The organism is Alistipes sp. An54, from assembly GCF_002159375.1.
Taxonomy (GTDB): domain Bacteria; phylum Bacteroidota; class Bacteroidia; order Bacteroidales; family Rikenellaceae; genus Alistipes; species Alistipes megaguti.
In genome coordinates this window covers 57,672-115,342 of record NZ_NFIA01000003.1, presented here as the reverse complement: position 1 = coordinate 115,342, position 57,671 = coordinate 57,672, and the positions used below count along the sequence as shown (strand labels likewise).

The following is a 57,671-nucleotide window of genomic DNA, read 5'->3' as shown; positions in this document are numbered from 1 at the left end:
CGGAGCATGAATATCCCAGTCCAAGGCTTCACGGTAACACCTGTTGTCAGTTTGCCACAAGTCAGTGTTATTGTCTTTGTCCTAAGAGGATCTCCCATATTCGCCTGAACCGGATACAAAGCATCCAGACCAATTCCGGCTGCAGTTCCAGCACATACTATCACTTTGTAATCGTGGTAAAATTTGTTTTGCCGTTGAGCAAGCAGATTTGCCATAGCAAAACAAGATGCGACATTAGGCAGAAACCAAATTGTGTGTGAAAGTACATTGAGCAATCGAGTATCACTGAATGGCATTGGAGGACGTTTATCCTGTCCTAATTTCATGTCATCTACACTAGCTGGAAGGTATGAACCACGAATAAGATTCAGCCATTTCTGTACCTCGTTCTCATATTTGAATCTGGCATTTGCACCTTTGCCTTCTGCTGCGAAAAACACATTCAGGTCAAACTCATCAAACTCACCTTGCTTTGCTACTTCCTGTATTTCATCAGGCATACGGTAAGTAAGCATTACCATTCGTGGCAGGGCCAGATATGGATTACCACTACCTTTCCATTCCGTTTTGGCTCGCTGTTCATCAGAATAAGTCCAGTTAAAGATCTGTTCCTCTATAAATTCTCCGGTATTGATGGCTCTAAATGGTGTTCCTGAGAGAAATAGATAATATCGTGTTGAAATAGGAAGCCATGTTTCATTGATGGCATTGCTCGCTTCATCTTTCTGATATTTTTCCGCATCAAAATCTACCTCATTTTCTTCATCTTCCTTTTCAAACAATTCCTTTGCTTTCTCTTTCCAGGCTCCGAAGTGATATTCGTCAAATATTACCAAATCCCAATTTGTCGAATGGATAAACTCATTCTTGGTCTTTATACCTCCATTTTCGTTTGTGCCAAGCAAATCTTGAAATGAACCAAAAACGACAATAGGTCTTGATTTATCCGCACGATTAAACTCTTGGTCAATATTCAGGTTATTGTTGCGGGCATCTTTATTGGATATGTACTGCCATCCTTCAAAATCGATATGGGATACAAGATCTTCTCTCCAAGCCGATTCTACAGCAGGTTTGAATGTAAGGATTAAAATCCGCGACAAACCCATTTTCTTTGCCAGCTGATAACTGGCAAATGTTTTCCCGAAACGCATTTTGGCATTCCATAAAAACTTTGGGGTGTGGCCAGGTTCTTCTTTGAGAGCTTGATCAAAATATTTTTTAGTCTGTTCTACTGCACGAGACTGTTCAGGACGCATTTTGAAATCTTGCGTTCTGTTCTCCTTATTTTCCAAACCTGCACGAAGGGATAATATAGCTGCTTCAACATCAGATACTGAACATTTGAACCACTCATCGGTTTTATCAAGAGGATTCAATCGATGACAACCTTTGCTTTCAAGAATCTTGTGTATATCCTTATCCGTAAAACAAGAACCGTCATTAGCCATTGCTGATTCCACTAATACAATCTCATACTTGATTTTACTCGTGTGCAACTGTTCCTCAATACGTTCTTTAGCACTACGATCAGTATAACCGATTTTCAAATATCCTTTATGTGAATTTACTTCAGGCAATCTGTAGGCATATATTGTCGGAGTAACAGCAGGTCGTTGGGGGAAGAAGTTTTTTTCCATAAATTACTTCATTGGTCGTATCATTGATTCAATAAACGTGATCTCTTCTTTTGTTAGTCCATACTTAGCATACAACTCTTCATCAGTCCAGGATTTAGAATAATCTTGAATAGGAACAAATGCAAAAACGCCTTTAGATATATTTTGAGTATTCTTTATTAGAGACATCATAAATCTAAAGAACCTTGTGGTCATATATGAAATAAGGTTTTGACCTTCAATCTTGTTATTAACAAAATCTACAATCAAATACGTTTCTGTGCAGACTGTATTTACATCTGCATATAATGGAGTAGAAATAATGCTGTGAGGATATTCATCTCCACCAGGACTAGCTTTTGAAACCAATACTTTCTTTTTGTCTTTCCAAGCAATATTTTTAGTTATATATCGTGGTTCTATAAATACTTGTTTCTGAGAAGATTTACTTCTATCGCTACGAAATAGAGTTATATTTGCTTTGCTTGATTTTTTTAATTCATAATTTTCAAAATTCGAAGGTATTCCAAACGGCAACCTCGATTGCACTCGGTTATCCATTGTTTCTTCTTTAAAACTGCGTACTTTATTTAAGATAGAGATAGCTTCATTGTACCTAATAAAAGTTGTTGAATTACCTTCAAGTAAAGGTCTTTCTATAAAAGATGTAACAATGTTACCTTTATGGTTGTAAATTAGACAATCCCCTTTTTGATCCCTATCCCATAAGAAATAACACACTCCGCCACGAATGTTAATTCCTGGGAAGCAATCAGATGTTTCTGGGAAATCATGAATTATGCGTAGATGTCTGTCATTCAGCATTTCATCTCTAAAACTATCAAGTCCTTTACCACCTGAATACCATCTTGCGGGAATAATCATCGTTAGATACCGAGGATTAAGCTTTATGGCGTTTTTAACAAACTTATCATATATAGGAGTGGCACTACTGCCTTCTCCTCCTCCATCATTCATTTGATAAGGTGGATTGCCTATAATCACATCAAATTTCATATTGAATACTTTGTGTATATCTAAGTTGTGGATAAATTGATAAGCGTGGGTTTCAAGTTCCGTTCCACGATCATATTCATTTTTCGAAGCCCCGCAATAGATACATTTACCATCTTTCCAAGTATGTCTAATACGTTGGAAGATTATATTTCCTTGAGGCTTTTCTTCAGGAAACTGATATACTGAAAACTCTCCACTCGGATATTTACTACAATAAACGCTTCGACGAGAAAGTAAACTCGTGAGTTCTGTAATAGCAATACCAAAGAGTTGCTTTGAAAATATGTGCTCTATACGTTTTTCAAGATCAGGAATTTGTTTTTCAAGCCCTTTTATCAGTCTTTTGGCAATTTCCCGTAAAAACACACCGCTTTTGCAGCAAGGATCAAGGAATGTCGTATCGGGATTTTCAAACAACTCTTGCGGCAGCATATCAATAATCTTGTTAGCCAATTCCGGTGGGGTAAACACCTCATCATTGCTAAGATTTGCAATACAAGACAGCACATCAGGATTATATACATTTTGAAACAAACTATTCTCCATAATCCTGAACCTTTTTATAGTGAGTGATATATCTGCTTAAGAATATGCCGCCCTCTTCTTTTTGATCTTCTGTTAGGGCAAAGAGGTTTCCGTCACTATTATCGTTGTAAAGAAGAAGATCTGACATAGTATAGTCAGAGCGCTGCATCTGAGTACCACCGATCAGTGTCCATTCTGAAAAGACTATGGGAGCTGTAGTATCGTTGCCATCAGCATCGACACACATCAGTGTTAGCGCATTTCCGTTGATGATATTTCGGCTGATAATAAACTTAGCCGCTTGACGAGCTTCGTCCGAAGCCTCGGCTTTACAATGGTCGGTGTATTCTTCATTCCAAATTGAGAATAAGCGTTCACGACAAGCATATACATTGTCGTTCATTATATCTACACCGTACAAACTGCCTATGGCTACGATCGCTTGCTTTTCGTAGTCACGGGGGCTCTTCTTATATTTTCTTCTTAATTCTGCGAGTTTACGTCTGAGTATGGCAGAAAGGAAGTTCCCGTCACCACAAGCTGGTTCCAGAAATCGGGAATCCGGTCTCAAACACTCATTTTTTACAAGATCCAACATCGCGTTTACCTCACGCTCTGCTGTGAATACTTCACCTCGTTGTGCAACTCTTTCTTTAGACTTTATCTGATTCATATTCCATCTTACTAAATCCCTCTACGTAAGAGGTAGTATAACAGATGGAATATCCTGGTTATCAGTTGTTATTTAAGTCTCAAAACTCAAATCTGATAAATAATTCTATGTTTTTGAACATTGCAATATGCTTTTATTGGCTCTTAAATAGTAACAGTTGCTATATTTTGAGTAATTTCGCAGTAAATTATGTCTCTCTTACGTAGAATGTGATTGTTTTACTAAACACTTCATATGGTTCTACAAATCCTTTAATATCTGTTCGTTAGCTTTGTCTACTACGGAGTTATCCAATGAGGCCAGATAAATTTGTGTGGTAGCCTCGGAATCATGTCCCATTCCTTCTCTGATGACAGAAATAGGAATATTCTTGCCTTTGGCTGCGCTTGCCCATGAATGACGGGCACAGTACATGCTTAGAGGAACGGATATATCGGCCAGTCTGGCTATTTCTTTCAGGTTCCGGTTTATTCCAGACATGACATTCCTGTAATGCTTGTGCGTATCCTTAAAAGGATATTTCAATACCGGCAAAAGATAAGGATTGAGGCTGTCTTCCGGGTATTTGCCGACAATCTCCTGCATACATTTTTCCCACCTGATAACCAGCTGCTGCCCGGTCTTTCGTCTGCGATACGATAAGAAGCCGTTCTGAAGATCTTTCTTTTTTAAGTGAGCCATATCTATGAACGACATGCCACGGGTATAGAAACTGAACATGAACATATCCCTTGCAAATTCCAGATTAGGCTGTAAGGACAGGTCCAGATTCTTCATACGCTTGATGGCGGATAAGGGAACTGCACGCTTGACGGTCTTGTCCACTCCCGTATAGACATGCCTGAAAGGATTGCGCTGTTCCATCAGTTCCTTTTCCAGGGCACGGTTATATACCGCCCGAAGGATACGCATGTAGAATGAACTGGTATTCCGTACGGCTCCTTTCCCATGAAGGTAGGCTTCATAAAGCTGCATCAAATCCGAATCGATTTCGGACAGCAGAACATCCCTGTCCCCTCTGAACTGCATGAAACTTTTCAGAGTACAGGAATAATTTTCAGCCGTGCGTATCTTGCCCATCTGTTTTAGACGGGCTATGATGCCCTGCATGAAGTTGAAAAACGACTGTCCCTCTGTATTGCTTTGAAAAGAAGCGACAATATCATCTGCCGTATATCCGGCTTTCCGGTTATCCAGTTGTCGGATAATCATGTCTAGCCGCTTCAGGTCCCATTTCATGCGTTCCTGCAAGGAAAGGAGCAGATTACTTCGTTCCGAACTACCGATAATAATACAGCTTCCAGCTTCGTTCCATTCATCCATAAATATCCGGTAATCCGTCTTTAACTGACGGATTACACGGTTCTGGATAATCTGATAATAGACGGTACCTTCCTTTCCCTCTATGGTGGAAGGTCTGAATTTCACTTTGACACTGGCCATGGGCTTACTTTTTAGGTTCGTCCGTAATAGACTTGTCCTTGATGGACTTCGCCTTTGTGTTCAGTTCTCTCGCGGCCTGTTCTTTCAGTCGTGCCTGCTCAGTCAGAGTAGCTTGTCTCTGTACCGCTTCCTCGTAGGCTTCCACGTCCTCATGCATCTGTTCTATCCTTTCGTTATCCCGGTTCGGTCCAAAGAGTTTCTCAAGTTCCACAAGTTGTTCTGGGGTAACCTCTCCTTTCATCTTGACATAACGATATTTCAGATCATTATCGGCCTGCACGTTATCTGTCCTCACCGAAAAATAGAGAGCCACGGACAGAATCACGATTGTCGCGAACATCACGAAAAAACTCCCGAGGGTGTATGGGGATTCTAAGCTCAGGCTGAAATGATGGTTGATGTTGCTTGTCTTGACGGCATTCTTTCTGATTGTGTCATTGGTCTCACAAAACAGGGCTTCCACTTTCTCCTGGTGCTGACGCTGTTCATTCCGCATTTCTGACAAGACCTGTCCAAGTCTTTCCTGTGACGAGCTCTTCCTGTCCATGGAAACCATATCGTTCTTGATGGCGGCAAGACCCTCGCACACGCGAGCCAACAATTTGCGAAATGTCTCATGATCTTTCCGGACTTCATTCAGCACGGACTCATCCTTTTCCTTTTCATTGTTAACTGTCGGGCTATTGCCTTCCGGCAAGGGGACGGATAACCCGTTGATTTTATTCTCTATTCTTTCCAGGCATCCGAAGATGCTCTCGATACATTCTTCCATTTTCATATTCCTACAATTTTAATGTTAATGAATAATTTGAATGAGAAAGGACAGGCTACAACCCGAATCCTTTCCTCCTTTTCTTTTTCCTGCGTCTGCGCAAGAGTTCTTCCTGAGGCAACGGCTCTTCGGGAGCGGTACCATTTGTAGGACTGAACAGTCCAGGTCCTGTACTTTCGAGAAGATGCCCTCCGTCCGGTATTCTTTGCTGCACCTTACGTTCGGATTCCTGTTGGGATTCAGAAGTCTTCCAACCCAGTCGGGCATTCAGTCTGACAAAGCTGAACTCCCGGCTGATTTGCGAAGCCTTGAAGGTCTGCCCGTCCTTAGTGAACCGGATTCCCTGTATGTCCTCCGGCCTTTTTATCTCCCGGGTACGCTTTACAAATTCCAGCCTGATGCCCCGGCGAAGCAGATAATCGTTGAACTCTTTCCATGTTCCGGAGTGCTTCAAAGCCGCCTTGACGGCATTGAAGATTTCGTATTTCACACGCTCCGAAGCATGGAGTTTCTCCACATTAGTCTTGCCCTTGCCCTCGGCATATGTCAGCCCGTACTTGTCCTTAAGCAGTTTTGTGGCGATTTCATTACGCTTGTAATCGCCTTGAGAAGAGATTACCTTGCCGTCATATCCGATGCGGTTGTAGACCAGGTGGCAGTGCGGGTTGTCCGTGTTATGGTGTCTTACCAGAATAAACTGAGTGTTTTTTATCCCCATCAGTTCCATGTATTCCTGGGCTATTTTAGCCATAAATTCATCCGTCAGCAGTGCCTTGTCCTCCGGCTTGAAGCTCAATGCGATGTGCCCGACAGGCTGTTTTATCTTCGGATTAAGCTCACGCTGGTAGTTAAAACTGGCCGTTATTTCTCGGATATTTTCCAGCAGTACGCCGTCGGAGTCGATGATTTCCGCGTTGTCCTTCCCCATCACGTAACGGATACAGCCGCCGAAGGATTTCCCTTTCTTGATCTTTCCAATCATGACGGCCTTCTTTCTCCGTGCCTGTACCGAATAATAATCTCCTTGAGCTTCTGCAGGAGTTCTGTCACCGTCCTTTGGGTACGGTGAAATCCGGCCTGATGGGACAGCCTGGTCAGCTGGTTCAGGTTGTTCGCCATACCCGTAAGACTGCGTATGACGGCAGTTTCCTCGGCAGAGTGCCTGGCTGTTATCGTCGTCTCAAAGGCTGATACGCGGAGAAATTCCGCCAGCGTGAGGTTGGCCTGTCTGCTGCGTCGGCATAACCGTTCATAGTCTATCTTGGAGAATTTCACTGTAACGGCTTTGCTGAGTTTGCACACTCCGCTTACTTTGGGGCGCCCCCTCGGTCTGTTTTTCTTTTTGTCATTCATATTTCCTCTGTTTGATTTTTGATTATTCTTTTTCTCACAATCTGCGACCATCGGGAGCGGATTGCCTCCACTCTTCGGGAGTGGAGCGAGGTTTTGCGGGTCGCGAATGTCGGCTGCGCTCGGCAAATGATGAGGAACTCATCTTTGCACTCGCTGGCACGACATTTTCGGGATGCCCGAAAGATAACCTCGCTAACTCCCAAAACTGAAGTTTTGTCCGTTACTCCGCCTGGGCGGCTGCAGACTGTCTGAATGCTATAATACTTGAAGTCAGTAAGTCTGTCATTCAGGAAAATATCACAGTTTTCTCCACTGCTCGAAGTCTTCCGAGTAGATTTCAAGATGTTGCCGGGCGATGTTCTCAAGCAGTCCTGAAACGCTCATTTTACGTCCTCCCAACCTGCGGACAAACTCGTCCAGCCTGTCACGTACCTCACCGCTAACAAACACGGGCTTGCGGTCTTCGATTCTCGGAACCTGAAGAAAGGCTTTCCGGTATTCGTCCAGGGAAAGTTTCCACTGCCTGTTGCTTATACGGCGCTGAAATGCGGGAATGGCTTCCTCTTTTCCGGTTGACGGTTGCAGGGGCTCGAATGTGGAGTCGGTCTGTTCTACCGTTCCTTCTGACTTCTTTTCTCCGGTATCATTCAAGGATGATTCCAAGGCAGTTTCAATGTTGCCATCTGACGGGAGTATGAATGACATGTCCGTACCTGTCATAGCCTCCCATTCTTCTTTGGTCAATTTCTTTTTTGTTACCATACATTTTTGATTTTAATCGGTTTACTCACTGGTCTCGGTGCGCACCTCGACTCATTGTTGTGAGCAAAGGAAGTGTGTATAGTAAACAGAATCAAGCAAATGGAGATACCGTGGCAATTATGTTACCCTATGCACAATACCGATTGGACAGTCAGTGCTGCCTGCTGTGATTTGCCGGAGTGATTTCTACATACCGGATTGTTCAAGCAAATTCTGTTTATGAAGAAGGTTCATGGTATGCAGTTGATATGTAACATGATGTCATTCCGGGTAACACATCGCCACCGGTCTGAAAATCCATTGCAGTGTGATTTCTACTGCTTTTATTTGCAGTGGAAACAGGATAAAACGGTCACATTTCCATCCGAAAATGGACGATGAGACATGATGGTATATCGGCTGTAAGAGACCTGTTCTGTTCCGGAATGAATATATGTTTAACTGAAAATAATGAAGACAATGGAAATCATCAGCTTTGAAAAAAGAACTTTCGAGGAGATAGCCGCCAAGCTGGATCGGTTCGTGCAGCGGGTGGAAAGTCTGTGCCGTGAACACGGCGGAAAGAAAACAGGTGAATGGATGGACAACCACGAGGTCTGCCGCAGGTTGCGTATCAGTCCGAGAACCTTGCAAACCTTGAGGGATAACGGAACGCTTGCCTTTACTAAAATTGGGAACCGGACTTACTACCGTCCTGACGATGTAGAGCGTGTGGTCGGAAATGTGGAGGAGAAACGTAAGGAAGCCCGTTGGAAAGGCAAGACCATTTGAACGAGTTTCAAGAATAATGTATAACCCAATATCAAGAGCATATGAGTAATGAAATCAGAGAAAAGGACCACGAGTGGGTAAAGACGTTCCACTCGAATTTCGACAGGCTACTGGCCTTGCTCGAAAAGTTGTTGGAAAAACGGCAACCGTCTGCATATGGCGATGAACTGCTGACAGACAAGGAAGTGGCATATCTGCTGAAAGTGAGCCGGAGAACCTTGCAGGACTACCGAAACAACGGTATTCTGCCTTACACACAGGTAGGCGGCAAGATTCTCTACCGGGCTTCTGACATAGAAAATACACTGATGAAAGGGTACAAGGAAGCGTACCGACTTAATGAATAAAATCGGTATCACTCTATTGGAATCTGTATCACTTATCAAACAGGTGGGTGATACAGATTCTATTTGTTTTATTGTAAAAGGTAGGGAGAAAAGCAAATAAAGTGGGAAGAAAACAATGAGAAGTAGGGAGAAAAATATATATTTGTGAAAAATAGGAGATAATATGCAAACCGAACTTGAAAAATTGATTTCCCTTTATCGGGAATTGGAAATAGACAAGCAGATAGATTATGACAAGTTCTATTTGTATTCACTCATTACTCATTCCACGGCTATCGAGGGATCGACTATAACAGAGCTTGAAAATCAAATCATGTTCGATCAGGGAATCAGTCTGAAAGGGAAAAGTATCACGGAGCAGAACATGAACCTTGATCTTAAAAACGCTTATGAGACTGCCATAAAACTAGCTCATGCACATACTGATATCACTATTGATTTATTGAAAAGTCTTTCTGCTCTTGTCATGAAAAATACCGGACAGGAGTATAAGACTGCATTGGGGGATTTCTCATCTGCACAGGGAGACTTACGCCTGTTGAATGTTACGGCAGGAGTTGGAGGTAAATCGTATATGAATTACAGTAAAGTCCCAGTAAAACTCGCGGAATTTTGCAATTGGCTGAATCAAGAACGAAAAAATTATGCAAGCAAAAGTGTTACACAATTATACGAACTCAGTTTTGATACCCATTATCATTTGGTGACTATACATCCGTGGGCTGACGGTAACGGCAGAATGGCACGTCTTGTAATGAACATGCTTCAATTTGAGTTTGGATTGATTCCGACCAAAATCCTTAAGGATGATAAGGAGGAATACATCAAAGCATTGGTGGAAACCCGGGAAAATGAAGATTTAAGTATATTCCGGAATTTTATGACAGCCACTATGGCGAAGAATCTTGCTTATGACATTGAAACTTATCGTAAGTCCATTGAAGATATTCCGGAGAGTGGGGAGAAACGGACAGAAAGTAGGAAGAAAAAGGTGAAAAGTAGGGAGAAAATTATTGCTCTGCTATCTCAAGACAATTCATTAAGTGCAGCTGCCCTTGCCGAGCGGATAGGCATAACCCCTAAAGCTGTGGAAAAGCATATTGCCAAGATGAAGGCAGAAGGAATACTCAAGCGTATCGGACCGGATAAAGGCGGACACTGGCAGGTCGTAGAAAAAACGGATTGATTTTTCTGGAGGGAGCGCAGTTTACCGCCTGCCCATTTTATTTGTGTTTCTAAAAAACAGCCTTTCCAAAATGATTAAAAAAACAGCATATAGTATTAGGCCCTATTTGAACCAATCTATATGCTGTTTTGTCTTTTTATTCTGACTTTTCCGTCAGTCGCTTGTTTCCGCTGCCGTCGGCTTCCATTGTACAGACGTGAAAGGGAAAAGGTTTTCGGGCTGAATACGCTCTGAAAGAGGAAGATTCAGCCCGAAACGGCATAGCCGCCAGACCTTTTCGCTTTCAATAGAGTCTGTACTAACTTCTATGGACGGCAGAGGGAACGGGCGGCTGATTGCAAAAGTATAATTAAAGGACTTTATCTTCTTATTGTCAAACGAGAAAATAGAATCTACAATGATTTAATCATGAATATATGGCAAGTTCTATTTAAAAATTATTATCTTTGTCAATTATATTTAGCAAATTATGAACAAAGACTATATAACAGAAAAGAATACAGATCTTTCTTTAGAGGAAATGTATAAAAATATTATGGAGGGTTTTCCATCTAAATCATTTCAGTTATCCTCTAATCTAAATAATAAGGATAGATACAAACAATATTCTGTTTGTGATTTATCTAAGTACGAAACAGTTTTATCATCAAACATTATTATTAAAGATTAGTATTATGCCTAGTTGGAGCGAAATTTTAACAGAAGTAGATTCATATTCCAATGTAGGAGTAGAATTAGATAAAAAGCGTAAAGAATTTTTTGACAAGATACACGATATAACTGGTAGAAATGTAATTGCGTATTATTCAGGATGGCTGAAAAAGCCTGATGCACCACATGTCGGCATTGATGACCAAGATAAAAATGCGTTTATGACTGCTGTCTATAAACTAGACAAGACAAAAGGGTTAGACTTAATTTTGCATACTCCTGGTGGAGATATTGCTGCTACAGAAAGTATTATCACTTACTTGAAAAATATTTTCAAAGGAGATATCAGGGCGTTTATTCCACAAATTTCGATGTCTGCAGGAACAATGATGTCTATGGCCTGCAAGGAAATAATTATGGGGGAACAATCTTCTTTAGGGCCGATCGATCCGCAAATGGGTATATATGCTTGTCAAGCTGTAGTAGATGAATTCAAACGGGCAGTAAAAGAAATTGCAGCTAATCCTGCGTCATTAGGATTGTGGCAAGTCATAATATCGAAATATGATCCTACGTTTTTAACGGCATGTGATAATGCGATAAAATGGTCCGCTCAGTTAGCAGAACAATGGCTAAAAGAAGTTAATCCTAATATAGATTTCCAAAAAGTAAAAGATGTCTTTTTGAATCACAATAATAGTTATTCACATAGTAGACATTTATCTAAACAAGATTGTAAAAATGCCGGATTAAATATTGTGGATCTAGAGGAGAATCCCCTATTACAAGATGCTGTTCTTAGTTTGCACCACTGCTATATGATTCTATTTGATAAATTTACTATTTCCAAAGTTGTAGAGAACAATATTGGAGGACGGTATATGCAAAATTATAATGCAAAATAATCATGTAAGGGGGAGGTAATCCCCCTTTTTATTTCATAGACTTTAAATATCTGAAAAAATGGTTATTAAATCTCGATATATTTTTTGTATAAAAAACATTTTTACGTCTCTAAAGTCTTGTCACTTGCCATCTTGTGTAATTTATAATCCATCATCTTAATATACTTTTCATGATTGATATTGGCAGTAACAATCAAAGTCCTCAGAAAACAACGGGCTTTAATGAGTGAAAAGGTTTTCGGGCTGAATACACTCTGAAAGAGGAAGATTCTGCCCGTAATGACAAAGCCGCATGACCTCTTCGCTTTCAATAGAGTCTGTACTAACTTCTATGGACGGCAGAGGGAACGAGCGACTGTCCGAAATTGTCCTTTTGTCTTCGTTTCATCAGCTTGTCCATGTCCTCGGATATTTTATCATCGGTTACTTTGGCATATCCTTGTGTCGTTTTAATACTCGTGTGTCCCATCATTTTACTTATACTTTCTATCGGGACACCTGCAGAAAGCATCAAAGTGCCGAACGAATGCCTGCTGGCGTGATAGCTTAAATTCTCCTTTATACCAGCCACGATACCTATCTCATGTATGCAGTACCATAACATGTCACGTTTGGGCAATGGGAATATTGGTCTGCTTTCATCCGTTGTGTTATACAGTGCCAATATCTGTCCAGCTATGGGATGAATAGGTATGAATGACTCCACATCAGTTTTCTTACGGTTGATACGGATGTATCTTCTTCCGTCCAGAGTTATCCCGATATGTGAAGGATACAGCCGTTTAACATCAACGTAAGACAATCCGGTGAAGCAGGAAAAGATGAAAGCCCTGCGTGTAAGTTCCTGCAATCTTTCCGGCATGGGCTGTTCCATAATCCTTTGTAACTCAGCCCTGCTTATATGTTTCAATTTGCCTGCAGGCCTTTTCTCGTAAGGAACATCCGCAAGCGGGTTGAAACGGAGAACCTCCCTGTCAACGGCAATATATATCAGTCTGTTCAGCCATGTAAGACAATGGTTGATGTGACTCGCACCACAACCTTTTCCCTTCAAGTAAAGTTTGTATTCCCAACCGAAATCTTCTGTAATGTCTTCAAAGGCTATGTCATTCTTCCCAATAGAAAGCAGGAACTCGTGCAGGTATGCCTGAGTAGACTTTGACTGACGGTAAGATGAGGTAGAATTTATCGCTACGGAACGGATTCTCAACCTTTCACGTTCTTCTTCTCCGGCTTTCAAGAGAGTTACAGGAACAGTCCCTACACATGTTATTTCGTTTTTCAGCATTTCAGCTGTTATCATACCCGTTTCCTTTAACAAGTTCGTGTAAGAAGTCTCAAGCCTTGCCCGTAGGTCTGCAAGAAGACCATTTGTCCTTCCATCTTTTACCGTTCTGTTTTTGGTATTCCAACATTCAGGATTGCAATAATATCCGGTAGTAAATACACTGCTCTTGCCGTCAATTGTGATACGGCACATGATGGCTGTAGTTCCATCAGCTTTGACCTTTCCACGGTTAATATAGTAAAGAATAGAAAATGTACTTCGCATTGTTTAATATTTTAAGGGTTACAGAATCAGTTCCAGGTCTTTTGTCGCCTCGATATATTTGTCCATGTCCTCAAAAAGTTTTTTGGTAGTCACACGGGCATACACTTGGGTAGTGCCTATATCCGCATGTCCCAGCATCCTGCTGACAGTTTCAATCGGCACACCGTTTTCCAATGTCATAAGGGTCGAGAACGAATGTCTTCCCATGTGGTATGACAAACGCCCTTTTATCCCAACTTTCATCTTAATGCTTGTAAGACACCATTTCAAAGCCTGGTAGGGTATGACAGGGAACAAGGTAGACCTTGTCTCATCCTTGTACTTTTCAATAAGAGCCACGGCTTCTGGCAACAGCTTGACACGGCACAGTTGCCCGTTTTTGCCTCTTCGGTATTTCAACCATGGCGCTCCCTGATCATCCTTGGATAAGTTATCAGGAGTAATTGCAACCACGTCAACATACGAAGTCCCGGTGTAGCAGGCGAAAAGAAACATATCCCTGACTATATAATGTTCGGGACGACAGCCGGTAAGTTCTATATCTCTTATCTTTTCGAAATCATCCTTGCTCAATGCTCTCGGGGGTGTCTCTTTCTGTTTGGGCAGCTGGTAGTGTTCAAAATAGAATTTGTCCGAATGTCCTTCCTTGAACGCGATACGGCAAATCTTTTTCAGTATGGCCAGATAGTGACGCACAGTCTGGACTCCCAGTCGTTTTTCAATTACAACATATTCCTGAAATTCACGGATAAACAGTTCATTAAGCTGGCAAAAGGCAAGGTCTGACACATTGAACCTGCAGTTTATGAATTCTGCAAGACGGTTACGGGTATAAATATAGTTTGGAAGTGTACGGTGGGATATGTCTATCCCCACACGGGATTTCACTTCCTCGATATGCCTGTCGAACAGCTTAAGCAATGTCATTTGGGTATCTTTGCTGCCTTGAAGCATTTCTTTTACATCAGTTGCATTAAAATCATTTTTCCGTTCCACGAGAGAGTCAAAGGCTGCGTTTACAGCCAATAGCAACCTGTCGATTTTTGCATTGGTTTCTACCGCTTCTTTACTTTTCCCATTCAACCGACTTTCCCGTGGATTCCATAACTCTGGAGTACATGACAGCTTGCAACTGAATTGCGCCATCGTGTTGTTCACCGTTATTCGTCCCATAATTGGAGCCTTTCCGAACTTGTCAAGACTGCTCTTTTTCAGGTAGAGCAATACTTTGAATTTTTCTACTTTCATACGCTTATTCTTTAATTGCAAAATTACCTAATTTATAAGCGTTCTTTGATGTGCAAAATATTGACAACCAGTGAATAATAGCCCCTCGTGATAGTTTCTGTACTCCTCATTGCGTTACCTGTATGCTTCGGTAACTGGACAGCTAACGCTTTGGTAACTGAACTAATACTATAAATCACCTTTTTTGCGTTTTACTCATTTGGCAGAATTCAGCAAATATGCTAAATACCAACCATTTAAGTTTTATCTACTCATTTCTGTTATTGCTTGCTTTCCTGTTACTTATGCATTCATCCAGACATACATGTGCAACCTTGTTGTTGAATTCGGGAGTGGACATCTATACCGTCAAGGAGATCCTGGGACATACCGACATAGGAACCACCATGAAGTACACGAAGGTAATCGACAAGACCAAACGAATTGCAGTCAACAAGATCCCGAATTTATATTCGACGAAAGAGGAATCCGAAGGAGTTTCCATGTGAATTGGGTATTCCCTCGGAATTCTCTTTCCGGGATTCGACTTTCATGAAAAGATAAAATCGGGAAACTACCAAGAAGATAGTAAAAGTAAAATAGCATTTTTTAGAATATTCGGGTTAATTTTGTCCTGTACAATACCCCTAAGAGTGTTGGAGTTAGAAAACATTTTTATACCTTTGTGGTGTTCCTTCGGGAACCGACATATTTGATGAAAGTGTTTTGCTTCATCCTTGAGAGAAAATGTGGTAGTTTTCAAGAATACAAGGGGAACCAACAACACTCATCACTTGTATTGGTATGTTTATTTCTCAACATATCATACAGGTGTGGGGTATTGTTTATTTGTATTCGGGTCCTACCACAACCTTCTCTCAGATAGACAAACAACTCCACACTTGAACCGAATAAAACTCTATACATATTTAATTATCAACTTTATAAAGTTACAATACCTGCGAATTGATACCATAAAGTTCCCGCAGTTTATACTCTGATAAAATTGCTACTCGGCTCTAGATAATATAAAAGCAGCCCCAAAAGCGTGATCTTCATGGGCTGCTTTATGGAAGTAGATACTATTTAATTTTTGTGCCGTCCTTGAATGCCTCACCGACTATTTTCCCCAGCATACGATAGGAATGAGAAGTTGAATCATATGAAATTGGTTGTAACTTATCCAAATCCACCTTGCCCTGCCCATCCAAAACCGTATCATCTGCCAGCACATTGACAACCTCTCCTACAACGTGCATTTCACCCAATGCTTCCTGCATTTCAATGACCTTGCATTCGAGTATCAGTGGATATTTCTCAATGATCGGGGCATTCACAAATCTGCTACGGCTAACTTGTATTCCTGCCTTCTCAATTTTATTTTCCTTATGTCCAGACACAACTCCGAAATAGTCGGACAAGACCAACGTATCAATGGTTGCGATGCTTAAGGTAAACGCTTTAGTATGTTTCAGATTCTCGGTAGTCTTGTGATTCAGCGATAGATTCAATGCGACATGATGATAGCCGCATTGACCTCCCCAAGCAACATTCATGGCATTGGGCGTTCCTTGTTCATCGTAAGTTGCCACGATCAGTACGGGTAGCGGAGCAACTACAGGTGTAGTTCCTAAAGTTTTCTTCATAGCATTACCTCCATCCCATAAACATACGTGCAGTTTCCGCATCGTGATGGTTGAAAAAAAGACTTTTGCCCGTGTCGAGCGTGGCGATAGTCCTCATATCCCCATCCGAAAGTGAAAAATCGAAAATGTCAATGTTCTGCCGCATACGCTCTACGTGAGTAGATTTGGGAATGATGATGACACCGCGCTGAATGAGCCAACGCAAGGCGACCTGTGCCACCGATTTGCCGTACTTATGTCCTATATCGGCCAGTATCGGGTTCGTAAAGAAACCGTTGCGCCCCTCCGCGAAAGGCCCCCATGACATGATGCGCGTACCGAACTCCTCCATAATCCGCTGCGCTTCGACCTGTTGGTTGAAGACATGGGTCTCGACCTGATTTACAGCCGGGACGATTTCCATATTGCTGGCAATGTCGATGAAGTGATCCGGGTAGAAATTGCTTACGCCGATAGCATGGAGTTTGCCTTCCTTGTAGGCATCCTCCAAGGCCCTATATGCACCGTAACGATCGCAGAAAGGCTGATGCAGTAGCATCAGGTCAATGTAATCCGTCTGAAGTCGGCGAAGACTTTCGTCGATTGACGCTTTAGCCTTTTCATACCCATAGTTGGAAATCCAGATTTTCGACACGAGGAAAATCTCCTTGCGGTCGATACCGCTTTTACGCACAGCATTGCCTACACCTTCTTCGTTGTGATAGGCTTGTGCCGTATCAATCATACGATAACCCACGCTGAGGGCATCACTTACACAACGCTCGCACTCGGCGGGCGAAACCTGATAGACACCGTAGCCCATCTGGGGCATTTCGATGCCGTTGTTTAATTTTACCGTATTCATTGTTTGATCCATTTTTTTATTTCTTCTGATTTGGCAGGCAACCGAAGGCCTTTTCTGATTTTCAAAGAAGGATAACCTTTTTTCAAGGTAGCATCGGCTTCTGACATCGGGCTTTCGTAAGATGTACAGAATGGGAAAATCACCTTGTCCTTCAATTGTTCACCATAATTGTCAAGGAAAGTGCGTATCACTGCCGGTTCTTCATGCCACCAGATAGGGAAACCGACAAATAACGTATCAACCTTTGTAAAATCGATGTCAATCGGTTTAATTGCCGGACGGAGCGACCTGTTGAGGTGTTCCTGTGTACAACGGGACTGCTTGTTTACCCAATTGACATCTTCCGATGAATAAGGCTGCTCCGGAAGAAGTCTTATCATTTTGGCTCCTGTTACTTCTGCAACCTGCTTGGCCGCCAGTTCTGTATTGCCGGAATGTGTAAAATATACGATTACCGATTTCATGTCATTATCATTTTTCGTTTGAGCATGAGCTGTAGTAGTGCATGATACTGATATAAGCGATGTCATCGCAAGAATAATTTTAAGAATATTCATAATTGTCCGCCTATTTGATTATACTTATTTCTTTGAGCCATGATGAGATGTTCTGCTCATTGATTCTTCCGCTTGTCAGTCCCTCCCCGGCCAGATGTTCGGCATCAGGAGTGAGTTCAACTATACGTGCCAGCGTCTCGTCACGATAAGTGGAAGCATACGTGCAGAACGGCACAACGGTCTTTCCTTTGAAATCGTAACTTTCAGTAAAAGTACAAATAATCATCGGCGTGGTCCACCACCAGACAGGACAACCGATGAATACCGTATCATAGTCATTCCAGTTTTCCACTTCTTTGGCTATGGCAGGTCTGGCATTGCTGTTCTTTTCTTCCAGCGCCACTTCGGTACATTCAGTGTAATCAGTAGGGTAAGGTACCTCCGGTTCAATTCGGAACAGATCGGCTCCTGTCTGACGGACAATCTCCTGAGCCATACGCTGTGTCGTGCCGCCCCAGCTGAAATAGGCAACCAGTATCTTGGTCTCCCCACTTGGAGAATCCGGATCCTCTCCGGGCTCTTCTGGCTCTCCAGGCTCTTCCGGATTCTCTGGAGTTTCTATCCCCGGTGTTCCAGGCTCATTACTTTCATCGGGAGAACAAGCCCCGAATGCAATGACGGCTACGGCCATCATCAGATAAAACATACATTTTCTCATTTCTTGTTATTTTATAGTTGTTGAATATTCCCGGATTGATTCAAGCGCAAAGTTAGAGGCCACTGCCAGAACTTGAGGAACAAAAAACACGGTTTGGATTACCATTTTTTCGGAAATTGACATTACTCCTCAATTGCCTAATTATGAAATGGATGCAAAAACCGAAATAAGTGCAGTTCCAACCGAAATTCTTATAAAGTCAACCCAAGAGGATCTCTCTACCTTTGCAATGTCTGATAAAGACAGCATATTAAATTAACAATCATAGACAGATAAAAATGAGAAAGAGAATCATGACACTACTTATGGTGCTTGCTTCGATGATGGTCAGCACCACTTATGCGCAGGAGATCTACAAAACTGTCGCCGATGTACCGATGGTACAATTGAACAACGGAATCCTGATGCCTCAATTCGGACTTGGAACATTTCTCCAGCCCTCCGATTCGGTATGCGAACAATCGTGTCTCACGGCCTTGAAAGCCGGTTACCGTCATATTGATACGGCGCATGCATACAATGACGAGGCTGGTGTGGGACGTGCAGTCAAGAAGAGTGGAATTCCTCGTGAGGAAATTTGGATCACCAGCAAACTCTGGCCAACCGAATACGGCGAAGGCAAGACCATGGAGGCTATTGATAAGATGTTGGAACGCATGCAGCTGGATTATATAGACCTGCTCTATGTACATCAGCCTGTCGGCGATTTCGTGGGTGCATGGCGGGATATGGAGAAAGCCGTTGCAATGGGCAAGGTACGTGCGTTGGGAATCAGCAATTTCGACGCGAGCGACGAGGTGTTCAACAAGATCATGAGCGAATCGCGCGTGAAGCCGGCTGTGCTTCAGATCGAATGCCACCCTTATGCACAGCGACTGGCCATGCGCGAAAAGGTCAAGCCTTACGGTATTCAGGTTGAATGCTGGTTTCCGCTGGGCGGGGCAATGAGCAACGGGGCACTGCTCCGGGATCCGGTCATCTGCTCAATTGCCGAAGCGCACGGCAAAACACCTGCACAAATCATTCTCCGCTGGCATATCCAGGAGGGATTTTCCGTTATTCCGGGAGCGTCGAATCCCGATTACATCCGGGAAAATATCCGGATTTTCGACTTCGAACTGACGGACGAGGAAATGGCCCGAATCCGTTCACTCAACCAAGAAAAGCGTTTCTTCAACATGTCACTTGAAGAGAAGGAACGTGTATATCTCAACACCCCAATGAAAGATTAAATAAAACGATATGATGAACTACAAAGTATTGGGTCTAAGCGGGCTCCGCGTTTCCCCGATAGGTTTGGGCTGCATGGGCATGAGCCATGCTTATGGTGCTCCCGCAGACAGACGGCAGATGACGGGACTTCTGGCCGATGCCGTTGACATGGGATATACCTTTTTCGATACGGCGGAGGTCTATGGCCCCCCCGACCGTCCGCATGATAACGAAGAACTGTTGGGCGAGGCATTGAGACCCTTTCGGGACCGGGTGGTCATCGCCACGAAATTCGGACTGACCTTCGACTCACCGGAAGCCGCGGGCCTCCATGCCATCATAACGGACTCGCATCCAACTGCAATCCGCCGCTCGGTTGAAGGATCGCTCCGCCGCCTGCACACAGACTATATCGACCTCTACTACCAGCACCGCATTGATCCGGATGTCGAGCCTGAGACGGTGGCCGACGTTATGTCTGACCTGATCCGTGAAGGGAAGATCCTTCACTGGGGAATTTCTGAAGCCACGGAGGAGTACCTGCGCCGTGCCCACAGGGTCTGTCCGGTTACGGCCGTACAGAACCGTTATTCGATGATGGCCCGGTGGCACGAGTCCCTGTTTCCGACGCTTGAGGAGCTGGGTGTCGGTTTCGTGGCTTTCTCCCCGCTGGCCAACGGCTTGCTGACCGATTGTTATACGGCGGATACGACATTCGACCCAGCAACCGATTACAGGGCATCGATGCCTCAGTTCCACAGGGAGAGTTTCGATCAGAACCGTCCGCTCCTTGCACTTGTCGGAGACCTGGCGGAAGAGCATCATGCAACCCCGTCGCAAATCGCACTGGCGTGGATGATGAACAAAAGACCGTGGATCGTCCCTATTCCGGGGACACGGCATCTGTGCCGACTGAAAGAGAACATCGGGGCGGCCGATATCCGACTGTCTGCCGGGCAGGTACAGGCTATTGATGATGCCCTTGCGACGATACCGATGAGCGAAGTATTCGGAGGTTCACCCTTAAAGAAAAAGATATGAAACCGAGAATAATATGCCATATCATGAGCTCCGTCGACGGACGGTTGCTCAACGACCGATGGACACCGCCATTCGACGGTACACCGGCCTCGAAACCATTGGAGGTTTATGCAGCCCTTGGCTGTGAGCTGAACACGGACGCGTGGATGTTCGGTAAAAATACACTCCGTGCCGTGTTCCCTTATAAATGGGGCGTGAACGGACATACCGTGCAGCCGGACTCTCCTTCTGTATTTGTCGGCGAACGATGCTCGCGGCGGATGTTCATCATCGCCGATCCGGAGGCCGACATCTACTTTACCTCCCCAGTCATCAGGGGCGACAACATCCTTGTCATCCTGGGACGGAATGCGACAGAGGAATACCTTGCCCACCTGCGTGAAAGGCAGATATCCTATGTCCTTGTCAGCGATGCGACCGATCTTCGTGCCGGATTTGAAGCTGTCGGACGTGAGTTCGGAATCCGCTCCGTCTCGGTACAGGGAGGCGGAATTCTTAACGGAGCGTTACTGGCTGAAGGTCTGATCGACGAATTGAGTCTTGTAGTCTATCCCGGTATCGACGGGCTTTCCGGAGTTCCCTCCATCTTCGAGTATACAGGCGGGATAACCGAATATCCAGCGCAAGGACAACGTCTGCAACTGCTCTCCGCTTCGCAGCGTGAACATGGAGTCATGTGGATCCAATACAAATTTCATAAGGACTATCGCAAATGAAAAAGATAATGATGCAATTACTGCTTTGTTGCCTGTGTATGTCCTCCTGTTCTGACATCGAAGAGGACCGGCCCGTTTTGCCGCCGGATCAGGATGGCACTGAAAAGCCAGACACATCCCAGGACTATACAGAACTAATAAGCAAGACAGCTTCTGTCCCTGTTATTTACGGACAGGAGGCTGAACACCGTGGTGAAGTGGTGCGTATCGACTATAATACACGCGATTATGCCGAAGGGACAGGAAGGACACGTACCAATACGGCTTATGTCTATCTGCCTTATAGGTACGGAGAAAATATCAATCAACGTTACAATGTGCTGTATTTGGTCCATGGACACTACGCTACGGCAGCTACAACATTCGAAGCCGAAGACGGACTGGTGCGGAAACTGCTCGACCACATGACGGGAAACGGGGATATGGCCCCGACCATCGTCGTTTCACCGAGTTACAACTACGGAGAGCCGACACCGGACTACGTGGATGCCGACCCATATTGCGAAGCACTGCCGCAGGAACTCGTAAACGACCTTATCCCTCTTGTCGAGAGCCGTTACCGGACATACGCCGAAAGTACGGATGCCGCAGGATTGGAGGCCTCACGTGAACATCGGGCCATCGGCGGTTTCTCGATGGGCGCCGTAACGACGTGGTATGCTCTGGAACACACGCTCGCTTATTTCAAATACTTTATGCCTGTCAGCGCCGACTGCTGGTCGTTGGGTGCGTTTGCCGGAATGAATCGTCCGATGGAAACCGCGGAATATCTTGCCGACATCGTCTGCCAATCCCCATACGCAGATACCGGTTTCTACATTTGGGCTGCAAGTGGCACGGAAGATTCCGCCTACAGAGAGACATTGGTACAAATTGAGGCTATGTCACAACTCACGGACGTCTTCAGGCTTTCCAACCTTACCTTTCACGAAAAGGACGGCGCCCGGCATGAGTTCCGGCCAATGGCGGAATATCTCTATAATGCGCTGCCTTTTTTCTTCCCGAACGGACAAAACGGAAATATGGATACTTACGGGCATTTGACTATTTCGAATACAGTGAAGGATGTTGTGGAACATGAAGCTTTCAACGGATTCGGGCAGTTCATTCTGCCTGCCGAGCGGATTTATGATGACGGAATGCGGCTTGCCGACGTGGCTCGTCTGCTGCCCTATCACAACTACGTGACGGGCGAAGAGGCCGTGGAGACCATCAACACGATGATCGACCATGTGCATGCGGGCAACAGACTCTTCTACGACATCTACTTCGATTCCGACAAGCAGGCGGATCCGCGCAAGAACAATACGGGACTGTTCTTTTTCCGGGGAGAGCCGGGCCGTCCGTTTGCCATTGTCTGCCCCGGAGGTGGCTTTTCCTATGTCGGGGCCATCCATGAGGGATTCCCGTTGGCCATCGCATTGAGTAAAATGGGTTACAACGCTTTCTCGATCCAATACCGTACAGGTGGTGCCCAGGTAGCCTGCGAAGATCTTGCACAGGCCATTGACTTCATCATTCGTCATGCTGACGAGTTGCAGGTGGCGACCGGGGACTATTCACTTTGGGGCGGCTCGGCAGGGGCGCGTATGGCAGCCTACCTCGGCTCATACGGCACACAGGGATTCATCGGAATTGAGCATGCCCGACCGGCAGCTGTCATCATGGGCTATACCAGCCACAGCGACTATACCGCTGACGATCCGCCGACATACGCCCTAATCGGGGACAACGATGCCATTGCCAGCGCTTCCGTCATGCAGCAGCGCGTGAATAATCTTCAGGCGCTCGGCATCGATGCCGAGTTCCACCTGTACCCCAACCTGCGTCATGGTTTCGGGTTGGGAACCGGTACAAGTGCCGAAGGTTGGGAAAAAGAGGCCGTCAGGTTTTGGGAGAGACACATCTCCCGCAAAAATTGAATTTCTTACCGACAATAGTGTAAAATGGGTAGTTGGCATCCATACTACCTTTGCAATGTCATTCAAGAAACAATAAATATTTAAAGATGAACAAGATAGTAACAATCGCATTGTGTGCAGCGATGGCCGTATGCAATACAATTAACGCACAGGAGATCATGAAAGAGAACAAATCATTCGCAGAGACCGATATGTCGGCTTCCAGAAGCCATAACGGCAATCCGTGGGGGCTGGTTTATGCCGGCGCCATTACGGAAAACAAAGCAGGAGCAGTAAACATCCATCCCATAACTTACGAATTGAACGGACTGAAAATCGTTGCCAATGTCTATACACCGACGGATTACGACGGAACAAAAAAATTTCCCGCTCTTGTCGTGGCGCACCCCAATGGTGGCGTAAAGGAACAGGTTGCCGGTCTTTACAGCCAACGCATGGCCGAACAGGGTTATATCTGTCTGGCTTTTGATGCTGCCTATCAGGGTGCCAGTGAAGGTGAGCCGCGCAATACGGACAAACCTGCCAACCGTATCGAAGACATTCGCCGGGCGGCCGACATCCTGTTGCAATATCCTGGTGTAGATCCGCAGCGTGTGGGTATCCTTGGTATCTGCGGAGGTGGCGGATATACGCTGAAAACTGCCCAGACCGACAAGCGCTTCAAGGCTGTGGCTACGCTCAGCATGTTCAATTCGGGACTGGTACGCCGCAACGGATTCCTTGATTCTCAAATCGGCCAGGTGCAGGAACGTCTTGCCGATGCCTGTGTCGCCCGTCAGAAAGAGGCCGAAGGCGGTGAGATCGAATACGTGGGAGACATGAGCGGAATGACACCGGACGAGGCTGCAGAACTTCCGTTCGACCTTTACCGTGACGGTTATGAATATTATCTCCAGAGCCATGTGCATCCCAACTCGACATTCCGCTACACGAAGAGCAGTCTTGTGGACCTGATGGCATTCGATGCCAGTGAAGGAATGTATCTTATCAACCAGCCGCTCCTGATGATTGCCGGAAGTATTGCCGACACGTTCTACATGACCGAGCAGTGCTACAGCAAGGCGACAGGAACACAGAACAAGGAGCTGTTCCTGATTCCCGGTGCAACACATATCAGGACCTACTATGTACCGGAGTATGTGGACATGGCGGTGGAAAAACTGACGGAGTTTTTCGGCAATTACCTTTAATCTGCCCGTGGCGCCCATGCCAATCGCAGCGACAATTCTACAGATTGGACTGTCAAGCGATACCGGTATGAGTATGAAGTGATAACTTCGGTAACAAGATTTGATAATGAAGAAAAAAATATTTCCTTACATTGCATTGATGCTGCTTGCCGTTACGACAACGACGGGATGTGACGGGCACTCGGAAAATCCGATGCCCGACAATGCTATCCGTGTCACAACAGCCGAAGTTACGGCGATAACCTCAGAAAACGCCATCTCCGGAGGACAAGTTGCCGGAGAGGTGCAAACAGTAAGCGAGTTCGGCATCTGTTGGGCGACAACAGACAATCCGACCATTTCCGGCAGCCACAATGTCGGGGCAGGCGAAGCAAGTTCGTTCGCCTGTTATGTCACTGGACTTTCTGCAAATACGACCTACTATGTCCGGGCGTACGCCACAACTCCCGAAGGTACGGTTTACGGCCAGTCCCGTCGGTTTACGACACTTGCCGCCTCGGACGATGACACGCCTCCTGTTGGCGGGGATGATGGGCAGGATCCGTTGGCCGCTACCATTTATCTGTGGCCGGAAGACAATATGGCAAAGATCACGGACTACACAGGCAGTCAAGGGGCTTACCAGGACCCGCCATCGTTCCGTCCATATATGAATTATTTCCCGGTAGATGAGGGTATGACGATAAAAGGTGCCGTACTCGTATGCGCGGGCGGTGCTTTCCAGTTCCGAAGCGACCGGATGGAAGGTACTCCGGTGGCCCAATGGTTTGCCCGTCATGGTTATCAGGCTTTTGTAGTAAACTACCGTGTACGTCCATACACGATGGAAGAAGGCAGTCTAGACCTTGCCCGGGCCGTCCGTTTTGTCCGTCAGCACGCCGCAGACTATGGAATAGATCCTGATGACATTGCTTCCGTGGGTTTTTCTGCCGGAGGTATTCTCTGCGGTGATGAGGCCCTCCACTTCGATGGTCTGGTAAACGGTACCGCCCTCGCTTCCGACTATCGCCCGGATGCGCTTGACGGGGTATCCGCCGATGTCTGTACCATCGGGATGATTTACGCTTTCTATGGAAGGTTGAGTGTCGCTTCGACCGATGTGGAGGAATTCCGCGCGTCTAAGATTCCGCCCACATTCTTTGCCTACGGTACGAGAGACCCGTTCTATCGCCAGTTCCAGGCGTGTGCTGATGCTGTGCGTGAAGCGGGTGTGGAGGTGGAAGAACACGAATATGAAGGTATGCCGCACGGTTTCGGATATACCCATGAGGAATGGATGGTCAGCTTTGATCGCTGGATGAGCAGAATAATGGCCAATAATTAAAAAGAATAGATATGAAAAAGTGTTTTTTAACATTGATGTCGCTGCTCTTTGTCAGCGGTCTGATAACGGCATGTTCAGAAAAAGGGCCTGACAACAATGGAGACAACACGGACATTGAGGAGGTTGTTCCGGGAACAAATCATAAGATTCTCATCGCCTATTTTTCCGAGCCGCTTCCTGACGGTATTGATGCCGTGACCTCGGCAAGCCGGGTCATTGTGGACGGAGAACTCTACGGCAGCGTCCAGTATGTGGCTACCGTAATTCAAGAAGCAACAGGTGGCGATATGATCCGCATACAGACAGCACAGCCTTATCCTGACAACTTCGATGATTTGGCAGCCCAGGCGGACAATGAACGTCAGAACGATATTCATCCGACACTCGCTACGGAGATAGACAATTTTGATGATTACGATGTGATCTTTGTCGGCTATCCGATTTGGTGGTATCAGATGCCTATGGCGATGTATTCTTTCTTTGATAAATTCGATTGTAGTGGTAAGACTCTCATTCCTTTCTCTACGCATGGCGGAAGCGGATGGTCGGGGACATTGGAAGATATCCGGGAATTGGTGCCGGATGCCACGATGGTTGACGGTTACAGCATTTCACGTAACAACACGGCGACTTCAAGAGAGGGTATCCTGAACTGGTTGCGGGAAATCGGAATGACAGAATAATGTATAACCCTTAATGGATGTATATGAAACATAAGCTATTTTTCTTAACCTGTTTGTCAGTGATATTGGCCGCATTGTCTGCCTGTTCGAAAGATGAAGGTTCCGATACTCCGTTATATCAGCATGATTCAATCGAGTACAACGCAAATCGCAAAATCCTTATTGCTTATTTCAGTTGGAGCGGCAATACGCAACATTTGGCGGAGACAATTGCGAATATGACAGGCGGCACGCTGTTCCATATCGAAACTGCCAATCCATATCCTTCGGATTACAACGAATGTACGGAGGTCGCCCGAGAGGAGTTGGATTACGGTGTCCGTCCTGAATTGAGCGGTACGGTGGATAATCTTGACGACTACGATGTAATATTCGTGGGTTGTCCTGTCTGGTGGCATACGGCACCGATGGCCGTGTGGTCGTTTCTCGAAAGTTCGGAATATGATTTTTCAGACAAGATTATCGTACCGTTCTGTACTTACTCATCGACTTATAGGGAGGAGACACTCGCCAAGATCGTGGAACTTACTCCCGGTTCCGTCCATCTGCAGGGATTTGGAAAAACAGGACGTAATACGACTGGTGTCGAAGAGTGGCTCCGGACAATCCGCATCATCCCGTGAAACTACATCAGGTGGAAGATTTTCCGTTCTGATTGCAGCCCGATTCAACTTTTATGCTTATTTTTGAACTCGGATGAACTTAAAATGTATATGAATGAATATAAAGACCTTATCATAGCTGATCGACTCGGTGTAGTAAAAATCGATTCGGAGAAGGAGTATCTTGCGCACATGCTTTGCTTAGGCGGAACATGTCGCTACCGTTTCAACGAACGGGAATTCGGGTTGCACGCCGGTGATCTGTCAATTATCCGCAAACGGAAAATGATTGATAAGGTACAACCTTCGGAGGACTTCCGGTGCAAGATCATTTATGCTACCCCTGAGTTTATAGAATTGTCTACACCTCAAAGTAATTACGGCATGAAAGGATCTCTGGCCCTGTTCCTTAATCCCGTCATGCACCTCACGCCGGAACAGCAAATCGTCTGCCGCAGGGATTTCGAGCAGCTGGAACTGCGCATTCAGAATTCAGGACACCACTTTTATCAGGAAACACTAATCAATGCAATGCAAGCCACTATTCTCGATTTTTTTGACTTCCACGCAAGTTTGTACGGTGAAAGTGATATATCAACACAGAATGCCTCCATTATGAACAGGTTTCTGAAAATGCTGGAAGCAGGAACTTATCGCGAACATCGGGAAGTGACTTATTATGCCGATTGCCTCTGCATAACACCGAAATATTTGTCGGAAGTGTCTAAAAAGGTCAGTGGATACGGCGCCAACTATTGGATCAACCGTTATACGATTCTCGACATTTCCCGTCTGTTACGGAATAAATCGTTATCGTTTGTCCAGATTTCCGATATGTTCGGATTTTCATCACCCGCCTATTTCAGTCGCTATGTACAACAGAACCTGGGAGTAAATCCATCGGATTACAGGGAATAGTTCATTTATCCCTGAATTTGTCATAATCGGTAAAAATCACAGTTTTTACCGATTTTTTTGTATTCCTGCTTTCCTATGACACCATTACTTTTGCAATATAGACAATTAAAAATCAGAGTAATATGGAATCATTAAGCATTCTTCTGCTATTTCTGACTGCTTTTACAGGAGCAATGGCTCAAGAAGAAACGTGTTCTGAAAATACCATCGTAAGACTTACGACAGGTATGGCACAAGGGGAAATACAAAATGGTATATATGTTTATAGAGGTCTTCCTTATGCCCGGGCAGACCGTTTCATGCCTCCGGAACTTCCCGACTCATGGGAAGGCGTGCGGAATTTCACGGAATACGGGCACATATGTCCTCAAGCTCCCATGCCGGCAGAGAATGATTTTATTTCGAATCAGAGGATAGCAATAGAAGGAGAAGATTGCCAGAACTTGAACATATGGACGCCCGGAATCAATGACAACGGGAAACGTCCGGTAATGGTCTGGCTGCATGGAGGCGGTTTTCAGACCGGTTCTGCGATTGAACAACGTGTATATGACGGTGCGAATTTAAGCCGTAAAGGAGATGTGGTTGTCGTGTCCGTCAATCACAGACTGAATATACTCGGTTTTCTGGATTTGTCGGCTTATGGAGACGAATATAAATATTCTGGTAATGCCGGTACAATGGATATGGTGGCTGCTTTGAAATGGATTCAAAACAATATCAAGGCCTTCGGAGGTGATCCCGATAATGTCACTTTGTTCGGGCAATCCGGAGGTGGCGCCAAAGTTTTAGTCTTAATGACGACACCGGCCGCAAAAGGACTGTTTCATAAAGGTATTATCCAAAGCGGTGCAGTTGAAGCGTGTGGCATGACAAATATCACAACGGAAATAGGAAGACGTGTCGCAGAATTGACATTGAATGCACTCGGTATCGGACCAGGCGAGATAACCGGATTGAAAAATGTTCCTTACAAAGAGTTGGAAGCAGCTGGTAATGCTGCCATGGCACAGGCGGCCAAAGAATACGGGACCATTGACAGTTGGGGGAATCCGGGGTTGCTATGGACACCGATCGTGGATGGAGACTATCTGCCATTTCAACCTGTCGTGGATTCTATTGCTTCACAGGCGAAGGAAATTCCGATTATGATTGGTACAGCGATGACAGAATGGACAACAATGGGTATGTTGGCTGAAATAGACAAATACAGGACCGATAACCGAAACACTTGGCCACAAGAGGAGATAAACAGAAGGCTAAAAGAGCGGTTTGGCAATCGTTTGCAATCTGTCGTCAATGCGTTCAGACAGGCATATCCCGAACGTTCTATTGCCGATGTACTCTATGTAGACACAATGCTGCGTACCCCGGCAATCAAGACGGCACGTCTGAAAGCCGACCAGAACGGCGGAGCTGTCTATAACTATATGTTCGCATGGGATACACCGCTTGACGGTGGTTTTGCCATGTCCTATCATTGTTCCGAACTGCCGTTTGTATTCAATAATACATCTATGTCAAAGGCTTCTGCCGTCGGAGGTAAGCAGGCAGAAAAACTTGCAGACTGCATGAGTGCGGCATGGATAAACTTCGCCAAAAACGGGAATCCCAATCATCCTGGGGTTCCATACTGGCCAGCATTCACACGAGAAAATGGATACGTTATGATTTTCGGGAATGAATGTATGGTAAAGAAGAATCATGATTATGAGTTGATGAAACTTCTTGTTCCGGATTATGTATTTTAGGCTGGATAATCGGTAAAAACTGTGATTTTTACCGATTTTTTTGTATCACTGCTTCCGACGGCTCCAATTATCTTTGCAGTGGTAATAATTAAAAATCAGAAAGATATGAAATCAATAGCCATTATGGTATTTATGTTTCTGACTTTTACAGTCGGAACAAATGCCCAAGAAAACAGGAAGGCATTTACTGCAGAGGAACAGGAGATCGTCGATTTGTCCAAATGCAAGTGGGACTGGATGTCTGAGAAAAATGTGGAAAAGTTAGCGGAGCTGTTCCATGAGAACTCGCAATTTGTCCACATGGGTGGCTATTGGGGCAAGCAGCAGGAGTTGGAAACCATTCGCACGGGTGGCATTTGGTATAAGAAAGCCGAGATACACGATGTCCAGGTGAAATTTGCGGCAGGAACGGCAACAGTTTACAGCCGGATACATTTGAATTCGGAGGTTGGAGGCAATGCCGTGCGGTTTCCTTTTATCGTTACTGAAGTATATGTGATGGAAAACGGGAAATGGCAACTCTCAACACTTGCTTTCACGAAAACCTTAGATGAATAATCAGACAAAAACGGATATGAAAATCAAGATTTTATTTATCACGGCCATGATGGCAATATCATCCATTGCAGTATATGCACAGAGTGCAGAAAACTTCCGGCAGCCTTATCCGCTGGGCGACAAATTATCCCCGAATCCGAACTTTACCGGCGAAGTATGGCTTGCTCCTTTGAGCGAGAAGGAAGAACTGAATCTTCCGATGGCAAACGTCACCTTCGAGCCGGGATGCCGCAACAGTTGGCACTCACACAAAGCCGGACAGCTCCTGATTGCCACCGCAGGCATTGGCTACTATCAGGAAAAAGGACAACCTGCCCGCCGACTGTTTCCGGGAGACATCGTGGAGATTGCGCCGGGGGTGGAGCATTGGCATGGAGCAGCCCCGGACAGTTGGTTCGCCCATATTGCCATAACGACCAATCCGCAGGAGAATGCGACCGTATGGCTCTCTACTGTAAGCAACAAACAGTATGAAGAAGCTGTGAACGGAGCTGAAACTCGTTATTCCGAAGCGAACAGGGTACTTGCAGAGAGAGAGCAAGCTATCGTTGCAGTCGCATCCTATACAGGGAAAGGCGATTTGGAAAATTTGAAACAGGCTTTTGTTCAAGCATTGGATGCGGGGATGACAGTCAATGAAATAAACGAAGTAGTGATTCACGCCTATGCATATTGCGGATTTCCCCGCAGTTTGCGAGCCATTCAGACTCTTATGCAGGTTGTGGAGGAGCGAAAGGCTGACGGCATAACGGATGTGATTGGCAGGGGAGCATCCATTATTACGGACAACAGAAGCCGCTATGAACGTGGCTGTGATGTGCTTGCCGAAATATCGGGCGTACCTGCCGACGCACCAAAAGCCGGATATGCCATATTCGCTCCGACCATCGAGCGATTCCTCAAAGAGCATCTTTTCGCCGACCTTTTTGAGCGTGATCTGCTGACCTATCGGGAACGTGAGCTCACCACAGTGTCGGTCCTCGCCGGAGTGGGCGGCGTAGAGCCGATGTTTGGGAGTCATGCCGCAATATGTATGCATCTTGGAGTTACACCGGAACAACTTTCAGCTATGCTGAACATTGTGGAGATGAATCTCGGCAAGACATATTCGGAACCGCTTCGCAAAGTGTTGAACCAATTGACGGAAAAGAAATGAAGAAAATAGTTTTATCGGCATTATTGCTGTCGGTTACAGCAATGGCCGGAGCACAAGAGCCTGTAACAATAGTAAAACAGGGACACTTCCCGGTAGGAGGCACAACCATACAGCGACCGGGAACGTATGATAACAGTAAATTTGTCGGATGGGCCGAGCAGGAGGAGACGGGACAGAGTTATCGTGCCGACCACGCCTTCGTCGATTTTCAGATTCCAGCCGACGCCCATTGTCTGCCGCTGGTCTATGTACACGGTTACGGAGGTTCGGGCGTCTGTTGGCAAATGACCCCTGACGACCGCGACGGATTTGCCACGCTGATGCTGCGTCGAGGATGGAGCAGTTATGTCGTGGATCTGCCCGGACGCGGACGGGCCGGAAGAACGTCCACGACAACAACGGTGAAACCAGTCGCCGATGAAATGTTCTGGTTCGATATATGGCGCATTGGTATCTGGCCTAATTACAATGAAGGCGTACAATTTCCGAAAGATTCCGCATCGCTTTCACAATTCTTCCGTGAAATGACTCCTGACATCAGCGACCATAAACAGGATGTCCCGGCCCTCAGTGCATTGGCAAAACGTATCGGGAATCATATTCTTGTCACCCATTCGGCAGGAGGCTTCCCCGGCTGGATGTCAGCTATACAAAATAAGGAAGTGAAAGCTGTCGTTTCGTATGAGCCCGGGGGCTTCGTATTCCCAGATGGCGAAGTACCGGAACGTATTGACGGACTGACCGGAGGTGTGGCGGGCACGCCCGTTCCGATGGAACAGTTCCGCCGGCTGACGGAGATTCCAATCGTGCTGTATTTCGGAGACTATATTCCCGAAACACCGTCCCAAAACCTCGGTGACGAGAATTGGCGCGTACGCCTGCAGATGGCCCGCAAATTCGTGGAAACAATCAACCGGCACGGAGGAAATGCAACATTGGTCGAGCTTCCCAAAATCGGTATCTATGGCAATACTCATTTCCTTATGCAGGACTTGAATAATGATGAGTTGGCGAGATTGCTCGATGAGTGGTTACAAAGCAAATTTATTGAGCACGAAAATTTGTAAAAAGTCATATTTGTTTCAAAAGAGTTGTTCATAAATTATATGGACAACTCTTTTGCTTATCATGAGATTTTTACAAAGTTATTTTATCTCCAACTCTTTTTCTATTTCTTCAATAGTAGGCAAACTGCCACGGAAATCTTTCGGCAAAGCCTGTCCTAATTCATAGTCAGAAATTCCTATCGGTTTTTGAATATCACGCAAGGCATATTCAGCTTTAATACGATCTTTGGTTTTGCAGAGCAAAAGACCAATAGTGCGATTATCACCTTCGCGACAAAGTATATCATCCACAGCAGAACAGTAGAAGTTGAGCTTGCCGATACATTCCGGCATAAATTCAGAGTCCTTCAATTCAATCACCAGATAACGGTGCATGAAAGTGTTGTACATTAAAATGTCAATGTAATAGTCATCCCTTGATACTTCAATATGATACTGCCGTCCCATAAAGGCGAACCCTGCACCCATTTCAATGAGAAATTTCTCCACATGACTGACTAGGCCTATCTCCACATCACGCTCATTGTACCGATCTGTGAAAGTCAGCATGTCAAATATGTACGGGTCTTTGAGCATTGACTTTACCTCGCTCGCTTCCGGTGCTGGCAGAGTCTCGGTGAAATTGTTTGCCAATGCTCCATGCTTGCCGTAATGATCAAGTTTGATGGCTTCTTGTAGATAGCGTTTATTCCAATGCGATGTAATACATTGCACCATATACCAATATCGAGCTCGTATATCCTTAACCTGCAGCAAAAGTATCAGATTATGTGTCCAGTCCAGATGCTTTACCGGAAGAGTAAAATTGTATGTATCCAATTGTGCAGCCACTGGTTGCGTAATTGGCCTTGATGGTTCTTTGAATTACGCAACCAGTGGTTACGTAATTGATGGAACGGCACTTTTTACCATCGTCAGCTCCTGATTATATTCATTAAAGAACTGCATCATGCATTGCATATTACGTACGGAAAAGCCTTTTATTTCAGAATAGTCGTTCTTCAAATCCACCGCCAACCGCTGCAAAGTCTTCTTACCCCAACCCTCGGCCTCTTGACTTTGTTGCAGCATTCCGCCAATGTCCCAGTACATCCGCAACATCTCTTCATTGGCTACATAAATCGCACGCTGTTGTGCGAGCAGCACTCTCTGCTTGATCTGACGGAGTAATTTTGCATAACCACGGAAGCTATCCGATAATATTTCATTTACTTGAGCACTCATATTTTCTTTTCTATTTAATTATAAAGGTACATTTTTAATCAGACAAGGTATTAAAAGTCCACGATAATATTTAGACATTTTTGCGTAGTTAGAAACAAGTCTTACCGTTTTCTGCCTCCGTTCCTATTTTTTTGTTCACCCCACGGAAGGTCAGACGATGAGCCACCAGATCCAGTACCAACATGAACCTCCGCCGGTCCTCCAGCGGCAAGGGTAAAAGCTGCACCCAATAGCTCTGTCTGCTTTCCATTTACCTGCTCCTGTGGATCGAATACGGTATTAACAAATTCCTCGTCCGTGATCTGGCCGTTGAAATGTCTTTGGGCCACATCATAGTCTATTTGGAATTTGATGTTCTCAAAAAGTTCATCGCCGACCCGTGTCCAGATGTGAAGCGACGGATTCCGATAGTTTGAGACATTGACACGTACAAGCTCGGCACCGGACGAGAGGCTGTAACGTTGGGGATTGGCCTTGCGGTCAAGCAAACTTATCTGCTTTCGCTGCCTGTCTATGAGTGCATCCTTCTCCTTGAATTGCCGTTCTGCCGCTTCCGCCTGATGAATAGCTTTGTCTATTTCTTTTTGATAGCCGTTTCGTAGCTTTCCGATTTCTGATTTATGTTGTTCCTGCAACCGTGCCTTTTCTGCCTGAAGTTCCTTAATCTGTTTATTGAGTTCAGCAATCAGTCCATCTTTGTTAGCCAGTTCCTTCTTCGCCTTGGAAAGGTCCCCCTTGCCGAACCACGCGAGAATGGTGTTCCTGCCTTCTTGCGCCTTCTCCACATCGGCCTGCAACTTGGCAATATCCTCTTCATATTGTATTACCTGCTGCCTGTAATATTCCGAGTTCGCCTGATGCTTGGCGGTAGATCCGACAATTCCACGCTGCAACCCGAACGGTTTCATGGCCTTGGCATAGCTGTTCTGGTATTCATATAATTTGGTACGACGCATCACATCGTCTGCCGACAGGCGGGGTCCGGACTTCGTTTCATATTTCTTTTCGCCTTCCCGCTTCCTGCGGATACGCTCACCGGTTACAATGGGTACGACTGTGGCGTGCAGGTGTGGGGTCTTCTCGTCCATATGCAGCACGCAGGACACAAGGTTGTCATCACCAAAGGTCTCCCTTAGCCATTTGAGATTGGCATCGATCCAACTGCCCAGTTTGCCGTCATTGGCAATTTCCATCATCTGTTCATGCGTTCCGGTCAGCATTACACGTATTGCCTTTGTCTGGTTCTTGCTGACTTTGCGGCGCAGCCCGGCAGTCTCGATACGGTGCTGTATCGCCTCGGTGCGATTGGACACGCCATCGGGAAATCTGACCAACTCACGGTTGAGATGTGTCCGGTCCGCATCGGCATTAACCGGCACATAAACCTTTCCCTTGGCATCCTTTCTTTCTATATGGCATGACATTCCACTGTCATTACCGCTGCCACGCTGTAGGTGGCAGACAGCGTATTGTGTATTACTCATATCTGTTCGTTATTTTATTGTTATTCTTGTTGTAAAATCCCGTCAGACAGCAGGAGGCATACCGGGAACCTGGGGAGTACCCCGGCTTATGGGCTTTTTGACTGCCGGACGCGAAGCGGAGACGGTGAAAATGCCCTAATAAGCTACGGGATTTTACAACCCCATTTTCACGGGACAGCGAGCTGTCCATTGATTCTCCTTCATTCGATCTTCTCTGCATCCACCAGTTCAAGTCCGAAGGTGTCGATGAAGCTCTGCAACGCTGGATTACGTTGTATCATCCTCGCGAGAATCATCTGTGGCGTATCCTCCATCAGCAGAAAGTCGGCGATGTCCAGTCCCTGGCTACGCTGTTCATCGGTCGCCATCTTCTCCAGCAGGTCGGAACAGATGACACGCCTGCAGATAGTCTCCAGTATCGACAGTCGTTGCCGCCATTCGTCGGTTGCCTTGAGATCAGGGAAAAGGATCACTTCACGTTCTTTCAATACCTGCATGGCCTCGCTGTTGAAACAGCCGTGCATTCCCCCGGTGGCAAGCCATACAAAATCAGGGATGAACAGGGCGGCAACCAGTGCCGTCTTCTCGCTTTCGACAATGGCTACAGGCTTGGCTGACATGGCAGCGGAAGTGTCCGAAAGCAGATGTTCACCGAACAGGCACTGCTTCATGTGGAAATCCGGCACTTTTCTTACAGAATGGACCCAGTTGACTTGATTGAAAGGCTCTTTAATCCGGTGCCCGGTTACGGCATCGTAGCCCATAATCTTGCCTGCACGCACGTTACCCCTGACATCTATCTGCCAAAACACGGTCGAACCGTTCCACATCCTTGACGTGCCGACTTTGTAAACATGGAACAACCTGCCGGCTTCCTCCTTTCCCGCCACTTTGGTGAAGTAACGGTACAAAGGGTTGATGCCGTACCCGCGCATGGATTGCTCCACCCAATCACAGGGAAGATAAGAAATCTCCGGCTCTTGTTCTGTTGGCGATTGTTTTGCTACATACTTTATCGCAAATGCACTGCCGTTCATTTTATGGCCAGCCGATGTTTCCCTTGGATTGTCCCGGAAATATTCTTTCGGGGAATAGTGATAGCCACAACTGTTGATGTGGTCACATTTACCCACGTACCCCGGGAAAGAAATCTCTCCCACCTCGTCGATATAACGGGTAAAGCAGGACTTCCTTCCGCACCCCGGACAGACGGTCTTGCTGCCCGGTTTGTATTTCTGTAGATGGAATCTATATTCGTTCATAATGTTGTCGGTTATGTGTTTCTGCAAATGAATACCACCATTTGCAGTTTGCAGTTCTTGCAGTCCTGCAGGAATTTCCCCTTTTCAGTCCTCGAAACTGCAAAACTGCAAAGACTGCAGGCTGCAACAAGAGATCATCCGTTGCAGTTTCGTGGGGATGATTCATTATTGCTTTCATTGGATTTTCCAGATTTATCATACATGATTTTCTCGTAATGCCCGGCTTTTGATTTCCGGAGAAGCCTGCTGCGGCATAACTCCTTCAGGTAATTCATGACAGTTCGCTCACTGACGCACTGCCGTTCCTTTCCAACGGTTATTGCTGTTTTTGTATCAAAGGTATCAGGTAACATCGACAGTAACATCTTTGGAGGATCTTCACAGGTGTCATTCGCCACGAAAGAACGGATACGCATGTATGATTCCTCAAAATAGTCGTTCAGCCGTATGGCGGCTTTCACCGATGATACATCTATAAACTGCAGGTGACTTTCACCGGACGCGTGGCGCAAAACCTGAATTATCAATGCCAGACGGGCTACATGGGCCGGATGTTTCATTTCCCGGCTGTCCACCTCGGCATCATCCTCTATCCGGTTGATACGCTCCACCTTCCTGTTCCACCAGGAGAAGAAGTATTCCCTGGCCTCCCTGTCCATGGACAGCACGTGGGGTATTTTTTCTTCCGCTTCGGTGTCATAGTCCAACGCAAGGACCTTGTTCAATATATTCTCCCAACGGACTGCAGCGAGGGATGTCCTTTCCCCATCGTCGTCCCGGTTTTTCCAGGATGAAAGCTTGGGGGATTTGGGCATCACGAACAGGATACGGTCAAGCAGCCCGTTTTCCTCGAAACCTTTTTTCAGAAGCTCGTGTACACGCTTAGTTTGCGTGGTTCCGATGATGTTTATGCATGGATGCTCGATGTGTACAGGAACAGGGGAGTTTACCCTGGTAACATCCAAAGCCCCGCCACTCCATGCAGTCAGAAGCTGTTCTATGAGCTGCCCGTTCGTGTAACGGTTGGCGGAATTGAACATGCCCATGATCTCGTCCACCAGAATGACCACGCTTCTCGGGTTATTGTGGTGGGTCAGTAAAAGCGACTCGGGAGTGAAATCAGAGACGACAATACGTTTCAGGACAGGTTTCTTCCCGTTTTCTCCCGCGGCTTTCCATGCCTCCATTTCTGTCTCGTACACCTTGAAAAGGGCATAGTCACGTTTCCGGATCGGGCGATATGCGGCCTCCAGCGGTGGGGTCTTGCCCAGTCCGGGTCTGCCTACCAGAATGACGTACAACGCTCCGCTGCTCTGCCAGTCTCCTTTGATGCGGATACGGTATGCGCCTCCCAGGGCCGCGGATACAGCCGACAACATGGCCGTAGCGATAAACTCGATCTTGTAGTTCTCGTATGTGGCCATATCGAGTATGACAGACTGCACGGCCTGGGGCAGGACCTCCAGCGGGAATCCCGTTCTTTCAATATCCTCCGCCTCCATGCGGATTCTGTTACACAGTTCTAGCCTGCCGGTTGCCATATCACACATTTTTTCTCTTGCAATAGGATGTTACACTCTCGGACTTGTTGCCTGTCTGTACCCGGCGTACATCAGATTTGGCATACATGTTCTTGTTACCGACCTTGACCGGTACGAGATAGCCTCGTTTCGCCCACAGGTTGAGCGTGCCCTCGCACACGTTCAGCAACTCACGGACCTGTTTTGTATTGAGATAAGTCTCCTCCGCTTCACGCAGTATCGCGGCTCTCTGTTCTTCCTGTTGCGCCATGATGGTACGCTGCACGATGGATTCAGCGAACATTTTAAGGTCAGCGGGAGTAACTTCCAGTTTCACGTTCGCTCCTTGCTCGACCAGACTCTCTATGGTAATCATAAATATCAGTTTTGAAGTTTGTGATGACCATCTTCAAAAGTTCCCTGGTGCCCCGCTTCCGATGGTTTATAAAAGAGAAGCACCGCCAGCCCTCGGGAAAGGATTGACGGTGCAAATGTATGTGTAAATTGAAAGTGGTTGATATATAATGATTTGTCTTAAATTGTCATGACAATATAAGTCCGTGTGACAACGTGAAAAGGTTATAATTAGCCTTATTTCTCTGCAATGGCCATCGTGCCTGTACCTGGGATATTACTGATAGCCTGTGCCAATTTCTGGAACAGTTCCCGGTTCTCGTCACTCTCTATCAGGGGTGCCATCTGGTCTTTGCCGTCTTTGATTACGTGCTTTGCCGTCTTCAGGAACCCGACCGACTGCCGTATGGCGCTCTCGCTTTTCAATGACGGCAAATCCGTGAACTGCAATGTCAGCCCCATGCTGTACTCCTTGGCTGTATGCATACCGGCAACCAGACCGAGCTCCTTCAATACATAGAACGGTAATGCCTGATGAATGGCACTTGTATTGACGGAAATAAAGTCGCGGATATGATGTAATACAACTTTCTTGTTCTCGTGATCAAGATAATCGGCGAGTGGCCGTTCCTGGATTTTTTTCTTTCCGGCCACGCGTTGTACAACAGGACCCCTGACGCTGTCTTCGGTCCGGGTTGTAATCGTATCCCTGCTTTCTTCATCGGTTTCCATGTCAGCCGTGATGGCCTGCAAGGCCCATTCGCCGACATGGCCTTTTTCAATGGCGTTGTTCATGGCAAAATACCTGTCCCAGTCTGCCCGGGTTCGGAAACCGTTCTTGATGGATACGTTTATTATCTGCTTGACTACAAGGGAACAGCCCAGCCTGTCAGCATTGTCAGCTTTCGGATTCTTCATCTGTTTCTCTATCATGGAAACCATCGCTTCGAAGCTCTTTCCATAATACAGCCAGCTCAACACGAGCGGTGCCGAAAGGGTGACACCCGGCTTGGAAGATTTGCCGCTAAAAAAGGACTTTATCCTGCCCCACAATGTGACCGGTGGAATGTTGTCGGGCAGAGGATTGTTTTCCTCCCTCTGTTTCGTGTACAGCTCCACGATCTGCCCGGGTACCGCGTTCTCCGCGAACTGCATGTTTATATTTGCAAGGCCATCCGTGCTGTCATCGTTCCAGGACAATTCCCATTCCCGCCTGATACTGGGAAGTTGCCTGAATATGGCTTTGCAGATGGCAAGATACTGCCTCTCGTCACCGTTTGTCATCAGGCGCGAGAAGCGGTTGTATTCTTCACGGTGCGTGTTCTTCCACTGGAGAATATCCTCCTTGAATTGTTCGTATGTCAACTTCTGCTCGTCCATATTCATATTGCATTATCGGTGGATATAAAAGGATAAAAGGATAGATGGAAAATAGAAACGGTCAATCCAGAAGGTTTACCAGCTCCTTCTTCATTTCATCGTCTATCTTACGGTACCGGGCAAAGGCACGGCTACCCTCAGAGTGCCCGGACATGGAGGCAATCAGGTTCGGGTCCTTGACCTGCTTGTACAGGTTCCCGATGAAAGTCTTCCTCGCCGTGTGGGTGGTGGCCACCTCGTACAATGGTCTTGCCACATCCTCGCGCGTCTTCGGGTCGAGCACCCTGACCATACGGTCGATTCCCACGTATTTGAGAATCTCCTTTATTTTCTTGTTGTAGCCGAAATGCGAGAATCTCGGAAGCAGCGCTTCTTCCAGGTCTTTGTACCTTTCCAGTATATCCAAGGCCTTTTGGTTAAGCGGGACCCGTACCGTGCCCGCATGTTCCAGCTTGGTCTTTTGGGGAATGTACTCCACGCAACCGTCCACGATATTCGCCTTGGTCAGCCGGTTCAAGTCACTGACACGGCAACCGATCAGGCACTGGAACATGAAGATGTCACGATAGACCGGATAGTTGGCACCCATGCCGTTTAAGTCGGCATAGTACACCTTGTCCCGTTCTTCAAGCGTCAGGTAGAACGGGTCACCGTACATGGGCTGCGCGATCTGGTACTGGTCGAAAGGATTATTTCGTGTAAGGCCACGTTTGATGCACCATTTGATGACGGTGCGAATGCGGTACAGGCTTCCTGACATGCTGTTCTCGGAACGTACCTGCTCGACATTGCGGCGGACCTCGTTCTGGTAAAACACGGGATACATGTCAACATACTTGTGCTCCTCCTGCAGCCAGAATTTGAAATCCCTTATGTCATCTGCCGTGATGGAGTCAATGCAAAGATGGAAGCCCCTCTGGTGCATGACCTCATGGCGGAAACGCTCGTAACGGAGTACCTTGTTGAGATTGTCAAGATGATGTTTCCGGCTCTCGAACGCGAGCGGGGTCTCGTCAACATATTTTTGTATCTGGTATGACAACAGGTATTCCTCTACCTTGTTGCCGCCCCTTGCATTGATGTTGGGGTGATGGTATTCTTCTATCAGCCCCTTGAGCCAGTTCCCGTCAACTCCACGGCTGTATTCCCTGGTGATCAGGTGGGTGATTTGCTGGATATCCCTGTCGAAAGCGTTCTTCTTCTCTTCCGAGACAAGAGCCACACGTGGTTTGTAGCCTTGCCTCTCCGGACTCCAATGGTTCGGGTTGATGGACAGCTCGCTCGCGGCCTTTATGTCCACACCACCGATATCCCGGACACGGAAATAGACCCGGGCAAGATCTGTCACGTTGTTTTTCGCCGATGTCTTTCTGATAAATGCTGTTACTTTCATATATATATCCTCCTCAGTTTATCATTTCAACAAGTTTTCGTTTCATGTCATCATCTATCGTCCGGTAACGCCGGAAGGCCCTGCTGCCTTCCACGTGGCCTGACATGGAGGCTATCAGGTTGGGGTCCGGAACCTGCCGGTACAGGTTACCTACAAAGGTCTTGCGTGCCGTGTGGCTGCTGGCCACCTCGTACAAGGGCTTCTGTACGGTGTTGTAGCCGTGCGTGTCAAGAATAGTGACCATGCGGTCAATGCCACAATGTTTCAGCAGTTCCCGTATACCCAAATTGTAAGTGTTGATGGGCTTGAAGGGAAGTAGCTTGCCGGTATTCCCGCTATAGCGTTCCAGTATTCTGACCGCCTTTTCATGCAATGGGACCCTGACGGTTTTCGCCTGGCACTTCTTTGTCTTTTGAGGCATATACTCCAGAAAACCGTCCTTGATGTTCTCCTTGGTCATCCTGTAGAGATCACCGACACGGCAACCGACATAACAGTGGAACACGAAAATGTCCCGGATGACAGCCAGTTTCGGGCAGTCGCTCAGGTCTGCGTCGTACAGGACATTCCTCTCTTCCGATGTGAGGTAGAACGGGTCGCCGTAGGTCGGCTCCTTGCAGCCATAAACTGCATAGACTTCGTTGTCGGAATACTTCATTCTCTTGCACCAGTGCAGGAACGTGCAAAAAAGGTTCATGATATTGATGACGGTCGTGTTGGATAGAGGCTTGGGCTTGTGATTAATGAGCATACGGGGAGTATAAAAGTTAGGATACTCCTGGCGGAGCAGGTACTCGTTGGTGACGTACTCCCTGAAGTCGTTCATCTGCCCCAGGGTGACAGTTTCAACGAAGAGCGTGAAGTCAGTATCGCCCAATAAATCACGCCGGTACTCGTGATACCTGGTCATCGTTCGCTCGAAGCGGACGATGTGCTCCTTGGTCCTTTCCGCGCCGTCATATTTTTCCAGGTACTCGTGGATGCGGTGGAGAAGGTTCGGGTGATCACGCTCGAAAGCCCGCGCGGGATGCAGGACATCCTCGATGACCTGTTTCATCCATTTGCCGTCAGCCTTCTCCGAGAAGGTCTTTTCCGCTCTCTCGATGATGGCGGCGATCTGTTCGGGCACCCGTTTCTGCTCAATGGCCGTCACGGCAGTCGTTCGCCTGTAACATAAGGTATCGGTATCCCAATACTTGTCATGGACCGCGATGGGGGAAACCACTTTGATGTCCACGTTCTTCTCCCGTACCCGGAAGCAGATGTTTGAAGTGGTCGCGGAACATTTTTTCAGATAGACGGAAATTTTCATTTGCTATGCCTTTTTGATTACATGACAAAGGTAAATAAATTCCCGAATATGTTCCCATACATCCCGAGGAAACTTGCAACGAATTAAGACAAATTAAAAAGTCATTCCCGAATCTGATACCGCATAAAGTATTGAATATTAGAGGTTATATTTGCACTTGTTTAGCTCTTTTTTTCATTTTCGACTTTATTCAACTTCTCAAATATCAGATATTGCAGTTCCACACTTTCTTTTTTAATAAAATCGCCATTGAGGAGTTGGATGGTCAACGAAGACATTCCTTATGCTAGGATGCATTATTACCGTTCTCTTGTGTATAAACATTGCTATCTGGATCGCTTTGGACATTCTGTGCTGGACCTCCGGGATGTGGCCGGCGGGAGTTGCGGGAATTCTTGCAATCCTCGGATTCCTCATCGCATATACCGTCAGCGAGGAGATATCCATCAGCCCCCGCGACATCTGGACACACTGCGAATTCGACATATTCAAGACGAAACTAAAAAACGCTTGGAGTACGGGATGCCTAATCTGGATCATTGGCTTCATCATCCTCGCAAGCCTGTTTTTAACCTGAACAACATATAATTTATCGCCATGAGTATCTTTGACAATGAAGAGACGCGCCAGATGCGTAAAGAGGCTCGAATTGCTGCTCAAGAGCAACATCGACTAGAAAAAAAAAGAATTGAGTTGGAGGCGGAAGCCCAGCAGAAGGCTCAGGAACGACAGATGGAACTTGAGGAAGAAAAGGCCAAAAATGACCATCGCCGATTCATGGAGCAACAGCGGGAAATGCACCGACTCGAAATCGAAACAGCAAGAAAAAAGGATCAACTGGAACGGGAGCGCCAAAGACAAGAGAAAGAGGAACGAGAAAGAGGCGCCGCCGTATTTGGACCGGGCGGAGAACGCATCATGGGCACATACGTCGGCGAGACCCAGAATGAGAAGCCATTCGGGAAAGGCTGCTTATACTATGACAATGGATATCGGTATGAGGGCGAATTCATCAATGCCTATTACGAGGGAAACGGAACGCTATTCAATGCCGACGATGAAACAATTTACAGCGGAAGTTGGAAACGAGGTTATTACCAAGGCTTCGGAACCCTGCATCAAGAGGATGGGAGCGTCTATACGGGAGAGTTCTTCAAAGGGGCAAAAAACGGCCATGGAACACTCGTATCCACCTCAGGCGAAAAGCTGGAGGGGCAATGGGTTTCTGACAATTTTTATCAAGGAGAGGAGCTCAACGGGAAACCGGAAGGTCGCAGAAAAATGATTTACGCCAATTTCGACAGCTATGAAGGCGAATGGAAACACGGAGAAAAAAACGGGAAAGGAGTATATAAATACCATAACGGGGACCAATACAATGGATTTTTCCGGAATGACCAACCGGACGGTCCCGGAATGATGACCTTTGCCAACCACAATATTTACGAGGGCGAATGGGTCGCAGGAGTTCGATCCGGGAAAGGCATCATGAAATACGCCGATGGAAATACCTATGACAGACAATGGGCAAACAACAAACCGTTTGGAGAGGGTGAAATGCACTATAAAAACCGCGATTATTATTCCGGATCGTGGGATGGAACACCTAATGGAAACGGCACCATGCGATATGCAAACGGAGACCAATTCGAAGGGCCCTGGAAAAATGGCAAACGAAACGGTTTGGGATTAATGACCTATGCCAATGGCGACAGCTTCTATGGCACATGGAAAGATGATGCACGATCAGGCCTCGGCGTCTCCTACACCAATGGGCGAATCCGAAAAAGTTATTGGGAGGACGACCTGGAGAACAACTCGATTTCATCTATTTTCAAGCATCCTAAAATCGATCCTAAAATCCGATCTGCTATCTCCAAATATGAAAAGAGATTAAAATCGGCCGCGCGCCCCATTTCGGATTCTCATCCAAACACCGCCACGAAACCAACTGCAACATCCAAAAGACGGCTTATTGTCTTATTGGCTATCTGCATAATAGGCGGAGTCATATTCACTCTAGTCCATTTCTGCGGGAATGGTAACCCTGGGGAAAAGATCTCGGAGGCCATTGCTTCCGGGAAAATGGATCAGGCTTACAGACTTTACAGCAAGAATCCCTCTGCCCTATCGTTTGACACCCAAAAGCAACTAACACTCGGATTGATGGGGTTAAATCAGAAGGCGAAGGCCTTGCAAGTCTTTGAAACGATTGATGCGTATGATAAAAAGAAAGTGGACTTGGCAATTCAAATGATAACGTTCTATGCCCAAAACGGGGATCTGACATCTGCGGCTGAACTATATGCACTAAGCAAACAATATCCGGAGGTTATCAAGGCTTACAATGAAATTACCGCCCGGCAAAAGAAGGTGCTTTCCAACTCAGAATCAGTTTCAAGAGACAGTACGAAACCAACGCCAACCAAAGCTCGCGAAATTCGATGGATCAACGGGAAACAGTATGCCATCATCCCGGCGACGGAATGGGTTGCATCCGCCACGCTGCCTCCGATGGGCAAATTCTCCTACGAGGCCGAAAATCTGGCCGACGGAGACTTGAAAACGGCATGGGCCATGAAACGTACCCAAGGACAATATCTGAGCCTGACATTGTCGGATGACATCGATCTGATCGGCATATACAATGGATATGTCAAGACGGATGCAGCTTTCCTCAATAATGACCGAGTCCAGCAAATGGATCTGCTTATTGATGGAAATTTCATCACATCCATCACACTCGAAGACAAAAAAGAATGCCAATACATTAATATCCAAGCCAAACAAAATCAAACTTTAAGATTTAACTTAAACACATTCTATTTCGGCGAAAAATACGACGACGTCAACATCAGCGAAATTATACTTTTCCAAAAAAGCAAAGACTAGAACAAAAGATGAAAAATAGTATCAAAAATTCCGGATTAATCATTCTTGGCATCCTGCTCGGATGGGGCATATCTCACCTCTGGCATTCATCTGGCAATCAAGAAAAAGAAGAACCCGCATCCTTCAAGACTGATAGAATCGATACGCGGCCAGCGACAGCCCAATATCAGGACACAATAAGCCTTCGGCTAAAACGTTACGGTCTTATTGACATCCAGAATCTCGACTCTTCAATTCTCGTAAAGTTAGCATATGCAACTCCAGATAATTTCACGAAGTCAAATTTATATGGCAACCTGAACAGAGCCTATCTGGAACCGGGCTTTGCGCACAAAGTTGCACAAGCACAAAAGGAGTTGCACAAGCAACACCCCCAGTATACAATCTTGATATGGGATGCCTCCCGACCGATCAGCGTACAACGGAAGATGCGCAAGATTGTCGAAGGAACCAAATATGAAAAATATGTCGCCAACGGAGATCGGGGCGGGCGACACAACTATGGAGTCGCAGTCGATTTAACAATTGCCGACAGCCTTGGAAATCCTTTGGACATGGGAACTCCTTTCGATTATTTTGGAGATGCAGCCCACGTTGGGAACGAAGACCAACTGGTCAACGCCGGTATCATATCTTCAGAAGCCCGACAAAATAGGCAATTGTTATATCAAATTATGAAGAAAGCCGGGTTGATCCCCTATCGTCGGGAATGGTGGCATTATGAAGAACCCATCCCAATGTCCGAAGTGCGTAAAAAATACCTCTTACTCGATTTTTAGCCTTACTCCATTCTAAAAATTAAGAAACCTCTCGCAATTAAGAATGAGTGGCACCTTCATTAGCGCCACTCATTTTTAATTCCCATTAATAATTTTCTGAATTTTACGATATACCAACGTCCTAATCATCGGATTCAGACTCTTCATCCATGCAAAAGGGACACACATCCAGATCTCGATTTTCTTCCGTCCATACGAGAAATTCAACGTCATCATCAATCATATAATCTTCAAGACTATGCAAACAAAAATTCGCATCCACAAGAACCAGCACAGAGATACACTCATATATGTGCAACTCTTCTAGTTGAGTATTATAATGTAAATCCAACCATTCACAATAATAGGGATTCTGACTCATATTTAAGAATCTCAAATTGGGACAATGACGGACACATAAATAATCGATATCACAAGAACTGCAATCCAAGAACTCTAATTTTTCATTTTTAATGCATAGGCCTTTTATATTGTTAGTGGAGCAATCCAGATACGTCAAATTTCTAAAATATTCCAAGCCATCCAGCGACTCAATTTCGTTACAAGAACAATCGATTCGCAAAACTTTTAATGCCTCCTCTTCCGAGATCTTTCCATCTCCATCTAAATCGAAATTCTCTACACAATACTGTTCAAAACGCTTATCTATAAAAGCTACAAATTTTTCCTCTTTTTTTACCATAATTTTAAATTCAATTTAAATTCCCCTTCGCCGGTTTTAAGCCGTCATACTTGGGTGTTTAATTTTTACTTCTTAATTTATATTTACCGCACGGATCAAGCGGCTAAAATAGTCGGGCTAAGACTCCTCCGTTTTTGCTGTAAATCAAAACACAGACAATCTCCTATTTGTTGTAAATGATGGATAGCCAAATGTATCGACAGCATATTTCTCTAACAAAAAAACAATTATCTGGTTCGCAATTCAGATACTCTTGGCACATTCACCCCACAACACACTATATATTCATCATTTTCTAATAACTTCAAAGGGATGTCTGTAATAAGAAATGAATTTACTGCAGGATTGAGTAATATTTTTTTGTTGAACCCTTCAAATACAGCCATACATTCCGCGGCTGGTATTGAAGTTTTAACGGTTGCAATCTTTGACTCAACATTCTCATCAACAGATTCAATAACAGTCTCCAATTGACGAGTAGGTCCTTTCCGAATAATATCCGCAATACGACGAGCATACTCTTCGGGAATATCGAAGCCAATTATCACGTAGTGTTTATTAGGCTTAAATTTCTTCGAAAACTTGGCAGTTCTGCAGGGCAATAATCTTTCCGGAACTATCGACTTGTCTACCACAAGAATGATATTCGAAGCAGACTTCAAACTCCGCACATTATAGCGACGCTTTAATTCTTTGACGAATCGCATGGCATCAATATCATTTTCAAATACATATCGAGAACTATCTATTAAATTTTGTTTCATAATTTCGCTATTTTTGTTTGTTGAAAATATTTTTTATATCAGGCTACCAACGATAACCATGTATACCCCACGGGGGGGGGTATGGGGATGAACCTTAGTTGAATGCTGGCTACAACCCTATTAACGAAATATATTGACGGGTTGCAAAGGTGGATTGATAAAAACTCGCGAGTACGATTTGGATCCGAATCGCAATACAAATATATAAATAATTTTAATTAAATGCAAAATATTTTATTAAAAAATATAAAATATATCTACTTTTTAGATCTCAAACAAAACCAACAAGCAGAAAACCGGGAGAAAATCATTCTTTTTTAAGCGATTTTCTCCCGGTTTTCTATGTCGTTATATAATTTTACCCCACTTGTTCAATAAGAGAGTTCAACTCTTCGATTTGCGGATTCCGGACGATTTCCAACGAACGATTCTCCAATAATTGCTTCGTCTGTCTTTTAATCTCCGACAATTGTCTCTTATCTAATACTCCCAACTCAAACTGATGGTCAAACGTCTTAAAAAATTCATTCATTCCTCCGTATCTCTCCACCAACATCAACATCCCCATCTTGTTCAAATCCCGAATTCCCTTACATCCCTCGATGTCGATCTCATATTCATTGACCTTGACGATCTTGCGATATTCACCCTTCCAAAAGTCCACGATACGACGATAGAACTGGACATCGTATAACATCGGAACGGTAATCTTGTCCACCCCGAACATGCGATTCACATGATTCTTCAACCGGAGTTCGTATCTCAATAAATATCGATCCGAATATCCTTCCGGAACCCGATCTTTTCGATAGGATGACTCCTTGATCTTATCGTAGAACACCTTTTTTATCCGTCTGACAGTTATAATATAACCCCTCCAAACTGTGATAGGTTTGCTCCAACCGTTTGTAACGGGGTAATGGTCCCAGATAATAAAAATAAGACTCCGGAGGATTCTTGACTTCGAAATTATATGCAACATCCATTCGGGATACGGTTGCATGATTCAATGAGACGTGTAACAGATCCGATAGTTTTTCGATTGCATGAAACGTGTCATCCCGGGTAAAGTTGACCATGTTATTTCCATAAAGGAACTTGCATAGACTCCCATTTCCGATCGATAACGTAGTTTCCGTGGATCTCACCGTTAAATTTTCGAGACGGGTTGTAAATACTACTCCGTTACACGTTCTTGTCTCTTCGAAACAATGATCTCTTGTTATCGTTTTCAGAACATTCAACTGGTTCACATCCTTATATTTTAAATTAAATTGAATGGTATCGAACATAACCTATAACAAATTTTTTGTATTAAAACCATATTAATATTACATCGAAGATCCTCTCGGAGATCACGGGATAACCTCCGAGATGAATCCATCGAATAGGTGTAACACAGGTTGTCATAGGTTGTCGATACGTCCTTTTTATAATATATATCCTCCATAATCATCTCTTGTTATTTTTTAAATCTCGTACTACTACCTGTTGTTGCATTTCGTCAACGGTATCCTGTCGATTCCGCAACAACCAAGTTTCGATCTCCTCTTTGAGAAAATAAATTTTCTTTCCGTTGGGTTTGTAGTAGGGGATCAACTTGTCACTGGTCAAGTGATACAGGTAATCCGGACTGATTCCGTACATCATGGATACCTCGGTCGAGGTCAAAACGTTCTTGGAGTTCATCAACAGGAGATGTTTGATCTCCGTCAACTCCGCGTTTAATATATTCACCATATTTTGATATTTTTTTATTATTTTTCATTGTACTATCACAATCTATATAGTATATCATCGAATTTTCATTTCGATTAGGAACACGACATAAAAAAACCCGATTCGCGATGAATCGGGTTCTGTAAAATACAAGAAATCAGGTTCTTATATTCCTTACAAATTCTTTGAATTTAGATATTTTTGTTACCGGTTTGTTACCCGGACATAGGGCGCAAGAAGGCAACAATATGACAATCAATTAGTTAAGCATAGAAGTGTGGATTTATACGTATTTTAGGGACTGTCGTAAAAAGAATAAAACTTTATAATGAATTGATTGCCAATGTAATATAAAATTTGTATCTTAGCTAAAGATAAAAAGAATACCTCCAATTGCCCTGGAAAAGCCAAATTTGGAGGTATCGCAAAAATTAATTTGCATGGCTAAGGTACAAAATTTCTCTGAAATATCACCCGATCTTCCTTTCACGGAGTTCGATTTTTATGAATTGTATAGGCGGACGTTCGAGACTAGCGAGCTGGGAAAAATCAGGAAGAGGCTGCCGCTTGGTGAGATGGCAGAGAACTTTGGACTGATAAGCAAGAGCATGAGAGCGAAGAAAGGGCGAAAAACATACTTCACCCCGGAGGGTAAGGTTGCGCTGATGTTCCTGAAGATGTACACAGGTCTGAGCAGCCCGAGGTTGATGGAGCATCTTAACGGCAACGTCCACTATCAGCTCTTCTGCGATTTGAGAATAGACCCGATGCATCCTCTGACGAACTACAAACTTTTGGACGACGTGTTTTCGGAACTGGCCCGCGGGCTGAAGATCCAACAGCAGCAGGAGATACTGGCAAGAGCCTAGAAACCGTACATGAAGGACCTGGATACGATGTATACGGATGCAACCTGTTACGAGAGCGAGATGCGCTATCCTACGGATGCGAAGCTTCTGTGGGAAGGAATAGAGAAGTCATATGAGATAATGTGCACTCTGAGTGCCAAGCTGAATGTGCACCGTCCGAGGACGAAGTACGTAGACGTAGAGAAGGCCAACCTGTCGTACAGGAAGCGGCGCAGGCATACGAAAGTCCAGACCAGGAAACTGACCAGACGCCTGCTCAACCTTTTGGGGAAGATACTGAAGGAGACCCGCACACTGGAGAGGGAGAATGCAGGCGCGGAGAAATTGCTGACAGCCAGACAGAAGAGCGATATTGAAATCATCACAAGAGTGTACCGCCAGCAGAAGGCCCACTTCGAGAACAACAATCCTCGCGAGAGTGTCAAGGACAGGATAGTGAGCATCAGCAAGCCGTATGTGAGGCCAATCGTGAGAGGCAAGGAAGTGAAGAGCGTAGAGTTCGGTGCGAAGTGCAACAACATCCAGGTTGACGGACTCTCATTCATCGAGAAGCTGTCATTCAATGCCTTCAACGAGGGAACCAGGCTTCCGCACTGCCTGAAGATGCACCGAAAGCTCTTCGGTGTGGAGGCGAAGAAGGTCGGAGGAGATGCAGGCTATGCCGGCAGCGCCAACAGGGGGTACTGCAAGGATAGAGGAATACAGACGTCATTCGTCAAGCGTGGCCGTCCGTCCTTGGAAAAGAAAGAGAACGACATCATCCGCAACGAGCTGGCGAGGGTGAGGGCAACGAGGATGGAAGGCTCGTTCGGAACGCAGAAGGAACACTATGGCCTGAAACGCATCAAGGCAAGGACGAAGTTGACCGAAATCCTGTACATCTTCTTTGGCATCCACACGGCGAATGCAGTACAGCTCGTCCGGCGGGAAGTCAACGAAATTACCCAGGCTGCCTGATGTTCGAGGTGAGTGAGAAACGGCCCTTTCACTGGAGTATTGGCTCCAGTTGAGCCCAAAAATGAAAAAAGGGGCTCCGAAACGGAGCCGAAAATATAAAAAGATGAGTTCGATCGGAAAAATTACCGGGACAGTCTGCCGATTGACTCATAATGACGGAATTTAACGACTGTCCCTATTTTAGGACTTCCGGTCTCTTTTGCGGTCCACGGCGTCGACAATCACGGCCACGGCTCCGTCACCCGTCACGTTGGTCGCCGTGCCGAAACTGTCCATGGCGATATAGGTGGCGATCATCAGTCCGCACAGCGTCTCGTCGAATCCCAGCATCGACTCCAGCAGCCCCAGCGCCGCCATGATCGCCCCGCCCGGAACCCCCGGAGCCGCCACCATCGTCACCCCCAGCAGCACGATGAAGCCCGCAAAGGTCGCCGTCGGAAGCTCCGCTCCAGCCAGCATCGAAACGGCCAGCGCACAGGCCGTGATCTTCATCATCGACCCCGAGAGGTGGATCGTCGCGCAGAGCGGAATGACGAACGACGCCAGTTCGGGACGCACCCCGAGGCGCAGCGTCCGCTCCAGCGTCACGGGAATCGTCGCCGCCGAGGATTGCGTGCCGAGGGCCGTGACGTAGGCCGGCAGCATCGTACGCAGCATCCGGAGCGGATTCCGCCGCGACGCGAGTCCCGCCACCGAGAACTGGAACAGCAGCAGCGCAACCGTCAGCACGAAGATCACCACGATCAGTTTGACGAAGACCCCCAGTACGCCGGCGACCTGCCCCGACCGGGTGATCGAGAGGAAGATGCCGAAGATATAAAGGGGCAGCAGCGGCAGAATGACCCGGGCGATAACCCGTTCGATGATGCGCTTGAAGTCGTCGAGCGCCCCCTTGAGCGTCACCGACCCGGTTGCGGCCATTCCCAGACCGAGGACGAAGGCCAGCACCAGAGCCGACATCACCCCCATGACGGGCGGTATGGCAAGGGTGAAGTAAGGGGTCAAGGCCTCACCCTCTTCGGGGAGGACCATCTCCGAACCGGCAAGCAGCGACGGAAAGAGGGCTCTCCCGACAAAGTAGGTGCCGAACCCCGAGATCAGCGTGAAGCCGTAGGCCAGGGCGGCCGTCAGCGCCAGCAGGCGCCCGGCACTGCGCCCCAGGTCGGCGATGCCCGGCGCCACCAGCCCGAAGATGAGCAGCGGAATGACGAACTCCAGAAACTGTCCGAATACGGCATTGAAGGTCAGGGCCGCCCGAGCCACCCACCCGGGCAGGAAGAGGCCGCCAACAATACCCAGCACGATAGCCAGCACAACGCGCGGCAGCAGTCCGAATTTTCGCTTCATCGAAGAATGATTTTTGTAAAGGTATGAAAAAATTAGCTACTTTTGTCACATGACATCCCTTTATCACGACATCATCTACGGCCCGGTACACTCGCGGCGGCTGGGTCTCTCGCTCGGGGTCAATCTATTGCCCACCGAGTCGAAGCTCTGTTCGTTCGACTGCATCTATTGCGAATGCGGCTGGAATGCCGACCATCCCGGCGGGCGTCGTTTCAACACCCGGGAGGAGGTGCGCACACACCTCGAGACCGCCCTGCGGCAGATGGCCGGAGCCGGGACTCCACCCGATGTGATCACCTTTGCCGGCAACGGCGAACCGACCCTGCATCCCGATTTCGAGGGGGTGATCGACGATACGATAGCGCTGCGTGACCGCTACTGCCCCGCGGCGAAGGTCTCCGTGCTGTCGAACGCCACGCAGATCCACCGCCCGGAGGTGCGGCGGGCGCTGCTGCGTGTGGACAACAACATCCTGAAGCTCGACTCGGCCTTCGATGCCACGGTGCGCCGCATCGACAACCCGCAGAACCCGCATTATACGGTTCGGGGCATTGTCGACGAAATGAAGCGCTTCGAGGGACGGATGATTCTCCAGACGATGTTCCTGCGCGGCGAGTGCAACGGTGCGCCGATCGACAACACCACGCAGGAGGAGGTCGAAGCATGGCTGCGCCTCGTCGGGGAGATCCGCCCCCGGCAGGTGATGGTCTATTCGCTCGACCGCGACACGCCGTGTCCCACCCTCGAGAAGGTTTCACACGAGGAGCTGCAGCATATTGCCGCCCGCGTCGAAGCGCTGGGAATTCCCTGCTCCGTCGCCTGACCCAGGCCGGCGCCATCCGCCGACACGCGGTCTACGCCCCCGCGCAGCCCTCTCCCCGACAGCCGGGCGGAGGTTCAACGCGCACAACCGGAACCGAAGACACCTCCCGGGCTCTCGCCAGGGCTCGGGAGTTTCACACCAAAAACACCCGCAACCATGCAACTGTTACTCTCCTGCGCCAAGACGATGACGGACCGGAGCCCGATCTCCGTACCCCGCACCACCAACCCCCGATACGGAGCCGAGGCCGACACAGCCGCGGCCGCTCTGGCATCGCTGGCGGCCGATGATCTGGCCCGTCTGCTGCACATCAACCGCACGCTAGCGGCCGAAAACCGCCGCCGCTACGCCTCGTTCCACGACGCACCGTCGCTGCCGGCCCTGACGGCCTACACCGGCATCGTCTTCAAACGGATCGACCCGGCAAGCTTCACCCCCGCGGATTTCGAATACGCCCAGGAGCATCTGAACATCACCTCGTTCCTCTACGGGCTGCTCCGCCCGCTGGATCGGATCCGCCCCTACCGGCTCGAGGGCGACGCCGTCCTGCCGGGCGACGACGAGCAGACGCGCTTCGCCTTCTGGCAGTCGCGACTCACCGATGCATTCATCGACAAGATCCGCGCCGACGGCGGCGTGCTGCTCAACGCAGCCAGCGGCGAGATGAAACGGCTCTTCGACTGGCGGCGTCTCGCACGCGAGGTACGGGTCATCACCCCGGAGTTCCGCATCCGCGAGGGCGGCCGCCTCCGGACCATTGTCGTCTATACGAAGATGTGCCGCGGTGAGATGACGCGCTTCGCGTTGAAGAACCGGATCGAGGACCCCGAACTGCTGAAGTCGTTCGAATGGGAGGGGTTCCGGTTCGATCCGGCGGAGAGTCGCGGCGACAACTGGTTTTTCACCCTGCAGCAATAAAAAAGTCCGGGCAAAAACCCGGACATTTTTTCGAGGAGGGGGGGGGCAGCAGCTCACTGTCCTGCTTCGGCGGCCTCTTTGGCCGGCCGCACGGCCAGCAGCGCCCGAAGAATCGACGCTTCGTCGTAGCCGCAAAGGGCCTGCAACTGGGCGGGCGTGCCGTGTTCGACCCACTGGTCGCCGATCCCCAGCCGCGTGACCTGCACGTCGTAACCGCGCGAAGCGAAGAAGACCGTCACGGCCTCGCCCACTCCGCCGCTCAGGCAGCCGTCCTCGACCGTGATGACCCGACGGAAGCGGCGGCCCACCTCATCGAGCAGCACTTCGTCCAGCGGCTTGACATAGCGCAGGTCGTAATGCGCCGCCTCGACCCCTTCGGCCGAAGCCCGTTCGGCGGCACGTGCCGCCGCATTGCCCGCCGTACCGATGGTCACCAGCGCCACGTCGCTTCCCTCGCGCAACCGGCGACCCCGTCCCACGGGCAGTTTCTCGAAGGCTGCGCCGCGCCACGGAAGCCCCTCCCCGCACCCCCGCGGGTAACGGATCATGAAGGGATGACCGGCACACAGCGCCGTATACATCAGATTGCGCAGTTCGGGTTCGTTCATCGGAGCGGCAATCGTCAGCCCCGGGATGGCCCGGAAGGCCTCCATGTCAAAGACTCCGTGGTGGGTTACACCGTCCTCGCCGACCAGTCCGCCGCGGTCGAGACACATCACCACCGGAAGATCCTGGATCGCCACGTCGTGGATCACATTGTCGTAAGCCCGCTGCATGAAGGTCGAGTAGATGTTGCAGAAGGGGATCATCCCCGCGGCGGCCAGTCCGGCCGAGAAGGTCACGGCGTGTCCTTCGGCAATGCCCACATCGAAGCAGCGGTCAGGCATCTCGCGCATCAGGATGTTCATCGAACAGCCCGTAGGCATGGCAGGGGTCACCCCCACAACCCGCGGATCCATCCGGGCCAGTTCAAGCAGCGTCTCGCCGAAGACATCCTGGTAGCGGGTCGCACCGCCCGACGACTTGATCCGTTCGCCCGTATCGGGGTTGAAGCGGCCCGGAGCGTGCCACACCGGCTGGTCGTGTTCGGCCGGCAGGTAGCCCTTGCCCTTGACTGTCAGCACGTGCAGCAGTTTCGGGCCCTCGATGTCGCGCAGCGCCCGCAACGTGCGGACCAGCTCCTTGAGGTTGTGGCCGTCGACCGGCCCGAAATAGCGGAAATTGAGACTCTCGAAGAAGTTGCTCTTGTTCAGCACCCCCTGCTTGACGGCATTACCCGCCATCTGGCAGAGGCGCAGCAGCCGCGGCGTATGCGAAAGAATCCCCCACAGCCGCTGTTTGAAGCGGTTGTAGTGAACCGAGGTCGAGATCTTCAGCAGGTAGTTCTTCAGCGCGCCGGTGGCCTGATCGATGGCCATGTTGTTGTCGTTGAGAATCACCAGCAGATTCGTCCGCTTCGAGGCCCCGGCATTGTTCAACCCCTCGAAGGCCAGGCCGCCGGTCATCGAACCGTCGCCGATGACGGCTACCACCTGGTGCTTTTCACCGCGCAGCTCGGCCGCCTTGGCCATGCCGAAAGCCGCCGAAATCGACACCGAAGCGTGACCGCCCCCGAAGGCGTCGTACTCGCTCTCGGACATGCGCGGAAAACCGCTGATGCCGCCCAGCTGACGTTTGGTATGGAACGCCTCGCGGCGCCCCGTGATGATCTTGTGGGCATAGGTCTGATGACCGACATCCCAGACGATCTTGTCCTGCGGCGCGTCGAAGACATAATGCAGTGCCGCAGCCAGCTCCACGGCCCCGAGACTCGAGGCCAGATGGCCCGGATTGACCGAACACTCCTCAATGATATAGTGACGCAGCTCGTCGCAATAGAGCCGCAGCTCTTCGGGCGAGAGTTTCTTCAAATCCCGGGGCGAGGAGACCCGGGGCAGCAGTTTATAATCTTCACGCGACATTGGGAAGACAAAGATACATAATAATGGGGAAATTTTCGAAAATTTTTCCTATCTTCGCGTAACGGTAAAACCTCACACGTCATGAAATACCAGCGCATACTCCTGAAATTGAGCGGCGAATCGCTCCAGGGAACGCAGAAATACGGACTCTCGCCCGAGGTGCTGCAGTCCTACGCCGAACAGATCAAGGCCGCAGCCGCAACCGGCGTCCAGATCGGCATCGTCATCGGCGGCGGCAACATCTTCCGCGGCCTTACCGGCGCCAGGAAGGGATTCGACCGCGTCAAGGGCGACCAGATGGGCATGCTCGCCACGATCATCAACTCGCTGGCCCTGCAGTCCGCGCTCGAGGACAACGGCGTCCGCTGCAAGGTCCTCACCTCGATCCGCATGGAGCCCATCGGCGAATACTTCTCCAAGGCCCGCGCCATCGAGTATCTCGAAGCCGGTTACGTGGTGATCATCGGCGGCGGAACCTCCAACCCCTACTTCACCACCGACTCCGCCTCGGCTCTGCGCGGCATCGAGATCGAAGCCGACGTCCTGCTCAAGGGCACCCGCGTCGACGGCGTATATACGGCCGACCCCGAGAAGGACCCCACGGCCACGAAATTCCAGGAGATCTCCTTCGAAGAGGTCCTCGACCGCCGGCTCAAGGTCATGGACCTCACGGCCTTCACCCTCTGCCGCGAAAACGGTCTCGAAATCATCGTCTTCAACATGGACACGCCGGGCAACCTGGGCAAGGTCCTCGCCGGCGAACCGATCGGAACCCTCGTAAAACGCTGATACCATGGCTATTCGCAAACACCACCGCAAGAACAGCCGCCGGTTGTGGATCATGCTGGCGCTGATCGCCGTCATCGCGGCCGTCATCGTGCTGCTGCCCACCGGGGCGGTGCCGGAGCCGCAACCCGCCGACGAACTCGAAGCCACGACCCTCGTCCATGCCGGCGAAGAGGCCCCGGACTTCTCTGTCGGCATGTTCGACGGCTCGACGGTCACCCTCTCCGAACTGCGCGGAAAGGTCGTCCTGCTCAACTTCTGGGCCACCTGGTGCCCGCCCTGCCGCGAGGAACTCACCCGCGTGCAGAGCGATATCATCGACCGTTTCGCCGGCCGTGATTTCCTCTTCCTGCCCGTCTCGCGCGGCGAAAGCCGTCAGGCCGTGGCCGCCTTCCGCCAGAAAACCGGATACGACTTCCCCATGGGACTCGACTCCACCCGCTCGGTCTATGACCGCTACGCTTCGAACTACATCCCCCGCAACTTCCTGATCGATGCCGAAGGCAAGGTCGTGACGGCCACCATCGGTTTCGAACCGGAGGAGTTCGACGAGTTGATCCGTGCCATCGAGGCCACCCTCGCCCAGGCCGAGCAGAA

53 protein-coding genes and 2 pseudogenes (2 of these 55 cut by a window edge) are annotated in these 57,671 nt (G+C 47.5%); 26 read left to right on the top strand and 29 right to left on the bottom strand.

The window, feature by feature from the left end; all coding sequences use genetic code 11:
• From B5G09_RS04175 to B5G09_RS04140, 8 genes are all read right to left on the bottom strand, one after another.
• Positions 1-1,640, bottom strand: the 5' portion of a protein-coding gene (locus tag B5G09_RS04175) for a GIY-YIG nuclease family protein (protein ID WP_087404167.1). 1,273 nt of this gene lie to the left of the window's left edge; only the first 1,640 of its 2,913 coding nucleotides appear in the window; the start codon lies at positions 1,638-1,640; its stop codon lies off the left edge, out of view.
• 3 nt (positions 1,641-1,643) lie between these two features.
• Positions 1,644-3,182 (bottom strand): Eco57I restriction-modification methylase domain-containing protein, encoded by a 1,539-nt coding sequence (locus B5G09_RS04170; RefSeq protein WP_087404166.1) that lies wholly within the window; start codon positions 3,180-3,182, stop codon positions 1,644-1,646.
• On the bottom strand, positions 3,172-3,834 hold the full coding sequence (locus B5G09_RS04165; RefSeq protein ID WP_087404165.1) for a restriction endonuclease subunit M: 663 nt from the start codon (positions 3,832-3,834) through the stop codon (positions 3,172-3,174). The genes B5G09_RS04170 and B5G09_RS04165 overlap by 11 nt, the downstream gene beginning before the upstream one ends.
• 240 nt (positions 3,835-4,074) lie before the next feature.
• Complete coding sequence (locus tag B5G09_RS04160) at positions 4,075-5,277, bottom strand: site-specific integrase (protein ID WP_087404164.1); 1,203 nt, start codon at positions 5,275-5,277, stop codon at positions 4,075-4,077.
• A gap of 4 nt (positions 5,278-5,281) precedes the next feature.
• Complete coding sequence (locus tag B5G09_RS04155) at positions 5,282-6,055, bottom strand: hypothetical protein (RefSeq protein ID WP_087404163.1); 774 nt, start codon at positions 6,053-6,055, stop codon at positions 5,282-5,284.
• A 49-nt stretch (positions 6,056-6,104) separates the two neighbouring features.
• Positions 6,105-7,031 (bottom strand): relaxase/mobilization nuclease domain-containing protein, encoded by a 927-nt coding sequence (locus B5G09_RS04150; RefSeq protein WP_087404162.1) that lies wholly within the window; start codon positions 7,029-7,031, stop codon positions 6,105-6,107.
• Positions 7,028-7,402: a plasmid mobilization relaxosome protein MobC gene (mobC, locus tag B5G09_RS04145; protein WP_206384415.1), complete on the bottom strand. Its 375-nt coding sequence runs from the start codon at positions 7,400-7,402 to the stop codon at positions 7,028-7,030. The genes B5G09_RS04150 and mobC overlap by 4 nt, the downstream gene beginning before the upstream one ends.
• A gap of 297 nt (positions 7,403-7,699) precedes the next feature.
• On the bottom strand, positions 7,700-8,164 hold the full coding sequence (locus B5G09_RS04140) for a DUF3408 domain-containing protein (RefSeq protein WP_087404161.1): 465 nt from the start codon (positions 8,162-8,164) through the stop codon (positions 7,700-7,702).
• 450 nt (positions 8,165-8,614) lie between these two features.
• On the opposite strand from B5G09_RS04140, the gene B5G09_RS04135 reads away from it, so the two are divergent.
• The 5 genes from B5G09_RS04135 to B5G09_RS04120 all read left to right on the top strand — a co-directional run bounded on the left by B5G09_RS04135 (position 8,615) and on the right by B5G09_RS04120 (position 12,024).
• Positions 8,615-8,935: a helix-turn-helix domain-containing protein gene (locus tag B5G09_RS04135; protein WP_087404160.1), complete on the top strand. Its 321-nt coding sequence runs from the start codon at positions 8,615-8,617 to the stop codon at positions 8,933-8,935.
• 41 nt (positions 8,936-8,976) lie between these two features.
• Complete coding sequence (locus tag B5G09_RS04130; protein WP_087404159.1) at positions 8,977-9,282, top strand: helix-turn-helix domain-containing protein; 306 nt, start codon at positions 8,977-8,979, stop codon at positions 9,280-9,282.
• A 163-nt stretch (positions 9,283-9,445) separates the two neighbouring features.
• Positions 9,446-10,468: a Fic family protein gene (locus B5G09_RS04125; protein ID WP_087404158.1), complete on the top strand. Its 1,023-nt coding sequence runs from the start codon at positions 9,446-9,448 to the stop codon at positions 10,466-10,468.
• 469 nt (positions 10,469-10,937) lie between these two features.
• Positions 10,938-11,138, top strand: coding sequence for a hypothetical protein (locus B5G09_RS13840; protein WP_143256474.1), 201 nt, complete (start codon positions 10,938-10,940; stop codon positions 11,136-11,138).
• A 4-nt stretch (positions 11,139-11,142) separates the two neighbouring features.
• Positions 11,143-12,024: a serine protease gene (locus tag B5G09_RS04120; RefSeq protein WP_087383685.1), complete on the top strand. Its 882-nt coding sequence runs from the start codon at positions 11,143-11,145 to the stop codon at positions 12,022-12,024.
• Positions 12,025-12,346: 322 nt separating this feature from the next.
• On the opposite strand, the gene B5G09_RS04115 is transcribed toward B5G09_RS04120, so the two are convergent.
• Both B5G09_RS04115 and B5G09_RS04110 read right to left on the bottom strand, forming a co-directional pair.
• The gene (locus B5G09_RS04115) at positions 12,347-13,576 is read right to left on the bottom strand and encodes a site-specific integrase (RefSeq protein WP_087404157.1); all 1,230 of its coding nucleotides are present in this window, start codon (positions 13,574-13,576) and stop codon (positions 12,347-12,349) included.
• An 18-nt stretch (positions 13,577-13,594) separates the two neighbouring features.
• Positions 13,595-14,824, bottom strand: coding sequence for a site-specific integrase (locus tag B5G09_RS04110; protein WP_087404156.1), 1,230 nt, complete (start codon positions 14,822-14,824; stop codon positions 13,595-13,597).
• A 218-nt stretch (positions 14,825-15,042) separates the two neighbouring features.
• Between B5G09_RS04110 and B5G09_RS14060 the strand changes: the two genes are divergently transcribed.
• Positions 15,043-15,312 (top strand): tyrosine-type recombinase/integrase, encoded by a 270-nt coding sequence (locus tag B5G09_RS14060; protein ID WP_087404155.1) that lies wholly within the window; start codon positions 15,043-15,045, stop codon positions 15,310-15,312.
• A 573-nt stretch (positions 15,313-15,885) separates the two neighbouring features.
• On the opposite strand, the gene B5G09_RS04100 is transcribed toward B5G09_RS14060, so the two are convergent.
• From B5G09_RS04100 to B5G09_RS04085, 4 genes are read right to left on the bottom strand one after another with little or no spacing between them, the layout of a single operon-like run.
• Positions 15,886-16,449: a flavin reductase family protein gene (locus B5G09_RS04100; protein WP_087404154.1), complete on the bottom strand. Its 564-nt coding sequence runs from the start codon at positions 16,447-16,449 to the stop codon at positions 15,886-15,888.
• Between the two features lie 4 nt (positions 16,450-16,453).
• Positions 16,454-17,293 carry an aldo/keto reductase gene (locus tag B5G09_RS04095; protein ID WP_021992068.1) on the bottom strand — a complete coding sequence of 280 codons (840 nt, stop codon included), beginning with the start codon at positions 17,291-17,293 and terminating at the stop codon, positions 16,454-16,456.
• Positions 17,290-17,850 carry a flavodoxin gene (locus tag B5G09_RS04090; protein WP_087404153.1) on the bottom strand — a complete coding sequence of 187 codons (561 nt, stop codon included), beginning with the start codon at positions 17,848-17,850 and terminating at the stop codon, positions 17,290-17,292. Before B5G09_RS04090 ends, B5G09_RS04095 begins: the two co-directional genes overlap by 4 nt.
• Before the next feature lie 10 nt (positions 17,851-17,860).
• On the bottom strand, positions 17,861-18,496 hold the full coding sequence (locus B5G09_RS04085) for a flavodoxin (protein ID WP_241147563.1): 636 nt from the start codon (positions 18,494-18,496) through the stop codon (positions 17,861-17,863).
• 305 nt (positions 18,497-18,801) lie between these two features.
• On the opposite strand from B5G09_RS04085, the gene B5G09_RS04080 reads away from it, so the two are divergent.
• The 13 genes from B5G09_RS04080 (at position 18,802) to B5G09_RS04020 (ending at position 32,648) form a co-directional block, all read left to right on the top strand.
• Positions 18,802-19,740 carry an aldo/keto reductase gene (locus B5G09_RS04080; protein WP_021992071.1) on the top strand — a complete coding sequence of 313 codons (939 nt, stop codon included), beginning with the start codon at positions 18,802-18,804 and terminating at the stop codon, positions 19,738-19,740.
• A 13-nt stretch (positions 19,741-19,753) separates the two neighbouring features.
• On the top strand, positions 19,754-20,761 hold the full coding sequence (locus B5G09_RS04075) for an aldo/keto reductase (protein WP_087404276.1): 1,008 nt from the start codon (positions 19,754-19,756) through the stop codon (positions 20,759-20,761).
• Positions 20,758-21,477, top strand: coding sequence for a dihydrofolate reductase family protein (locus B5G09_RS04070; RefSeq protein WP_087404151.1), 720 nt, complete (start codon positions 20,758-20,760; stop codon positions 21,475-21,477). The genes B5G09_RS04075 and B5G09_RS04070 overlap by 4 nt, the downstream gene beginning before the upstream one ends.
• Positions 21,474-23,399 (top strand): alpha/beta hydrolase-fold protein, encoded by a 1,926-nt coding sequence (locus B5G09_RS04065; RefSeq protein ID WP_087404150.1) that lies wholly within the window; start codon positions 21,474-21,476, stop codon positions 23,397-23,399. Before B5G09_RS04070 ends, B5G09_RS04065 begins: the two co-directional genes overlap by 4 nt.
• Positions 23,400-23,485: 86 nt before the next feature.
• Positions 23,486-24,589 (top strand): alpha/beta hydrolase, encoded by a 1,104-nt coding sequence (locus tag B5G09_RS04060; RefSeq protein WP_087404149.1) that lies wholly within the window; start codon positions 23,486-23,488, stop codon positions 24,587-24,589.
• A 106-nt stretch (positions 24,590-24,695) separates the two neighbouring features.
• Positions 24,696-25,913, top strand: coding sequence for an alpha/beta hydrolase (locus tag B5G09_RS04055; RefSeq protein WP_087404148.1), 1,218 nt, complete (start codon positions 24,696-24,698; stop codon positions 25,911-25,913).
• A gap of 11 nt (positions 25,914-25,924) precedes the next feature.
• On the top strand, positions 25,925-26,596 hold the full coding sequence (locus B5G09_RS04050) for a flavodoxin (RefSeq protein WP_087404147.1): 672 nt from the start codon (positions 25,925-25,927) through the stop codon (positions 26,594-26,596).
• Positions 26,597-26,619: 23 nt separating this feature from the next.
• A complete protein-coding gene (locus B5G09_RS04045) occupies positions 26,620-27,219 on the top strand; it encodes a flavodoxin (protein ID WP_087404275.1) in 600 nt (199 codons plus the stop codon).
• Positions 27,220-27,309: 90 nt separating this feature from the next.
• Positions 27,310-28,116: a helix-turn-helix domain-containing protein gene (locus tag B5G09_RS04040; RefSeq protein ID WP_087404146.1), complete on the top strand. Its 807-nt coding sequence runs from the start codon at positions 27,310-27,312 to the stop codon at positions 28,114-28,116.
• Positions 28,117-28,238: 122 nt separating this feature from the next.
• Positions 28,239-29,867, top strand: coding sequence for a carboxylesterase family protein (locus B5G09_RS04035; protein WP_087404145.1), 1,629 nt, complete (start codon positions 28,239-28,241; stop codon positions 29,865-29,867).
• Positions 29,868-29,972: 105 nt separating this feature from the next.
• A complete protein-coding gene (locus B5G09_RS04030) occupies positions 29,973-30,425 on the top strand; it encodes a nuclear transport factor 2 family protein (protein ID WP_087404274.1) in 453 nt (150 codons plus the stop codon).
• Positions 30,418-31,581 (top strand): carboxymuconolactone decarboxylase family protein, encoded by a 1,164-nt coding sequence (locus B5G09_RS04025; RefSeq protein ID WP_206384414.1) that lies wholly within the window; start codon positions 30,418-30,420, stop codon positions 31,579-31,581. Before B5G09_RS04030 ends, B5G09_RS04025 begins: the two co-directional genes overlap by 8 nt.
• Positions 31,578-32,648, top strand: a complete 1,071-nt coding sequence (locus B5G09_RS04020) for an alpha/beta fold hydrolase (protein ID WP_087404144.1) — start codon at positions 31,578-31,580, stop codon at positions 32,646-32,648. Before B5G09_RS04025 ends, B5G09_RS04020 begins: the two co-directional genes overlap by 4 nt.
• A gap of 78 nt (positions 32,649-32,726) precedes the next feature.
• Here B5G09_RS04020 and B5G09_RS04015 read toward each other — a convergent pair.
• The 8 genes and pseudogenes from B5G09_RS04015 to B5G09_RS03980 form a co-directional block, all read right to left on the bottom strand.
• Positions 32,727-33,872 (bottom strand): annotated as a pseudogene (locus tag B5G09_RS04015) (PDDEXK nuclease domain-containing protein).
• A gap of 101 nt (positions 33,873-33,973) precedes the next feature.
• Complete coding sequence (gene mobV, locus B5G09_RS04010) at positions 33,974-35,356, bottom strand: MobV family relaxase (RefSeq protein WP_021993839.1); 1,383 nt, start codon at positions 35,354-35,356, stop codon at positions 33,974-33,976.
• Positions 35,357-35,556: 200 nt separating this feature from the next.
• A complete protein-coding gene (locus B5G09_RS04005) occupies positions 35,557-36,618 on the bottom strand; it encodes a DUF6371 domain-containing protein (protein WP_087404272.1) in 1,062 nt (353 codons plus the stop codon).
• A 134-nt stretch (positions 36,619-36,752) separates the two neighbouring features.
• Positions 36,753-38,159 carry a DUF3987 domain-containing protein gene (locus B5G09_RS04000; protein WP_241147561.1) on the bottom strand — a complete coding sequence of 469 codons (1,407 nt, stop codon included), beginning with the start codon at positions 38,157-38,159 and terminating at the stop codon, positions 36,753-36,755.
• 1 nt (position 38,160) lies between these two features.
• Positions 38,161-38,514, bottom strand: coding sequence for a helix-turn-helix domain-containing protein (locus tag B5G09_RS03995; protein ID WP_004328966.1), 354 nt, complete (start codon positions 38,512-38,514; stop codon positions 38,161-38,163).
• 215 nt (positions 38,515-38,729) lie between these two features.
• On the bottom strand, positions 38,730-39,878 hold the full coding sequence (locus B5G09_RS03990) for a DUF6043 family protein (protein ID WP_087404142.1): 1,149 nt from the start codon (positions 39,876-39,878) through the stop codon (positions 38,730-38,732).
• Positions 39,879-39,933: 55 nt separating this feature from the next.
• The gene (locus tag B5G09_RS03985) at positions 39,934-41,265 is read right to left on the bottom strand and encodes a tyrosine-type recombinase/integrase (RefSeq protein ID WP_021993843.1); all 1,332 of its coding nucleotides are present in this window, start codon (positions 41,263-41,265) and stop codon (positions 39,934-39,936) included.
• A 13-nt stretch (positions 41,266-41,278) separates the two neighbouring features.
• Entirely contained in the window at positions 41,279-42,577 is a 1,299-nt protein-coding gene (locus tag B5G09_RS03980) for a site-specific integrase (protein WP_087404141.1), read from the bottom strand.
• A gap of 597 nt (positions 42,578-43,174) precedes the next feature.
• Between B5G09_RS03980 and B5G09_RS03970 the strand changes: the two genes are divergently transcribed.
• Positions 43,175-45,469 carry an MAP7 domain-containing protein gene (locus B5G09_RS03970; protein WP_087404139.1) on the top strand — a complete coding sequence of 765 codons (2,295 nt, stop codon included), beginning with the start codon at positions 43,175-43,177 and terminating at the stop codon, positions 45,467-45,469.
• An 8-nt stretch (positions 45,470-45,477) separates the two neighbouring features.
• A complete protein-coding gene (locus B5G09_RS03965) occupies positions 45,478-46,248 on the top strand; it encodes a M15 family metallopeptidase (protein WP_087404138.1) in 771 nt (256 codons plus the stop codon).
• Positions 46,249-46,369: 121 nt separating this feature from the next.
• On the opposite strand, the gene B5G09_RS03960 is transcribed toward B5G09_RS03965, so the two are convergent.
• From B5G09_RS03960 to B5G09_RS14295, 5 genes are all read right to left on the bottom strand, one after another.
• Positions 46,370-46,930, bottom strand: a complete 561-nt coding sequence (locus B5G09_RS03960; RefSeq protein WP_087404137.1) for a leucine-rich repeat domain-containing protein — start codon at positions 46,928-46,930, stop codon at positions 46,370-46,372.
• A 227-nt stretch (positions 46,931-47,157) separates the two neighbouring features.
• Entirely contained in the window at positions 47,158-47,694 is a 537-nt protein-coding gene (locus B5G09_RS03955; protein ID WP_143256473.1) for a hypothetical protein, read from the bottom strand.
• 358 nt (positions 47,695-48,052) lie between these two features.
• Positions 48,053-48,535 carry a hypothetical protein gene (locus B5G09_RS03950; protein ID WP_143256472.1) on the bottom strand — a complete coding sequence of 161 codons (483 nt, stop codon included), beginning with the start codon at positions 48,533-48,535 and terminating at the stop codon, positions 48,053-48,055.
• Positions 48,536-49,146: 611 nt separating this feature from the next.
• On the bottom strand, positions 49,147-49,341 hold the full coding sequence (locus tag B5G09_RS03945) for a helix-turn-helix domain-containing protein (RefSeq protein WP_241147572.1): 195 nt from the start codon (positions 49,339-49,341) through the stop codon (positions 49,147-49,149).
• Positions 49,298-49,492 carry a hypothetical protein gene (locus tag B5G09_RS14295; protein WP_241147574.1) on the bottom strand — a complete coding sequence of 65 codons (195 nt, stop codon included), beginning with the start codon at positions 49,490-49,492 and terminating at the stop codon, positions 49,298-49,300. Before B5G09_RS14295 ends, B5G09_RS03945 begins: the two co-directional genes overlap by 44 nt.
• A 361-nt stretch (positions 49,493-49,853) precedes the next feature.
• Between B5G09_RS14295 and B5G09_RS03940 the strand changes: the two are divergent.
• A pseudogene (locus tag B5G09_RS03940) lies at positions 49,854-51,239 on the top strand (transposase).
• A 180-nt stretch (positions 51,240-51,419) separates the two neighbouring features.
• Here B5G09_RS03940 and B5G09_RS03935 read toward each other — a convergent pair.
• Positions 51,420-52,586, bottom strand: a complete 1,167-nt coding sequence (locus B5G09_RS03935; RefSeq protein ID WP_087404133.1) for a dicarboxylate/amino acid:cation symporter — start codon at positions 52,584-52,586, stop codon at positions 51,420-51,422.
• 49 nt (positions 52,587-52,635) lie between these two features.
• Here B5G09_RS03935 and B5G09_RS03930 point away from each other — a divergent pair, with 49 nt between their 5' ends.
• Positions 52,636-53,409, top strand: a complete 774-nt coding sequence (locus B5G09_RS03930; protein WP_087404132.1) for a radical SAM protein — start codon at positions 52,636-52,638, stop codon at positions 53,407-53,409.
• Between the two features lie 156 nt (positions 53,410-53,565).
• Entirely contained in the window at positions 53,566-54,327 is a 762-nt protein-coding gene (locus B5G09_RS03925) for a YaaA family protein (protein WP_087404131.1), read from the top strand.
• Between the two features lie 53 nt (positions 54,328-54,380).
• Here the strand turns inward: B5G09_RS03925 and dxs are convergent, their stop codons facing one another.
• Positions 54,381-56,288: a 1-deoxy-D-xylulose-5-phosphate synthase gene (gene dxs / locus B5G09_RS03920; protein ID WP_087404130.1), complete on the bottom strand. Its 1,908-nt coding sequence runs from the start codon at positions 56,286-56,288 to the stop codon at positions 54,381-54,383.
• Positions 56,289-56,369: 81 nt separating this feature from the next.
• Here dxs and pyrH point away from each other — a divergent pair, with 81 nt between their 5' ends.
• Positions 56,370-57,077, top strand: a complete 708-nt coding sequence (pyrH, locus tag B5G09_RS03915) for a UMP kinase (RefSeq protein WP_087404129.1) — start codon at positions 56,370-56,372, stop codon at positions 57,075-57,077.
• Between the two features lie 4 nt (positions 57,078-57,081).
• On the top strand, positions 57,082-57,671 hold the 5' portion of the coding sequence (locus B5G09_RS03910) for a TlpA disulfide reductase family protein (protein ID WP_087404128.1). It continues 16 nt past the right edge of the window; 590 of the gene's 606 nt are visible here — the first part of the coding sequence; the start codon lies at positions 57,082-57,084; the stop codon falls past the right edge of the window.

Excerpts from the sequence above, each read along its gene's own strand:
- B5G09_RS04170 (WP_087404166.1), bottom strand. The coding sequence starts at position 3,182 with ATGGAGAATAGTTTGTTTCAAAATGTATATAATCCTGATGTGCTGTCT.
- B5G09_RS04165 (WP_087404165.1), bottom strand. The coding sequence starts at position 3,834 with ATGAATCAGATAAAGTCTAAAGAAAGAGTTGCACAACGAGGTGAAGTA.
- B5G09_RS04160 (WP_087404164.1), bottom strand. The coding sequence starts at position 5,277 with ATGGCCAGTGTCAAAGTGAAATTCAGACCTTCCACCATAGAGGGAAAG.
- B5G09_RS04155 (WP_087404163.1), bottom strand. The coding sequence starts at position 6,055 with ATGAAAATGGAAGAATGTATCGAGAGCATCTTCGGATGCCTGGAAAGA.
- B5G09_RS04150 (WP_087404162.1), bottom strand. The coding sequence starts at position 7,031 with ATGATTGGAAAGATCAAGAAAGGGAAATCCTTCGGCGGCTGTATCCGT.
- mobC (WP_206384415.1), bottom strand. The coding sequence starts at position 7,402 with ATGAATGACAAAAAGAAAAACAGACCGAGGGGGCGCCCCAAAGTAAGC.
- B5G09_RS04140 (WP_087404161.1), bottom strand. The coding sequence starts at position 8,164 with ATGGTAACAAAAAAGAAATTGACCAAAGAAGAATGGGAGGCTATGACA.
- B5G09_RS04135 (WP_087404160.1), top strand. The coding sequence starts at position 8,615 with ATGAAGACAATGGAAATCATCAGCTTTGAAAAAAGAACTTTCGAGGAG.
- B5G09_RS04130 (WP_087404159.1), top strand. The coding sequence starts at position 8,977 with ATGAGTAATGAAATCAGAGAAAAGGACCACGAGTGGGTAAAGACGTTC.
- B5G09_RS04125 (WP_087404158.1), top strand. The coding sequence starts at position 9,446 with ATGCAAACCGAACTTGAAAAATTGATTTCCCTTTATCGGGAATTGGAA.
- B5G09_RS13840 (WP_143256474.1), top strand. The coding sequence starts at position 10,938 with ATGAACAAAGACTATATAACAGAAAAGAATACAGATCTTTCTTTAGAG.
- B5G09_RS04120 (WP_087383685.1), top strand. The coding sequence starts at position 11,143 with ATGCCTAGTTGGAGCGAAATTTTAACAGAAGTAGATTCATATTCCAAT.
- B5G09_RS04115 (WP_087404157.1), bottom strand. The coding sequence starts at position 13,576 with ATGCGAAGTACATTTTCTATTCTTTACTATATTAACCGTGGAAAGGTC.
- B5G09_RS04110 (WP_087404156.1), bottom strand. The coding sequence starts at position 14,824 with ATGAAAGTAGAAAAATTCAAAGTATTGCTCTACCTGAAAAAGAGCAGT.
- B5G09_RS14060 (WP_087404155.1), top strand. The coding sequence starts at position 15,043 with ATGCTAAATACCAACCATTTAAGTTTTATCTACTCATTTCTGTTATTG.
- B5G09_RS04100 (WP_087404154.1), bottom strand. The coding sequence starts at position 16,449 with ATGAAGAAAACTTTAGGAACTACACCTGTAGTTGCTCCGCTACCCGTA.
- B5G09_RS04095 (WP_021992068.1), bottom strand. The coding sequence starts at position 17,293 with ATGAATACGGTAAAATTAAACAACGGCATCGAAATGCCCCAGATGGGC.
- B5G09_RS04090 (WP_087404153.1), bottom strand. The coding sequence starts at position 17,850 with ATGAATATTCTTAAAATTATTCTTGCGATGACATCGCTTATATCAGTA.
- B5G09_RS04085 (WP_241147563.1), bottom strand. The coding sequence starts at position 18,496 with ATGTTTTATCTGATGATGGCCGTAGCCGTCATTGCATTCGGGGCTTGT.
- B5G09_RS04080 (WP_021992071.1), top strand. The coding sequence starts at position 18,802 with ATGACACTACTTATGGTGCTTGCTTCGATGATGGTCAGCACCACTTAT.
- B5G09_RS04075 (WP_087404276.1), top strand. The coding sequence starts at position 19,754 with ATGAACTACAAAGTATTGGGTCTAAGCGGGCTCCGCGTTTCCCCGATA.
- B5G09_RS04070 (WP_087404151.1), top strand. The coding sequence starts at position 20,758 with ATGAAACCGAGAATAATATGCCATATCATGAGCTCCGTCGACGGACGG.
- B5G09_RS04065 (WP_087404150.1), top strand. The coding sequence starts at position 21,474 with ATGAAAAAGATAATGATGCAATTACTGCTTTGTTGCCTGTGTATGTCC.
- B5G09_RS04060 (WP_087404149.1), top strand. The coding sequence starts at position 23,486 with ATGAACAAGATAGTAACAATCGCATTGTGTGCAGCGATGGCCGTATGC.
- B5G09_RS04055 (WP_087404148.1), top strand. The coding sequence starts at position 24,696 with ATGAAGAAAAAAATATTTCCTTACATTGCATTGATGCTGCTTGCCGTT.
- B5G09_RS04050 (WP_087404147.1), top strand. The coding sequence starts at position 25,925 with ATGAAAAAGTGTTTTTTAACATTGATGTCGCTGCTCTTTGTCAGCGGT.
- B5G09_RS04045 (WP_087404275.1), top strand. The coding sequence starts at position 26,620 with ATGAAACATAAGCTATTTTTCTTAACCTGTTTGTCAGTGATATTGGCC.
- B5G09_RS04040 (WP_087404146.1), top strand. The coding sequence starts at position 27,310 with ATGAATGAATATAAAGACCTTATCATAGCTGATCGACTCGGTGTAGTA.
- B5G09_RS04035 (WP_087404145.1), top strand. The coding sequence starts at position 28,239 with ATGGAATCATTAAGCATTCTTCTGCTATTTCTGACTGCTTTTACAGGA.
- B5G09_RS04030 (WP_087404274.1), top strand. The coding sequence starts at position 29,973 with ATGAAATCAATAGCCATTATGGTATTTATGTTTCTGACTTTTACAGTC.
- B5G09_RS04025 (WP_206384414.1), top strand. The coding sequence starts at position 30,418 with ATGAATAATCAGACAAAAACGGATATGAAAATCAAGATTTTATTTATC.
- B5G09_RS04020 (WP_087404144.1), top strand. The coding sequence starts at position 31,578 with ATGAAGAAAATAGTTTTATCGGCATTATTGCTGTCGGTTACAGCAATG.
- mobV (WP_021993839.1), bottom strand. The coding sequence starts at position 35,356 with ATGAGTAATACACAATACGCTGTCTGCCACCTACAGCGTGGCAGCGGT.
- B5G09_RS04005 (WP_087404272.1), bottom strand. The coding sequence starts at position 36,618 with ATGAACGAATATAGATTCCATCTACAGAAATACAAACCGGGCAGCAAG.
- B5G09_RS04000 (WP_241147561.1), bottom strand. The coding sequence starts at position 38,159 with ATGGCAACCGGCAGGCTAGAACTGTGTAACAGAATCCGCATGGAGGCG.
- B5G09_RS03995 (WP_004328966.1), bottom strand. The coding sequence starts at position 38,514 with ATGATTACCATAGAGAGTCTGGTCGAGCAAGGAGCGAACGTGAAACTG.
- B5G09_RS03990 (WP_087404142.1), bottom strand. The coding sequence starts at position 39,878 with ATGAATATGGACGAGCAGAAGTTGACATACGAACAATTCAAGGAGGAT.
- B5G09_RS03985 (WP_021993843.1), bottom strand. The coding sequence starts at position 41,265 with ATGAAAGTAACAGCATTTATCAGAAAGACATCGGCGAAAAACAACGTG.
- B5G09_RS03980 (WP_087404141.1), bottom strand. The coding sequence starts at position 42,577 with ATGAAAATTTCCGTCTATCTGAAAAAATGTTCCGCGACCACTTCAAAC.
- B5G09_RS03970 (WP_087404139.1), top strand. The coding sequence starts at position 43,175 with ATGAGTATCTTTGACAATGAAGAGACGCGCCAGATGCGTAAAGAGGCT.
- B5G09_RS03965 (WP_087404138.1), top strand. The coding sequence starts at position 45,478 with ATGAAAAATAGTATCAAAAATTCCGGATTAATCATTCTTGGCATCCTG.
- B5G09_RS03960 (WP_087404137.1), bottom strand. The coding sequence starts at position 46,930 with ATGGTAAAAAAAGAGGAAAAATTTGTAGCTTTTATAGATAAGCGTTTT.
- B5G09_RS03955 (WP_143256473.1), bottom strand. The coding sequence starts at position 47,694 with ATGAAACAAAATTTAATAGATAGTTCTCGATATGTATTTGAAAATGAT.
- B5G09_RS03945 (WP_241147572.1), bottom strand. The coding sequence starts at position 49,341 with ATGTACGGAATCAGTCCGGATTACCTGTATCACTTGACCAGTGACAAG.
- B5G09_RS14295 (WP_241147574.1), bottom strand. The coding sequence starts at position 49,492 with ATGATATACTATATAGATTGTGATAGTACAATGAAAAATAATAAAAAA.
- B5G09_RS03935 (WP_087404133.1), bottom strand. The coding sequence starts at position 52,586 with ATGAAGCGAAAATTCGGACTGCTGCCGCGCGTTGTGCTGGCTATCGTG.
- B5G09_RS03930 (WP_087404132.1), top strand. The coding sequence starts at position 52,636 with ATGACATCCCTTTATCACGACATCATCTACGGCCCGGTACACTCGCGG.
- B5G09_RS03925 (WP_087404131.1), top strand. The coding sequence starts at position 53,566 with ATGCAACTGTTACTCTCCTGCGCCAAGACGATGACGGACCGGAGCCCG.
- dxs (WP_087404130.1), bottom strand. The coding sequence starts at position 56,288 with ATGTCGCGTGAAGATTATAAACTGCTGCCCCGGGTCTCCTCGCCCCGG.
- pyrH (WP_087404129.1), top strand. The coding sequence starts at position 56,370 with ATGAAATACCAGCGCATACTCCTGAAATTGAGCGGCGAATCGCTCCAG.